This window comes from Pseudomonas sp. B14(2017) (assembly GCF_002113255.1).
Classification (GTDB): domain Bacteria; phylum Pseudomonadota; class Gammaproteobacteria; order Pseudomonadales; family Pseudomonadaceae; genus Aquipseudomonas; species Aquipseudomonas putida_Z.
Genome location: NZ_NEJY01000015.1, coordinates 1 through 57,671, shown reverse-complemented (window position 1 = coordinate 57,671; position 57,671 = coordinate 1). Strand labels below are relative to the sequence as shown.

At 62.9% G+C, this 57,671-nt stretch carries 49 protein-coding genes and 1 pseudogene (1 of these 50 running past the window's edge); 23 read left to right on the top strand and 27 right to left on the bottom strand.

Going from position 1 to position 57,671, the window contains the following annotated elements; genetic code table 11:
• The 5 genes from aceE to CAG34_RS16700 all read left to right on the top strand — a co-directional run.
• Nucleotides 1-609, top strand: the final stretch of a protein-coding gene (gene aceE / locus CAG34_RS16720) for a pyruvate dehydrogenase (acetyl-transferring), homodimeric type (protein WP_025337408.1). 2,037 nt of this gene lie to the left of the window's left edge; the window shows 609 of its 2,646 coding nt (coding positions 2,038-2,646); the start codon falls outside the window, past its left edge; the stop codon is at nt 607-609.
• Between the two features lie 13 nt (nt 610-622).
• Nucleotides 623-2,266: a dihydrolipoyllysine-residue acetyltransferase gene (gene aceF, locus CAG34_RS16715; protein ID WP_046614466.1), complete on the top strand. Its 1,644-nt coding sequence runs from the start codon at nt 623-625 to the stop codon at nt 2,264-2,266.
• A 390-nt stretch (nt 2,267-2,656) separates the two neighbouring features.
• Entirely contained in the window at nt 2,657-5,347 is a 2,691-nt protein-coding gene (locus CAG34_RS16710; protein WP_085591329.1) for a bifunctional diguanylate cyclase/phosphodiesterase, read from the top strand.
• A gap of 168 nt (nt 5,348-5,515) precedes the next feature.
• Entirely contained in the window at nt 5,516-6,184 is a 669-nt protein-coding gene (gene msrA, locus CAG34_RS16705) for a peptide-methionine (S)-S-oxide reductase MsrA (RefSeq protein ID WP_003255654.1), read from the top strand.
• 3 nt (nt 6,185-6,187) lie between these two features.
• Nucleotides 6,188-6,811: a glutathione S-transferase gene (locus CAG34_RS16700; RefSeq protein WP_085591327.1), complete on the top strand. Its 624-nt coding sequence runs from the start codon at nt 6,188-6,190 to the stop codon at nt 6,809-6,811.
• A 183-nt stretch (nt 6,812-6,994) separates the two neighbouring features.
• On the opposite strand, the gene creD is transcribed toward CAG34_RS16700, so the two are convergent.
• From creD to CAG34_RS16680, 4 genes are all read right to left on the bottom strand, one after another.
• Entirely contained in the window at nt 6,995-8,323 is a 1,329-nt protein-coding gene (gene creD / locus CAG34_RS16695; protein ID WP_085591325.1) for a cell envelope integrity protein CreD, read from the bottom strand.
• Between the two features lie 198 nt (nt 8,324-8,521).
• Nucleotides 8,522-9,958: a two-component system sensor histidine kinase CreC gene (creC, locus tag CAG34_RS16690; protein ID WP_013970529.1), complete on the bottom strand. Its 1,437-nt coding sequence runs from the start codon at nt 9,956-9,958 to the stop codon at nt 8,522-8,524.
• A complete protein-coding gene (gene creB, locus CAG34_RS16685) occupies nt 9,958-10,638 on the bottom strand; it encodes a two-component system response regulator CreB (RefSeq protein ID WP_085591323.1) in 681 nt (226 codons plus the stop codon). Before creB ends, creC begins: the two co-directional genes overlap by 1 nt.
• Before the next feature lie 236 nt (nt 10,639-10,874).
• The gene (locus CAG34_RS16680; RefSeq protein WP_003257529.1) at nt 10,875-11,375 is read right to left on the bottom strand and encodes an ATP-dependent zinc protease; all 501 of its coding nucleotides are present in this window, start codon (nt 11,373-11,375) and stop codon (nt 10,875-10,877) included.
• Between the two features lie 182 nt (nt 11,376-11,557).
• Between CAG34_RS16680 and CAG34_RS16675 the strand changes: the two genes are divergently transcribed.
• Both CAG34_RS16675 and CAG34_RS16670 read left to right on the top strand, forming a co-directional pair.
• Complete coding sequence (locus CAG34_RS16675) at nt 11,558-12,445, top strand: acyltransferase (protein ID WP_085591321.1); 888 nt, start codon at nt 11,558-11,560, stop codon at nt 12,443-12,445.
• 246 nt (nt 12,446-12,691) lie between these two features.
• Complete coding sequence (locus CAG34_RS16670; RefSeq protein ID WP_085591319.1) at nt 12,692-14,041, top strand: APC family permease; 1,350 nt, start codon at nt 12,692-12,694, stop codon at nt 14,039-14,041.
• A 204-nt stretch (nt 14,042-14,245) separates the two neighbouring features.
• Here the strand turns inward: CAG34_RS16670 and CAG34_RS16665 are convergent, their stop codons facing one another.
• On the bottom strand, nt 14,246-14,827 hold the full coding sequence (locus tag CAG34_RS16665; protein WP_085591317.1) for a DUF2780 domain-containing protein: 582 nt from the start codon (nt 14,825-14,827) through the stop codon (nt 14,246-14,248).
• A 258-nt stretch (nt 14,828-15,085) separates the two neighbouring features.
• Here CAG34_RS16665 and CAG34_RS16660 point away from each other — a divergent pair, with 258 nt between their 5' ends.
• The gene (locus tag CAG34_RS16660) at nt 15,086-15,955 is read left to right on the top strand and encodes an RHS repeat-associated core domain-containing protein (protein WP_158091102.1); all 870 of its coding nucleotides are present in this window, start codon (nt 15,086-15,088) and stop codon (nt 15,953-15,955) included.
• 64 nt (nt 15,956-16,019) lie between these two features.
• On the opposite strand, the gene fdhA is transcribed toward CAG34_RS16660, so the two are convergent.
• From fdhA to CAG34_RS16625, 7 genes are all read right to left on the bottom strand, one after another.
• Nucleotides 16,020-17,219, bottom strand: coding sequence for a formaldehyde dehydrogenase, glutathione-independent (fdhA, locus tag CAG34_RS16655; protein ID WP_003255673.1), 1,200 nt, complete (start codon nt 17,217-17,219; stop codon nt 16,020-16,022).
• A 302-nt stretch (nt 17,220-17,521) separates the two neighbouring features.
• The gene (gene purU, locus CAG34_RS16650) at nt 17,522-18,379 is read right to left on the bottom strand and encodes a formyltetrahydrofolate deformylase (RefSeq protein WP_025337397.1); all 858 of its coding nucleotides are present in this window, start codon (nt 18,377-18,379) and stop codon (nt 17,522-17,524) included.
• A 12-nt stretch (nt 18,380-18,391) separates the two neighbouring features.
• Entirely contained in the window at nt 18,392-19,024 is a 633-nt protein-coding gene (locus CAG34_RS16645; protein ID WP_025337396.1) for a sarcosine oxidase subunit gamma, read from the bottom strand.
• A gap of 180 nt (nt 19,025-19,204) precedes the next feature.
• Nucleotides 19,205-22,222 (bottom strand): sarcosine oxidase subunit alpha, encoded by a 3,018-nt coding sequence (locus CAG34_RS16640; RefSeq protein ID WP_025337395.1) that lies wholly within the window; start codon nt 22,220-22,222, stop codon nt 19,205-19,207.
• Entirely contained in the window at nt 22,219-22,554 is a 336-nt protein-coding gene (locus CAG34_RS16635) for a sarcosine oxidase subunit delta (RefSeq protein WP_013970519.1), read from the bottom strand. The genes CAG34_RS16640 and CAG34_RS16635 overlap by 4 nt, the downstream gene beginning before the upstream one ends.
• 14 nt (nt 22,555-22,568) lie before the next feature.
• Nucleotides 22,569-23,819 (bottom strand): sarcosine oxidase subunit beta family protein, encoded by a 1,251-nt coding sequence (locus tag CAG34_RS16630; RefSeq protein ID WP_003255680.1) that lies wholly within the window; start codon nt 23,817-23,819, stop codon nt 22,569-22,571.
• A gap of 15 nt (nt 23,820-23,834) precedes the next feature.
• Nucleotides 23,835-25,088, bottom strand: a complete 1,254-nt coding sequence (locus CAG34_RS16625) for a serine hydroxymethyltransferase (protein ID WP_025337394.1) — start codon at nt 25,086-25,088, stop codon at nt 23,835-23,837.
• Nucleotides 25,089-25,425: 337 nt separating this feature from the next.
• On the opposite strand from CAG34_RS16625, the gene CAG34_RS16615 reads away from it, so the two are divergent.
• Nucleotides 25,426-26,466: a low specificity L-threonine aldolase gene (locus CAG34_RS16615; protein ID WP_025337393.1), complete on the top strand. Its 1,041-nt coding sequence runs from the start codon at nt 25,426-25,428 to the stop codon at nt 26,464-26,466.
• A gap of 106 nt (nt 26,467-26,572) precedes the next feature.
• Here CAG34_RS16615 and CAG34_RS29495 read toward each other — a convergent pair whose 3' ends face one another.
• The 4 genes and pseudogenes from CAG34_RS29495 to CAG34_RS16600 all read right to left on the bottom strand — a co-directional run bounded on the left by CAG34_RS29495 (nt 26,573) and on the right by CAG34_RS16600 (nt 29,237).
• Nucleotides 26,573-27,301: a methyl-accepting chemotaxis protein gene (locus CAG34_RS29495; RefSeq protein WP_371858049.1), complete on the bottom strand. Its 729-nt coding sequence runs from the start codon at nt 27,299-27,301 to the stop codon at nt 26,573-26,575.
• Between the two features lie 135 nt (nt 27,302-27,436).
• Nucleotides 27,437-28,465: pseudogene (locus tag CAG34_RS29490) on the bottom strand (cache domain-containing protein); the annotation flags it as partial.
• 242 nt (nt 28,466-28,707) lie between these two features.
• The gene (locus CAG34_RS16605; protein ID WP_003257516.1) at nt 28,708-29,010 is read right to left on the bottom strand and encodes a cell division protein ZapA; all 303 of its coding nucleotides are present in this window, start codon (nt 29,008-29,010) and stop codon (nt 28,708-28,710) included.
• Complete coding sequence (locus tag CAG34_RS16600; protein ID WP_025337390.1) at nt 29,007-29,237, bottom strand: hypothetical protein; 231 nt, start codon at nt 29,235-29,237, stop codon at nt 29,007-29,009. The genes CAG34_RS16605 and CAG34_RS16600 overlap by 4 nt, the downstream gene beginning before the upstream one ends.
• A 275-nt stretch (nt 29,238-29,512) precedes the next feature.
• On the opposite strand from CAG34_RS16600, the gene CAG34_RS16595 reads away from it, so the two are divergent.
• Nucleotides 29,513-31,138, top strand: coding sequence for a methyl-accepting chemotaxis protein (locus CAG34_RS16595; protein WP_085591311.1), 1,626 nt, complete (start codon nt 29,513-29,515; stop codon nt 31,136-31,138).
• Nucleotides 31,139-31,265: 127 nt separating this feature from the next.
• Here CAG34_RS16595 and gbcB read toward each other — a convergent pair whose 3' ends face one another.
• The gene (gene gbcB / locus CAG34_RS16590; protein ID WP_015268654.1) at nt 31,266-32,366 is read right to left on the bottom strand and encodes a glycine-betaine demethylase subunit GbcB; all 1,101 of its coding nucleotides are present in this window, start codon (nt 32,364-32,366) and stop codon (nt 31,266-31,268) included.
• A gap of 295 nt (nt 32,367-32,661) precedes the next feature.
• Between gbcB and gbcA the strand changes: the two genes are divergently transcribed.
• A complete protein-coding gene (gene gbcA, locus CAG34_RS16580) occupies nt 32,662-33,954 on the top strand; it encodes a glycine-betaine demethylase subunit GbcA (RefSeq protein WP_013970512.1) in 1,293 nt (430 codons plus the stop codon).
• A gap of 73 nt (nt 33,955-34,027) precedes the next feature.
• Here the strand turns inward: gbcA and CAG34_RS16575 are convergent, their stop codons facing one another.
• The 7 genes from CAG34_RS16575 to CAG34_RS16545 all read right to left on the bottom strand — a co-directional run bounded on the left by CAG34_RS16575 (nt 34,028) and on the right by CAG34_RS16545 (nt 43,396).
• The gene (locus CAG34_RS16575) at nt 34,028-34,915 is read right to left on the bottom strand and encodes an RHS repeat-associated core domain-containing protein (protein WP_085591309.1); all 888 of its coding nucleotides are present in this window, start codon (nt 34,913-34,915) and stop codon (nt 34,028-34,030) included.
• 676 nt (nt 34,916-35,591) lie between these two features.
• Nucleotides 35,592-36,362 (bottom strand): electron transfer flavoprotein subunit beta, encoded by a 771-nt coding sequence (locus CAG34_RS16570; protein WP_085591307.1) that lies wholly within the window; start codon nt 36,360-36,362, stop codon nt 35,592-35,594.
• 10 nt (nt 36,363-36,372) lie between these two features.
• Nucleotides 36,373-37,605 (bottom strand): electron transfer flavoprotein subunit alpha/FixB family protein, encoded by a 1,233-nt coding sequence (locus tag CAG34_RS16565; RefSeq protein WP_039613190.1) that lies wholly within the window; start codon nt 37,603-37,605, stop codon nt 36,373-36,375.
• Nucleotides 37,605-39,557, bottom strand: coding sequence for a dimethylglycine demethylation protein DgcB (gene dgcB / locus CAG34_RS16560; protein WP_013970509.1), 1,953 nt, complete (start codon nt 39,555-39,557; stop codon nt 37,605-37,607). Before dgcB ends, CAG34_RS16565 begins: the two co-directional genes overlap by 1 nt.
• Before the next feature lie 177 nt (nt 39,558-39,734).
• Nucleotides 39,735-41,795, bottom strand: a complete 2,061-nt coding sequence (gene dgcA / locus CAG34_RS16555; protein WP_025337383.1) for a dimethylglycine demethylation protein DgcA — start codon at nt 41,793-41,795, stop codon at nt 39,735-39,737.
• Nucleotides 41,796-41,810: 15 nt separating this feature from the next.
• Nucleotides 41,811-42,341, bottom strand: a complete 531-nt coding sequence (locus CAG34_RS16550) for a DUF5943 domain-containing protein (protein WP_013970507.1) — start codon at nt 42,339-42,341, stop codon at nt 41,811-41,813.
• Nucleotides 42,342-42,418: 77 nt separating this feature from the next.
• Nucleotides 42,419-43,396 carry a dipeptidase gene (locus tag CAG34_RS16545; protein WP_003257506.1) on the bottom strand — a complete coding sequence of 326 codons (978 nt, stop codon included), beginning with the start codon at nt 43,394-43,396 and terminating at the stop codon, nt 42,419-42,421.
• Nucleotides 43,397-43,683: 287 nt separating this feature from the next.
• Here CAG34_RS16545 and CAG34_RS16540 point away from each other — a divergent pair, with 287 nt between their 5' ends.
• The 3 genes from CAG34_RS16540 (at nt 43,684) to CAG34_RS16530 (ending at nt 45,535) form a co-directional block, all read left to right on the top strand.
• Nucleotides 43,684-44,085: a lysozyme inhibitor LprI family protein gene (locus tag CAG34_RS16540; RefSeq protein ID WP_003257504.1), complete on the top strand. Its 402-nt coding sequence runs from the start codon at nt 43,684-43,686 to the stop codon at nt 44,083-44,085.
• 115 nt (nt 44,086-44,200) lie between these two features.
• Nucleotides 44,201-44,917, top strand: coding sequence for a hypothetical protein (locus tag CAG34_RS16535; RefSeq protein ID WP_230397048.1), 717 nt, complete (start codon nt 44,201-44,203; stop codon nt 44,915-44,917).
• A 66-nt stretch (nt 44,918-44,983) separates the two neighbouring features.
• Nucleotides 44,984-45,535, top strand: a complete 552-nt coding sequence (locus tag CAG34_RS16530; protein ID WP_085591304.1) for a hypothetical protein — start codon at nt 44,984-44,986, stop codon at nt 45,533-45,535.
• Here the strand turns inward: CAG34_RS16530 and CAG34_RS16525 are convergent.
• Nucleotides 45,526-46,488: a GlxA family transcriptional regulator gene (locus CAG34_RS16525; RefSeq protein WP_084785115.1), complete on the bottom strand. Its 963-nt coding sequence runs from the start codon at nt 46,486-46,488 to the stop codon at nt 45,526-45,528. The genes CAG34_RS16530 and CAG34_RS16525 overlap by 10 nt on opposite strands.
• A gap of 147 nt (nt 46,489-46,635) precedes the next feature.
• Between CAG34_RS16525 and choX (CAG34_RS16520) the strand changes: the two genes are divergently transcribed.
• The 5 genes from choX (CAG34_RS16520) to CAG34_RS16500 all read left to right on the top strand — a co-directional run bounded on the left by choX (CAG34_RS16520) (nt 46,636) and on the right by CAG34_RS16500 (nt 50,687).
• Nucleotides 46,636-47,580: a choline ABC transporter substrate-binding protein gene (choX, locus tag CAG34_RS16520; protein WP_013970502.1), complete on the top strand. Its 945-nt coding sequence runs from the start codon at nt 46,636-46,638 to the stop codon at nt 47,578-47,580.
• A 125-nt stretch (nt 47,581-47,705) separates the two neighbouring features.
• Nucleotides 47,706-48,590 (top strand): 3-keto-5-aminohexanoate cleavage protein, encoded by an 885-nt coding sequence (locus CAG34_RS16515; protein ID WP_085591302.1) that lies wholly within the window; start codon nt 47,706-47,708, stop codon nt 48,588-48,590.
• Between the two features lie 18 nt (nt 48,591-48,608).
• Nucleotides 48,609-49,574 carry an L-carnitine dehydrogenase gene (locus CAG34_RS16510; protein ID WP_085591300.1) on the top strand — a complete coding sequence of 322 codons (966 nt, stop codon included), beginning with the start codon at nt 48,609-48,611 and terminating at the stop codon, nt 49,572-49,574.
• A 10-nt stretch (nt 49,575-49,584) separates the two neighbouring features.
• Nucleotides 49,585-50,061 (top strand): thioesterase family protein, encoded by a 477-nt coding sequence (locus tag CAG34_RS16505; protein WP_085591298.1) that lies wholly within the window; start codon nt 49,585-49,587, stop codon nt 50,059-50,061.
• Nucleotides 50,062-50,429: 368 nt separating this feature from the next.
• Nucleotides 50,430-50,687 carry a hypothetical protein gene (locus CAG34_RS16500; protein ID WP_003257487.1) on the top strand — a complete coding sequence of 86 codons (258 nt, stop codon included), beginning with the start codon at nt 50,430-50,432 and terminating at the stop codon, nt 50,685-50,687.
• A 121-nt stretch (nt 50,688-50,808) separates the two neighbouring features.
• Here CAG34_RS16500 and CAG34_RS16495 read toward each other — a convergent pair whose 3' ends face one another.
• Complete coding sequence (locus CAG34_RS16495) at nt 50,809-51,915, bottom strand: GlxA family transcriptional regulator (protein ID WP_025337376.1); 1,107 nt, start codon at nt 51,913-51,915, stop codon at nt 50,809-50,811.
• Nucleotides 51,916-52,413: 498 nt separating this feature from the next.
• On the bottom strand, nt 52,414-53,790 hold the full coding sequence (locus CAG34_RS16490; RefSeq protein ID WP_025337375.1) for an L-serine ammonia-lyase: 1,377 nt from the start codon (nt 53,788-53,790) through the stop codon (nt 52,414-52,416).
• A gap of 453 nt (nt 53,791-54,243) precedes the next feature.
• Here CAG34_RS16490 and choX (CAG34_RS16485) point away from each other — a divergent pair, with 453 nt between their 5' ends.
• The 4 genes from choX (CAG34_RS16485) to CAG34_RS16470 form a co-directional block, all read left to right on the top strand.
• Nucleotides 54,244-55,191 carry a choline ABC transporter substrate-binding protein gene (choX, locus tag CAG34_RS16485; protein WP_085591296.1) on the top strand — a complete coding sequence of 316 codons (948 nt, stop codon included), beginning with the start codon at nt 54,244-54,246 and terminating at the stop codon, nt 55,189-55,191.
• A gap of 81 nt (nt 55,192-55,272) precedes the next feature.
• A complete protein-coding gene (choW, locus tag CAG34_RS16480) occupies nt 55,273-56,121 on the top strand; it encodes a choline ABC transporter permease subunit (RefSeq protein WP_169774667.1) in 849 nt (282 codons plus the stop codon).
• The gene (choV, locus tag CAG34_RS16475; RefSeq protein ID WP_075044350.1) at nt 56,118-57,296 is read left to right on the top strand and encodes a choline ABC transporter ATP-binding protein; all 1,179 of its coding nucleotides are present in this window, start codon (nt 56,118-56,120) and stop codon (nt 57,294-57,296) included. Before choW ends, choV begins: the two co-directional genes overlap by 4 nt.
• Before the next feature lie 101 nt (nt 57,297-57,397).
• On the top strand, nt 57,398-57,671 hold a 274-nt coding region (locus tag CAG34_RS16470; protein ID WP_218191908.1), incomplete at its 3' end, for a transposase.

The following is a 57,671-nucleotide window of genomic DNA, read 5'->3' as shown; positions in this document are numbered from 1 at the left end:
TACATCACCGTGATGAACGAATCCTACCAGCAGCCAGCCATGCCGGCCGGTGTCGAGGAAGGCATCATCAAGGGCATGTACCTGCTGGAAGAAGACACCCGCGAAGCCGCGCACCACGTACAGCTGATGGGCTCCGGCACCATCCTGCGCGAAGTCCGCGAAGCAGCGAAGATCCTGCGTGAAGAGTTCAACGTCGGTGCCGACGTGTGGAGCGTCACCAGCTTCAACGAACTGCGTCGCGACGGCCTGGCCGTGGAACGCGCCAACCGCCTGAAGCCTGGCCAGAAGCCACAGCAGACTTACGTCGAGCAGTGCCTGAACGGTCGCAAGGGCCCGGTCATCGCCTCCACCGACTACATGAAGCTGTTCGCCGAGCAGATTCGCCAGTGGGTACCGAGCAAAGAGTTCAAGGTCCTGGGTACCGACGGTTACGGTCGCAGCGACAGCCGCAAGAAGCTGCGTCACTTCTTCGAAGTCGACCGCCACTTCGTGGTGCTGGCTGCCCTGGAAGCCCTGGCTGACCGTGGCGAGATCGAACCAAAGGTTGTTGCAGACGCTATCGTCAAGTTCGGTATCGACCCGGACAAGCGCAACCCACTGGACTGCTGAGGAGTATTTTTAAGTGAGCGAACTCATTCGCGTACCTGACATCGGCAGCGGTGAAGGTGAAATCATCGAGCTGTTCGTCAAGGTCGGTGATCGTATCGAGGCTGACCAGAGCCTGCTGACCCTGGAGTCCGACAAGGCCTCCATGGAGATCCCGGCCCCGAAAGCCGGCGTCATCAAGGAACTGAAGGTCAAGCTGGGCGACCGCCTGAAAGAAGGCGACGAGCTGCTGGTCCTGGAAGCCGAGGGCGCCGCTGCTGCGGCCCCTGAGGCGCCGGCCGCAGCCCCGGCCCAGGCTGCTGCGCCGGCTCCGGCCGCCGAAGCCGCCCCTGCCCCTGCTCCGGCAGCAGCCCCGGCTGCCGCCAGCGTGCAGGACATCCACGTGCCGGACATCGGCTCGTCGGGCAAGGCCAAGATCATCGAAGTGCTGGTCAAGGTCGGCGACACCGTTGAAGCCGACCAGTCGCTGATTACCCTGGAGTCCGATAAGGCCTCCATGGAAATCCCGTCGCCGGCTGCCGGCGTGGTCGAAGAAGTCCTGTGCAAGCTGGAAGACGAAGTCGGCACTGGCGACCTGATCTTCAAGCTGAAAGTCGCGGGCGCTGCCCCGGCTGCAGCTCCGGCACCTGCCGCTGCTGCTGCCCCGGCCAAGGCTGAGGCGGCTCCGGCCGCCGCACCTGCCGCTGCTGCCCCGGCTGCTGCCCCTGCACCGGTTGCTACCGCACCGGCTGCCGGCAGCAACGCCAAGGTTCACGCAGGCCCGGCGGTTCGCCAGCTGGCCCGTGAATTCGGCGTCGACCTGGGCGCGGTTGCCGCGACCGGTCCGCACGGCCGCATCCTGAAAGAAGACGTGCAGGTCTACGTCAAGGCGATGATGCAGAAGGCCAAGGAAGCACCGGCAGCTGCTGGCGCAACCGGTGGCGCCGGCATCCCGCCGATCCCTGCCGTGGACTTCAGCAAGTTCGGTGAAGTGGAAGAAGTGGCCCTGACCCGCCTGATGCAGGTCGGTGCTGCCAACCTGCACCGCAGCTGGCTGAACGTGCCGCACGTGACCCAGTTCGACTCCGCCGACATCACCGAGCTGGAAGCCTTCCGCGTTGCGCAGAAGGCCGTGGCCGAGAAGGCTGGCGTGAAGCTGACCGTGCTGCCACTGCTGCTCAAGGCCTGCGCCTTCCTGCTCAAGGAACTGCCGGACTTCAACAGCTCGCTGGCGCCAAGCGGCAAGGCCATCATCCGCAAGAAGTACGTGCACATCGGCTTTGCCGTGGACACCCCGGACGGCCTGCTGGTCCCTGTGATCAAGAACGTCGACCAGAAGAGCCTGCTGCAACTGGCTGCCGAAGCGGCTGCGCTGGCCGAAAAAGCCCGCACCAAGAAGCTGTCGGCCGACGAGATGCAAGGCGCTTGCTTCACCATCTCCAGCCTCGGCCACATTGGCGGCACCGGCTTCACGCCGATCGTCAACGCGCCGGAAGTGGCTATCCTGGGCGTCTCCAAGGCGACCATGCAGCCGGTATGGGATGGCAAGGCCTTCCAGCCGAAGCTGATGCTGCCGCTGTCGCTGTCCTACGATCACCGTGTGATCAACGGCGCTGCCGCCGCGCGCTTCACCAAGCGCCTGGGCGACGTGCTGGGCGATATCCGCACCATGCTGCTGTAAGGCAGCCCACTGCCCCTCCCCGCGAGGGGCAGTACCCTTTTCGAGCTGCCACGCTCGTACCTCAACCCCGTCGATTGGCGGGGCTTTTTTTTGCCCGGATTTTCCGGGAGGGCTGCACCCTCTGTGGGAGCGGGTTCACCCGCGAACACCGGCGCAGCCGGTGCCATGTACTGTGTTGGATTGTTCGCGGCGGTTCGACGCCTCGATAAACCCGCTCCCACAGGCCGCAAAGCGGCCCCGGAACTATCAGCCAGACTACAGATTCCCACCCACCAGCCGATAACCCGTCCACAGCATCACGCATGGCTGCTTGCCAGCCCCCGGGACATGATGCAACCTTGCCAGACCTGCCGCCCCCAAGGCCGCGTTTCCTCTTCAAGCGAGTCTTCGATGAAAAGCCAACCCGATGCCGCCAGCCGTGTGGCGGCCGAGGTCGTCACGCAGTTACCCGTGCCCTCGCGGCTCGGCATGCTGCGTTTCGAAAGGCTCAACGAAGCCAGCTGGACCATGCTCTACCTCGATCCGGCCTGCGAGCGCCAGTTCGGCCTGCACGCCGGCGACCTGTGCGCCCTGGTAGACGCGCCCTATGCCAGCCTGATGGAACCCGAAGCCCGCTACCGGCTACACGACGAGATCCAGCTGCAACTGGCCCAGCGCGGCTACTACCGCGTGCGCTACACATTGCACACGCCAACTGCATCGCTACGCCTGCTGGAGGCTGGGGAAGCCTACAAGCAGCACAACCGCCACCTGTTGCGCGGCTACCTGAGCGTGCTCGACGACCAGGCCGAAGATACTGGCGAAGCCGGTGCCAGCGACCTGGAATCGCGCAACAACCGCCTGCAACTGGCCCTGCAACTGAACCAGCGCGCGCAGCAGGAACAACTCGAGCATCTGGACCGGGTACGCGGCCAGCAGGACCTGATCCTGCGCCTGGCCCGCCAGCGCTACAGCGCCGGGAACTCGCTGCGGGAAGCCGCCCAGCTGATTACCCAGAGCGCCTGCGAAATCTACAAGGTCGACAGCGCCAGCATCTGGCACCTGGAAGACCAGCGCCTGGAGCCGATCATCGCCTGGTACCGGGACGCGCAGGAGCACCGCCAGCCCGAAGCCATCGATGCCAGCCGCTTCCCCGACTACCTCGACGCGCTGCACGCCAGCCGCGCCATCGACGCCCACAATGCCGGCCACGACCCGCGTACCCGGGCCCTGGCGCAAAGCCTGCGCCCGGAAAACAAGGCCATGCTCGATGCCAGCATCCGTGTCGATGGCCAGGTAGTCGGCGTGCTGTGCCTGGAACAGACCGGCCAGACACGGGCCTGGCAGTCGGACGAAATCGCCTTCGCCGGCGAACTGGCCGACCAGTTCGCCCAGGTCATCACCAACCACAACCGGCGCACCGCCGCCAGCGCTCTGCACCTGTTCCAGCGTGCGGTCGAGCAGAGCGCCAACGCCTTCCTGCTGGTCAACCGCGACGGCGTGGTGGAGTACGTCAACCCCAGCTTTACCGCCATCACCCAGTACAGCACCGAGGAAGTGCAAGGCCGCCACCTGGGCGAGCTGCCGGCGCTGGAGAACCTGAGCGAGCTGCTGTTCGACTCGCCGTCGAGCCTGGCCATGGGCAACAGCTGGCAGGGCGAGTTCAAGAGCCGGCGCAAGAACCTCGAGCCCTACTGGGGCCAGCTGTCGATTTCCAAGGTATACGGCGACAACCGTGAGCTGACCCACTACATCGGCATCTACGAAGACGTCACCCAGACCAAGCTGGCCCAGCAGCGCATCGAGCGCCTGGCCTACACCGACAACCTGACCAACCTGGGCAACCGCCCGGCGTTCATCCGCAGCCTGGACGAGCGCTTTGCCCGCGATGGCGAGTACTCGATGTGCCTGCTGCTGGTGGACATCGACAACTTCAAGCGCATCAACGACAGCCTCGGCCACCAGACCGGCGACAAGCTGCTGATCAGCCTGGCCCGGCGCCTGCGCAACAGCCTGCACGCCGGCGGTATCCTGGCGCGCTTTGCCAGTAACGAGTTCGCCGTACTGCTCGACGACACCAGCCTGGAAGATGGCCAGGGCGTCGCCCAGCAACTGCTGCGCACCCTCGACAAGCCGATGTTCGTCGACAACCAGCTGATCAACGTCACCGCCTCGGTGGGCCTGGCCTGCGCGCCACTGCATGGCGCCGACCCGGCCAGCCTGATGAAGAACGCCGGCCTGGCGCTGCACAAGGCCAAGGCCAACGGCAAGCACCAGGTGCAGGTGTTTACCGAAGTGCTCAATGCAGAAGCCAGCTACAAGCTGTTCGTCGAGAACAACCTGCGTCGCGCCCTGACCCAGAACGAGCTGGAGGTGTTCTACCAGCCCAAGCTGTGCCTGCGCAGCGGCCGCCTGCTGGGGCTGGAAGCACTGCTGCGCTGGAACCACCCCGAACGCGGCATGATCCGCCCGGACCAGTTCATCAGCGTGGCGGAAGAAACCGGCCTGATCATCCCCATCGGCAAATGGGTGGTGCGCCAGTCGTGCCGCATGAGCCAGCAACTGCGCGAGGCCGGCATGGGCAACCTGCATGTGGCCATCAACCTGTCCCCCAAGCAGTTCTCCGACCCGGACCTGGTGGCGTCGATCAGCACCATCCTCGAGGAAGAAGCCCTGCCCCCGCACTTGCTGGAGCTGGAGCTGACCGAAGGTTTGCTGCTGGAGGCCACCGAAGACACCCACCGCCAGCTGGATGAGCTGAAGGCCCTGGGCCTGACCCTGGCCATGGACGATTTCGGCACCGGTTATTCGTCGCTGAGCTACCTGAAGAAGTTTCCGATCGACATCCTCAAGATCGATCGCAGCTTCATCAACGAGATCCCGGACAACCAGGACGACATGGAAATCACCTCGGCGGTGGTGGCCATGGCTCACAACCTCAAGCTGAAGGTGGTGGCCGAGGGTATCGAGACGCCGGAGCAGCTGGCGTTCCTGCGTCGGCACCGCTGCGACGTGGGCCAGGGCTACCTGTTCGACCGGCCGATTCCGGGGCGCGAGCTGGCTGAACGGCTGAAGCGCTATCCGCGTGGTCCGGTGGCCTGACAGCCGCGCAAACCTCGGGCACTATAGAGCCCATTCGGGCCCTATCGCCGGCAAGCCAGCTCCCACAGGGACCGCTCATATCTCAAAACCTGTGATATCCCTGTGGGAGCTGGCTTGCCGGCGATGGCCCCACCACCTATCCAACTGAATAAACACAGAGGAACGGCCATGGTCCTGCGTTCGGAAATCCTGGTGAACAAAAACGTCATGCCAACCGCGGAACAGGCCCTGCCTGGCCGCGAAACGCCAATGAGCCTGCCCGAGTTCCACTACGTGTTCAAAGACACGCCGCTGCTCGGCCCATTCTTCGAAGGCGCCATCGACTTCGCCATCTTCGGCCTGGGTTGCTTCTGGGGCGCCGAGCGCCGCTTCTGGCAGCGTGAAGGCGTGGTCAGCACAGTGGTCGGCTACGCCGGCGGCTTCACTCCCCACCCCACCTACGAAGAAGTCTGCTCGGGCCTGACCGGCCACACCGAAGTGGTGCTGGTGGTGTTCGACAAGGACAAGGTCAGCTACCGCGAGCTGCTGGCGATGTTCTGGGAGCTGCACAACCCGACCCAGGGCATGCGCCAGGGCAACGACATCGGCACCCAGTACCGCTCGGCCATCTACTGCACCAGCCCTGAACAGCTGGAACAGGCCAAGGCCAGCCGCGACGCCTTCCAGGCCGAACTGAGCAAGGCCGGCTTCGGCGAGATCACCACCGAAATCGACCAGGCACCGACCGTGTACTTCGCCGAGGCCTACCACCAGCAGTACCTGGCCAAGAACCCGGACGGCTACTGCGGTATCGGCGGTACCGGCGTGTGCCTGCCACCGAGCCTGCAGGGTAACTGAAGCATGAGCACGATGACTCTGTTCCACTCGCCGTTGTCGCCTTTCGTGCGCAAGGTCATGGTGGTGTTGCACGAGACTGGCCAGCTTGAGCGCGTGCAGCTGCAGCCGGTGAACATCAGCCCGGTCAGCGGTGACCCACAGCTCAACCAGGACAACCCGATCGGCAAGATCCCGGCCCTGCGCCTGGAAGACGGCACCGTGCTGCATGACAGCCGGGTGATCTGCGAGTACCTCGACCTGCAGCACGTCGGCCTGCCGCTGCTGCCGCGCGAAGGCTTGGCGCGCTGGCGGCGCATGACGCTGGCGTCACAGGCCGATGCCATCATGGATGCGGCGGTGTCGAGCCGCTATGAGAGCTTCCTGCGCCCTGAAGACAAGCGCTGGGATGGTTGGCTGCAGGCACAGGGCGACAAGATCCGCCGTAGCCTGGCCAATCTGGAGCAGGAGCATTTGCCCGAGTTGATGTCCGGGTTCGACCTGGCAGCGATCGGCGTGGCCTGTGCGCTGGGGTATCTGGATTTGCGCCAGCCCGAGTTTGGCTGGCGTGAACACCAGCCTGGATTGGCGGCGTGGTATGCCGAGGTGGCCAAGCGGCCGTCGATGGTGGCAACAGCACCGGCAGCCTGACAGGCCGCTATCGCCGGCAAGCCAGCTCCCACAGGTACTCACAGCTCTTGAATCCTGTGCTGTACCTGTGGGAGCTGGCTTGCCGGCGATTGGGCTGCAAAGCAGCCCCGCCTCACCTCGGTATCACAGGAAACAGCTGCCCGATCCTGAGTGCCAGCCACCGCCCGATCTCTCTGTCCTCCCTCATGCCGCCCTCCCCACCCGTGCCCAATCCAGCCGCCGGGTCAGCACCATGAATACCCCCAGCAGGCCGAAGCACAGCAACGAGCCCATCAACAGCGCATAGTCCTCGGCACTCAGCAGCCCGTAGAGCAGCGCATACAGCGCCGCCAACCCCACCGCAAAGCCCACCCCACGCCCCAGGCTGCGCAACACATGGCTCAGGTAGAAGCCGATCAGCAGCACACATGCCGAAGCTGACAGCCCATACGCCAAACCAAAGCCGATGTGCTCGGACAACGACAGCAACAGCAGGTAGAAGAACGCCAGCGCCACCCCCACCAGGATGTACTGCACCGGGTGCACGCTGAGGTTCTTCAGCACTTCGAACAGGAAGAAGCCGGCGAAGGTCAGGGCGATGAACAGCAAGGCGTACTTGATTGCCCGCTCGCTCTTCAGGTACTGGTCCACCGGGTCGACGAAGCTGACACCGAAGCTGCGATCGCTGAAGTCCGCACACTGCCCGGCGATGGCGCACTGGCGCAGGGCGTCTTCGAGGTTGGTGGCAAAGAACGAGGTCTGCCAGTGGGCACTGAAGCCCTGGGCGTCGATGTCGCGACGACTGGGCAGGTAGTTGCCGACGAAGCTCGGGTGCGGCCAGTTGGCGCGCAGGTCCACGGCACTGGTGCGGCCCACCGGCACCACGTGCAGCTGGCCGGTGCCTTGCAGTGCAAGATCGAAACCGTAGCTGAATTCACGCGCCTGCAGGCCGTCCAGCCCCGGCAGGCTGGCGTGCACGCCACCACGCATCCAGTCGAGCCGGGTGCCGGCTTCGAACGGCACTTTCTGCTCGCCCATGCTCAGCTCCAGGCCGTTCTCGATGCCGCGGATATCGCTGATGCCTACCACCAGGAACGGCTTGTCGAAGCGGTAGTCGTCGAAGTCCTTGTCGATACCCCAACGTTCCGGGAGCTTGAAGCGGCCACTGATACGGCCCTTGGCATGGAACAGCCGGGCCTGGTAGATGCCACGGGCGCGCAGTTCGGTGTCCACGCCCAGATCGGCGTCGAAGGTTTCCGGCAGGAAGTACAGGTGGCCGGCAATGGTGCTGGTTTCCTGGGTGCGCTCGCCGTCCTTTTCGATCCAGCGGCGCTGGTACTTGCGGTAGGGCACCACCAGCAGCGGGCCGCTGAGTTGCTGGTCGAAGCTGGCGCTCTGGGCGATATCGCGCAGCACACTGTCGCGCAGGGCCTGGCGTTCACCGATCAGGCCGCTGATCAGCAGTAGCGGGACGAGCAGCAGCAAGATCAATACGCCGATCATGCCGAGTTTGAAACCGAGGGTCTTGTTCATGGGGCCTCCTGTGGCAGTGGGCGCAGTGTCTGCGCCTTGCGTGGAGGCTTCGGGGAGATGGTGTGGAGATTGTGTGTTTTTCAAGGGCCCAATCGCCGGCAAGCCAGCTCCCACAGGTTATGCACATTGCCTGAGGCCTGCGAAAACCTGTGGGAGCTGGCTTGCCGGCGATTGGGCTGCGCAGCAGCCCCGGCAATGTCAACTGATACGCCGCACCGGCAGCCACAACCTCACCCGCACCCCACCATCGACGTTATCCACCGCCAACGCCCCGCCATGCAGCTGCATCACCTCGGCCACAAAATTAAGCCCCAACCCGGTGCTCTTGCGCCCACTCCCCGGCCGCGGCAGCGAGTAGAACCGCTCGCTCACCCGCCCAATGGCATAGGCCGGTATCGCCTGCCCCTGGTTGAACACACTCAGCGCCACCCGTTCGCCATCGCGCTCCAGGTCGAACAACAGCGCGCCTCCCTCCGGGGTGAAGTCCAACGCGTTGTCGAGCAGGTTGGCCAGCGCCTGGCGCATCAGGAACGGGTCACACAACAAGCGCAAACCAGCCGGCACCCGCTGGCGCACCTGCAAATCGGCACCTTCGATACGCGCCGCATGGGCCAACAGCAACTCGTCCACCAACGCCGCCAGCGCCACCTGCTGCTCATCCTCCAGCGCCTGCATCTGCTCGACCCGGGCCAGGTTGAGCAGGCGTTCGATCATCTGCTGCAAACGCTCGCTCTCGCGCTCGATGTTGCCGGCAAAGCGCGCCCGCTGGTCAGCCGGCATGTCATCGCCCTGCAACAGCTCGGAAGCGCCACGAATGGCCGCCAGCGGGCTTTTCAGCTCGTGTGTCAGGGTATGCACATACCGCTCGACATAGGCCTTGCCCTCCAGTTGCGTGCGCATGCGCTCGACCGCCTGGGCCAGGTGTGCCAGTTCGCCACCCTTGTAGTGCGGCAGGGCGGCACGCTCGCCCTCGCTGACCGCCTGGGCGTAGCGGGCCAGCCGGCGCAGCGAGCGCGCCAGCCACCACGACAACGCGGCACCGATCAGCAGGCCCAGGCCGATCAGCCCCAGGCCCAGGGTCAGCAAGCGCCGTTCGGAGCGGTCGATGTACGGTTGCAGCGAGCTGTTGGGCTTGGCCACTGTAACCACGCCGATGATCTTGCCATCGTCGATGATCGGTGCCCCCACGTGCATCACCGAGGTGCTTTCATCGTCGGGGTCACTGCGGGTGGAGCGGGCGCCGTACTGGCCACGCAAGGTCAGGTACACGTCATTCCACTTCGAGTAGTCCTTGCCCAGGTCCTCGCCGCTGGAGTCCAGCAGCACGGTGCCCTTGGCATCGGTGACATAGATGCGGTGGCTCACCTGGTTCTTGGCCAGGCCCCAGATCTGCGCACCCGGGCTGCGCGAGCCATAGGCCTTTAGCACTTCGGGCAGGCGGCTCTGGTTCAGGGTGCCGGCCTTGACGTCATCGTGCAGGATCTCGGCCAGCAGGTTGGCGGTGTCTACCAGCGTTTCTTCAGAGGACTGGCGCACCACCGGACGGATCTGTTCGCGCACCGTATTGAGCAGAAAGTAGCCCGCCAGCCCGACGAACAGGAAGTACACCAGGAAGATCCGGATGCCCAGGCGCATCAGGCATGGTCCGGGCTGTAGCTGTAGCCGAGGCCACGGTGGGTCTGGATCGGTTCGGCGTCGCTGGCCACCTGGCGCAGCTTGGCGCGCAGGCTCTTGATATGGCTGTCGATGGTGCGCTCGTAGCCCACGTCAGAGGCCACGCCCACGGCGTCGAGCAGCTGTTCGCGGCTGAATACCCGGTGCGGTTGCTCGAGCAGGCATTGCAGCAGGCGGAATTCGTGGCGGGTAAGGGGGAGTGGCTGGCTGCGGTAGGTGATCTGCATGCGCAAGGTGTCGAGCTGGAACAGCGTGGCCTCGACAGCGGGCTCGACCCTGGGGCCCATGCGCTTGAGGATCGCCCGTACCCGCGCCGCCACTTCACGCGGGCTGAAGGGTTTGACCACATAGTCGTCTGCGCCGATTTCCAGGCCCACCACCCGGTCGATTTCGCCATCGCGGGCGCTGAGGAACATGACCGGCACTTCGCTGAAGCGGCGCAGCTGGCGGCAGGTTTCGAAGCCACTGATATCGGGCAGGCCGATGTCGAGGATGACCAGGTCGGCCGGGCGCTGGCGCTGCTGGTCGAGGGCGGCGCTGCCCAGGGTTACCCATTCGGTGCTATGGCCGTCGGCCTGCAGGGCGTAGACCAGGGTGTCGGCGATGGCGGCTTCGTCTTCGACGATGAGGATGTGGGGCATGGCGTCCGGGCCTGTGCAGATATCTATGGCGACGCACTATTGTGTAGGAGCGGCCTTGTGTAGCGAAAGGGCCGCAGAGCGGCCCCGACAATGTCTGCATCAGCGCTGAGATCGTGGGGCTATGCGACCCATCGCAGGCAAGCCAGCTCCCACAGATACCGCGCAGCCACAAGGACACGCGCCATCCCTGTGGGAGCGGGCGTGCCCGCGAAGAGGCCGGCAAAGGTGGCTTGCGATCAGCAGTCAGGCTTGCCAGCGGTGAACTTCTTGGCCGGGTTGACCGCCGCCTTGAACTCGCGCAAAGCCTTGGAGCCCACCAGCAGCGGGTAGTTGAAGCTGCTGCGGTCCACCAGGTTGACCTCGACGGTGCGCTTCACGTCCCCCAGGCACAGCTCCAGGTCGACCACCGGGCGCTTGGAGATCTCCGGCGCATCGCCTTCCTCCTCTTCATCGGCACGGCCCTTGATCTTGCTGATGCGCGAGACCTTGTGCTCGTACACCTTGCCGTCCGAGTCCTTGGTAGCCAGGCGGAAGCGCACCCACTCGTCGCCATCACGGGTGAACAGCTCGATGTCCTTGGCCGACAGCGACGCGGTGAAGGCACCGGTATCCATCTTGGCTTTCAGGGTTTCGCCCAGTTCGGGCAGGGCTATGTTCTCGTAACGGCCATAGATTGTGGGCTCGGCGGCCATGACCGGCAGCGCCAACAACGACAACAGGGCAAGCAGAGGTTTCACAGGCAAGCTTCCTTGAGGAGGGTCAGTGCTTAGACTGCACTGGCAGGATAGGTTCGCTGTCACAAGCCTAACCAACATAATGTGAAACATTTGTCCTCGCCGCAGGGCACTGGAAATTTGGCGTAGGCCACTGCCCTGCTTATCATTGCCAACCGTTTATCTCCCACAACAAGAGTCTCTTTATGCGTCGCCTGCTGACCGGCATCCTCACTACCACCCTGCTGCTGCTCAACACTTTGGTGTTGATCTGCCCGCTGCTGGTCTTCGCCCTGCTCAAACTGGTGCTGCCGGGGCGTGGGCGTGACTATGCCTCGTGGGCGGTGATGTGGGTGGCCGAGACCTGGTCGGAGATCGACAAGGCCATCTTTGCCCTGTGCATTCCTACCCAGTGGGATATCCGCGGCGTCGAGAACCTGCGCAAGGACACTTCGTACCTGGCCGTCAGCAACCACCAGACCTGGGTCGATATTCCGGCGCTGATCGAGAGCCTCAACCGCCGTACACCGTTCTTCAAGTTCTTCCTGAAGAAGGAGCTGATCTGGGTACCACTGCTGGGCCTGGCCTGGTGGGGGCTGGATTACCCGTTCATGAAGCGCTACAGCAAGGCCTTCCTGGAGAAGCACCCCGAGCTGAAGGGCAAGGACCTGGAAATCACCAAGGCTGCTTGTGAACTGTTCAAGCGCCAGCCGGTGACCGTGGTGAACTACCTGGAAGGCACACGCTTCACCGAAGCCAAGCGTCAGCAGCAGCAATCGCCGTATCGCTACCTGCTCAAGCCCAAGGCTGGTGGCGTGGCGTTCGTGCTGGCGGCATTGGGCGAGCAGCTGGATGCCTTGCTGGACGTGACCATCGTCTACCCCGGCAACAAGGCGCCGGGTTTCTGGGATTTGCTCAATGGCAGCATCAGCCGGGTGATTATCGACATTCGTGTGCGTGAACTGGACCCGATGCTGTGGGCGGGGGATTACGAGAATGATGCTGAGTTCAGGCAGACCGTGCAGGCCTGGGTGAACCAGTTGTGGGTGGAGAAGGACTTGCGGATCGAGCAGCTGCGGGCCGAAATGGGCTGAGATCTTTACTGCCTGATCCGGCCTTTTCGCGGGCTTGCCCGCTCCCACAGGATATCCACAGTTTTCGAATTCTGTGCAGGTCCTGTGGGAGCGGGCAAGCCCGCGAAGAGGCCGGAACAGGCATTACAAGAATCCGATTAAAAACCTGGCTAATAATCAGCATTAGGATTACTTCTTTGTCACACACCACCTAAGTGGATAAAAATCGACCAAAGCACAACTACAAAAAATGCTCTGGATCGAACGATGGCCAACCCACCCAGCTCTACCCCCGTCCAGCTCCGCCGTGTCCTCGGCCTGCCCGCCTTGGTGTTCTTCGGCCTGGTGTACATGGTCCCGCTGACCATCTTCACCACTTACGGCATCGTCACCGAACTTACTGGTGGCCGCACGGCCGGCGCCTATATCGTCACGCTGGTGGCCATGCTGTTCACCGCCACCTCCTACAGCTTCATGGTCAAACGCTTCCCGGTCGCGGGCTCGGCGTACTCCTACACCAACATGGCCTTCGGCCCGAACGTTGGCTTCCTGGCCGGCTGGTCGCTGCTGCTCGACTACCTGTTCCTGCCGATGATCAATTACCTGCTGATCGGCCTGTTCCTGAACATCGCCTTCCCGGCCATCCCCGCATGGTCTATCGCGCTGGCCTCGATTGCCCTGGTCACGCTGCTCAACGTGGTCGGCATTCACTCTGTGGCCAAGACCAGCAACCTGATCGTCGGCGCACAGATCGTCTTCATCGTGGTGTTCGTCGCCCTGTCCTGCCAGTCCCTGGCCGGCCAGCCGCTCGACCTGCTTTCGCCACTGCTGGGCGACGGTTCGCAGCCGGGCTTCGGCGCGCTGATGGCTGGTGCGGCGGTGCTGTGCCTGTCGTTCCTCGGCTTTGACGCTGTCTCGACCTTGGCCGAAGAATGCCGCGATGCCCGCCGCGATGTGCCACGGGCAATCATCCTCACCACCCTGTTCGCCGGTTTGCTGTTCACCGTGCTGGCCTATGTCAGCCAACTGGTACTGCCGGGCACCACCTTTGCCAATGCCGATGCGGCGGCCAACGAAGTGATGTTCAAGGCGGGCGGGCAGTTCCTGGCCAACTTCTTCACTGCGGCCTATGTGGCTGGCAGCCTGGGCTCGGCGCTGGCCTCGCAGGCGGCTGTGTCGCGCATTCTGTTCACCATGGGCCGTGACAAGGTGCTGCCGCAGCGAACGTTCGGCTACCTGTCCCCGCGCTTTGGCACGCCGGTGTTCGCCATTCTGCTGGTTTCGGCGTTCTCGTTGCTGGCGTTGGTGATCGACCTGGCGACCCTTGCCTCGCTGATCAGCTTTGGTGCGCTGGTGGCGTTTTCGGCGGTGAACCTGGCGGTGGTTAAAACCCATCTGGTGGACGAAGCCAGCCAGCGTAGCGTCAAAGGGCTGCTGTGTTATGGCGCGGTGCCGCTGGTGGGGTTGGGGTTGACCTTGTGGCTGTGGACCAGCCTGTCGGCGCTGACACTGGTGATCGGCCTGTGCTGGTTTGCGCTGGGTCTTGCATACCTGGCAGTACTGACCGCCGGCTTCCGCCGCCCGGTGCGGCTGGTGGACTTCACCGAAGCGACCTGACTCGCCTTTGCGGGATACACCAATCTCATGGCCTGCGCTGGCCTTTGTAGGAGCGGCCTTGTGTCGCGAAAGGGCTGCAGAGCAGCCCCGGCTATATCTGCATCGACGCTGAAATAGTGGGGCCGCTTTGCGGCCCTCTCGCGACACAAGGCCGCTCCTACAGGTACGGCGTCAGCCTTCAAGGCTGTGATGCTGGCAAAATCCTCAGACCGAAGGCCCGGTCAACGGAGCAGGAGTGGTCCACAAACTCCCCAAATTCTGCAACAACGACCCGGCAATCCCCTGCTGCCCCAGGTACTGCAGCAGCAACGGCGCAAACTGCCCGATCATCCCGGTATCCATCCCCAGCGCCTTGAACGCATTGTCCAGGTCGCTGCGGTTTTCCATATTGTTGCCCAACGCATTGCTCAACGCCGACTGGCTCTCGCTGTTCTTGCCCAGCAACTCACCCAGGCCACTCAAGCCGCCCAGTACATTGGCCCCGGCAAGCAGGTCCAGCCCCGGCACGGCCTTGGTCAGTTGGCCGTAGTCGTCGCTGCTCAGGTTGTTGCGCGCCAGCCCAAGCATGGCCCCTGCACCGCCCACGGCTTGCTCCGGGGTGATATTCAATTGGCTGCCCAAAGTGTTGAGCAGGTTTGCCTGCGCCTCGGGTGCCTGCACCTGGCCTTGCTGGCTTTGACTCTGGTTCTGCATGGCCGACACGGCGTTGGCGGCGTCGCTGAGGTTGAAGGCGAACACCGGGCTTGCGGCCAGGGTCATCAGGGTTGCCAGGGTGAATGCTTTCATCGGGAGGGACCTCGTCGGCCGGGATGGCCTGGGAAACGAGAGGTTTGACCGACTAATGCGCAACTTGTTCCGAGCCGTATATCGAAGGCTGCTGGATAATTACCTAGCATTTTTACCAGTTGCAATGCTCCTTCTGGCTGACGAAGCTGAGGACTCCTCTCTACCACAAGCTGGGTATAACTTATGATAACCGGCGCACCGCTATATATTTTTTACCAATCGAAGCACATTAAAAACGTCATCTACAGCAATCTACAAGTGTCAAAATTCTGCACCGCAAGTCAGTTCATAGCGGAAATACAAGCGGACTCTCTAGAAAGGCGTGCAATACCGCTGGCAGTAGACAGGCTCGGAACGGCAATTGCCGCGCCTAACAAGACAGGCATAGTAAACAATAGCTTTTCATGCTACGGACATATCGACCAAATGCACCAAAGACTATCAATTTTTGGTTTCAATGGTGAACTGCCCAATTGCAATGGAAACTACCTACTCGGTAGCTATCGTCTTTTCAGCCCGTCACTGATGCGCTTCATGTCTTTCGACAGTATTGCGCCGTTTGCGAAAGACAACATCAGTGGCTACGGTTACTGCTCTTGCGACCCAATAAACCATTCAGACCCGACCGGCCATATCAAGCTAAACTTTTTAAAATCTGTCAGAAGGTTATTCAAAAAAAACAGGCCATCCGTTTCAAATCCAGGTCTGAGTCAATCGCTACCTGAGATAGACCTGCCTGCCGAATACTCGAGACCTGAACCTTTCAACCCACTTGCAAGCAACTCGATTTCCGAACCTGTGCTCTCTCCTCTCCCAATCGCCAAGCCGAAGAGGCCTGTCTCGTATAATCCAAAGGCGGGGGTCCCATCACTTAAGGATCTTGCCAGATATGAGCCCTCAGCACCGAAACCGGTAAACCCTCTTTCCCCAATGACCGAACGTTATTTAAAAAGACTAAATCATATTGCGGAGTTCAACTACGCCGTGATGTCAGAAAGTAACGATAGGGACTTTATAAATGAGGCATTGCGATCTGGAAACAGGGCTTCTACAGAAGCAACCAGAGTACTATTCACACCTGGCTATCAGCCCTCATTAGAGAGGAAGCGACGGCTCCTGAGGGACTAACGTAATTCGGTGATAGGAAAGGAAAAGCCCCTCGACTCGAGGGGCTCTTCTTACACGGCGTTAGTTATGCCGCCCCCCACATCTTGTGCGGGTCGATCACGAACTTCTTCGGCACACCGGCATCGAACTCGCCATACCCTTCCGGCGCCTGATCCAGGTTGATCACCTGCACACCCACCACTTCGGCAATGTTGATTCGGTCCCACATGATCGCCTGCATCAGCTGGCGGTTGTACTTCATGGTCGGGGTCTGGCCGGTGTGGAAGCTGTGCGACTTGGCCCAGCCCAGGCCGAAGCGAATGCTCAGCGCGCCGATCTTGGCGGCAGCATCCACCGCACCCGGATCTTCGGTCACGTAAAGGCCCGGGATACCGATGTTGCCGGCAACGCGGGTAACCTGCATCAGCGAGTTCAGCACGGTGGCCGGGGCTTCATGCTTGGCACCTTCATGGCCATGGCCGCGGGCTTCGAAGCCGACGGCGTCGACGGCGCAGTCCACTTCCGGCTCACCGAGGATGTCGACGATCTGCTCGTGCAGTGGGGTGTCCTTGGACAGGTCGACCACTTCGAAGCCTTGGGACTTGGCGTGGGCCAGGCGGGCCGGGTTGAGGTCGCCAACGATGACGCAGGCAGCGCCCAGCAGGCGCGCCGAGGCAGCGGCAGCCAGACCGACCGGGCCGGCGCCAGCAACGTAGACGGTGCTGCCTGGGCCTACACCGGCAGTCACGGCACCGTGGTAGCCGGTCGGCAGGATATCGGACAGGCAGGTCAGGTCACGGATCTTTTCCATGGCCTTGTCGCGCTCGGGCAGTTTCAGCAGGTTGAAGTCGGCGTACGGCACCAGCACGTACTCGGCCTGGCCGCCGGTCCAGTCGCCCATGTCGACGTAACCATAGGCACCGCCAGCGCGGGCAGGGTTGACGGTGAGGCAGACACCGGTGTGCATTTCCTTGCAGGAGCGGCAGCGGCCACAGGCGACGTTGAATGGCACCGAGACCAGGTCGCCAATCTGCATGCGCTCGACGTCACGACCCTTCTCGACGATTTCACCAGTGATTTCGTGGCCCAGGACCAGGCCGACCTGGGCAGTGGTGCGGCCGCGGACCATGTGCTGGTCGGAGCCGCAGATGTTGGTGGAGACCACCTTCAGGATCACGCCGTGCTCGATCTTCTTGCCGCGTGGGTCCTGCATTTTCGGGTAGTCGATCTTCTGCACCTCGACCTTGCCGGCGCCGAGATATACCACTCCACGATTGCCAGACATGCTCTTACCTCGCTTGATTTTTATTTATGCAGCGGTGGTTGAACGCGCCGCCATCCGTGGGCGGCATGTGTTACTGGAATGCAGGGAATTGTGGGCCTGATGGGGCCGGATGCACTGACTGGGAGCGACAGGGAGATGCCTTTTAGCGGCAGGGTTGTCGTTGGAGGATATGGGGGAACGGATGGGGTGACCTGTGCCGGCCTCTTCGCGGGCTTGCCCGCTCCCACAGGTCCTGCGCTGGCTTCAAGTTCACGCTGAACCTGTGGGAGCGGGCAAGCCCGCGAAGAGGCCGGTACTGGTTATTACAGAACTACGGTCCGGTTGGCGTTGAGGAACACTCGTCGCTCGATGTGATACCCCACCGCTCGCGCCAAGGTCAGGCACTCGATGTCGCGCCCTTTGGCAATCAGGTCTTCGGGGTAATGGCTGTGGTCGACCACCTCCACGCCCTGGGCGATGATCGGGCCTTCGTCCAGGTCGTTGTTGATGTAGTGCGCCGTAGCGCCAACCATCTTCACGCCCTTGTTGTACGCCTGGTGGTAAGGCTTGGCGCCTTTGAACCCTGGCAGCAACGAGTGGTGAATGTTGATCGCCCAGCCATCCAGGCGCCGGCACAGCTCTGGCGACAACACCTGCATGTAGCGCGCAAGTATCACCAGTTCGGCACCGGTTTCCTCGATCACCTGAAGTACCTTGCGCTCTTGCCCGGGCTTGTCCTTGGGGTCGAGGGCAAAGTGGTAGTAAGGAATCTTGTGCCAGTGTGCCAGTGGTTCGAGATCAGGGTGGTTGGACACCACCGCGACCACGTCCATGGCCAGCTGACCGATACGCTGGCGATACAGCAGGTCGTTAAGGCAGTGGTCGGCCTTGGACACCATGATCACCACCTTGGGGCGGTGATTCGGTGCGGTCAGCTCGAACGCCATGCCGAACGCCTCGCTGCGCTCGGCAAGGCCGGCGCGGAAGCCGGCTTCATCGAAATCGTCCGGCTGGCGGAACTCCACGCGAATGAAGAAACGCCCAGACTGCCGGTCATCGAAGGAGTGGTGCTCCGTCACGTAGCAGCGCTGCTCGAAGAGGTAACGCGTCACCACGTCGACGGTGCCGAGCATGCTCGGGCAGTCGGCGGTGAGAATCCAGGTATCCGGTGCCCGACTCATGCTCTGTTCTCCTTAAGCCTCGATGCTCAGGCCGTACTCGGCCGAAGCGTCCTGCAGCCACAGCCACCAGTAGTCGGCGAAGCTGCGGCGAATCACCAGTTCCCAGGTGTCTTCGGCTGTGCGGCGGATCACCAGTTGCGACTTGGCGAACACGGTGCCGACTGCCTTGCCCACCGGGAAGTTGTTCGGGTGAACATCATAGCTGGTGGACTTCATCAGCACTTCGCGCACATTCGGGCCGCGCAGTTCCAGCAGGCTCTGCCCGCCGCTGACGTTGACCACCTGGATGTGCTGGCCTTCGAGGGCTGCGCGCAGTTTCTGCTCGACCGCCAGTTCCTGGCCGCCTGGCACGATCAGCAGCCACTCGTCGGGGCCGACCCATTGCAGCGACATTTCGTTGTTGGCGACCACGGTCAGGGCCACTGGCAGCTCCAGGCCCAGGGCCTTGTGCACGCCGGCGGCGAATTCCGGGTTGTGGCCGTCGCCACGGATGGTCAGGTGGCCGAGGAACTTGCGTTCACGCAGGGTTACGCCTGCGTTCTTGCGGCCTTTGCCAACCAGGCTGGCCAGGTCGGCGTGGTGCAGTGGCGACTGGGCCTTGGCCTCGGCGCCGGGGTTTTGCTGGAAGACGTTGATAGCGCTCATTTCTTACCTGCCTTGAATTCTTGTTCGTCGATGCGACGCAGCTTCTGTGCTGGATCTACCGGCCCTATCGCCGGCAAGCCGGCTCCCACAGGGACCTCACCAACCTTCGAAGCTGCATCGATCCTGTGGGAGCCCGGCTTGCCGGCGATGAGGCCTGGCCTGCCCCCACAGGGCCCGGAGTCAAACGTTCTGCCGCTCACCCTTCGGATCGAAGAACACCGAAGACACGATCTCCGCCTCGATCACGCTGCCATCCGCCTGCGGCGAGTAGACGCGCTCGCCCATGCGCTTGAGGCCGCCTTTGACCACACCCATGGCGAACGAGTAGCCCAGGGAGTTGGACGCGTAGCTGGAGGTGACGTGGCCAACCATGTCCATCGGGATCGGCTGTTTCGGGTCGAACACCAGCTGGGCGCCTTCCGGCAGCCACTGGTTCGGGTCGACCGGCTTCAGGCCTACCAGTTGCTTGCGGTTGTCGCGCAGGCAGTCTTCGCGGTTCATGCCACGCAGGCCGATCCACGAGAACGGCTTGTTACGGCCCACGCACCAGCTCATGTTCAGGTCGTCCGGGTTCATCGAGCCATCGGTGTCCTGGCCAACGATGATGAAGCCCTTCTCGGCACGCAGTACGTGCATGGTCTCGGTACCGTACGGGGTCAGGTTGTACTTCTTGCCTGCCTCGATGATCTGTTCCAGCACGCCCATGGCGTAGTTGGCCTGCACGTTGACTTCGTACGACAGCTCGCCGGTGAACGAGATACGGAACACCCGGGCCGGTACGCCGCCGACGTTGCCTTCCTTCCAGGTCATGAACGGGAAGGCTTCCTTGTCCATGTCGATGTCGGTCAGCTCGCTCAGCAGCTTGCGGCTGTTGGGGCCGGACAGGGTCATGGTGGCCCAGTGGTCGGTGACCGAGGTGAAGTACACCTTCAGTTCCGGCCATTCGGTCTGGTGGTACAGCTCCATCCACTGCAGCACACGGGCGGCACCGCCAGTGGTGGTAGTCATGATGAAGTGGTTATCGCCGACGCAGGCGGTCACGCCGTCGTCGAAGACCATGCCGTCTTCCTTGCACATCAGGCCATAGCGGGCCTTGCCCACGTCGAGCTTGGTCCAGGCGTTGGTGTAGATGCGGTTGAGGAACTCACGCGCATCCGGGCCCTGGATGTCGATCTTGCCCAGGGTCGAGGCGTCCAGCAGGCCCACGCTGTCGCGCACGGCCTTGCATTCACGGGTCACGGCGGCGTGGATGTCTTCACCGGCTTTCGGGAAGTACCATGGGCGCTTCCACTGGCCGACGTCTTCGAACTCGGCGCCGTTCTTCACGTGCCAGGCATGCAGGGCGGTGAAGCGTACGGGCTCGAACAGGTGACCACAGTGACGGCCCGCTACTGCACCGAAGGTAACCGGCGTGTAGTTGGGGCGGAACATGGTGGTGCCCATTTCCGGAATGGTAATGCCGATCGAACGGGCGGCGATGGCCAGGCCGTTGATGTTGCCCAGTTTGCCCTGGTCGGTACCGAAGCCCAGCGCGGTGTAGCGTTTTACGTGCTCGACTGACTCGAAGCCTTCGCGGGTGGCCAGTTCGATGGCAGCCGCGGTGACGTCGTTCTGCTGGTCGACGAACTGCTTGGGTGCGCGGGCAGTGCCCTTGTCGTGCGGCACCTGGAACAGCGCCACGGTGGCCTCTTCCTTGCGCGCAACGGTTTTCGGCAGGCTGCCGACGGTGGCCTTGAAGCCCGCTTCGGTGGCTGCGCGAACGCCGCCTTCGAAGCCATCGGCGATCACGTCGCCCAGGGCGTAGACGCCGTTGATGCCACCCACGCATTCGCGTTTCTGCGGGGCATCGCCCGGCACGAAGCCGAGGATGTCTTCACGCCATACCGGGCGACCGCCCAGGTGCGAAGCCAGGTGCACGATCGGGCTGTAGCCGCCGGAGGTGGCGATCAGATCGCACTCGAGGGTTTCGCCAGGGCTGGTGACCTTGTGTGCCTGCACATCGATGGCGGCCACGCGGGCGCCGGTGACGTGCTTGCTGCCCTTGGCCTCGATCACGGCGCTGGAGGTAAGGATGCGGATGCCTTTGGCACGAGCTTCTTCAACCAGCGAGCCACGTGGGTTGTGGCGGGCGTCGGCAATGGCGACCACTTGCAGGCCGGCGTCGTGCCAGTCCAGCGCGGCGCGGTAGGCGTGGTCGTTGTTGGTCGACAGCACCAGCTTGCGGCCCGGGGCCACGCCGTAGCGGCGTACGTAGGTGGACACGGCACCGGCCAGCATGTTGCCCGGCAGGTCGTTGTTGCCGTACACCAGCGGGCGCTCGTGGGCGCCGGCAGCCAGCACCACGCGCTTGGCGCGGACGCGGTGCACGCGGTGGCGTACCTGGCCGATCGGGGCGCGGTCGCCGAGGTGGTCGGTGAGGCGCTCGTGGATGGTCAGGAAGTTATGGTCGTGGTAGCCGTTGACCGTGGCACGTGGCAGCAGGGTCACTTCCGGCAGGCTTTCCAGCTCCTTCACCACAGCGCTGACCCAATCGGCAGCAGGCTTGCCGTCGAGGGTTTCGCGGGTGTCGAGCAGGCTGCCGCCGAACTCTTCCTGCTCGTCAGCCAGGATCACGCGGGCACCGCTGCGGGCAGCGGCCAAGGCTGCGGCCAGGCCGGCAGGGCCAGCGCCGACGATCAGCACGTCGCAGTGCTGGTTCATGTAGTCGTAGCTGTCCGGGTCGTTCTGCAGCGGCGCGCGGCCAAGGCCTGCGGCTTTGCGGATGTACTTCTCGTAAGTCATCCAGAACGATTTCGGGTACATGAAGGTTTTGTAGTAGAAGCCCGGCGGCATCATGCTGCCGCCCACCTTGCCCAGGATGCCCATGACGTCGTTGTTGACGTTCGGCCAGCCGTTGGTGCTGGTAGCTACAAGACCTGCGTACAGCGCCTGCTGGGTGGCACGCACGTTGGGGATCTGGGTGGCTTCGCTGGAGCCGATCTGCAGGATGGCGTTCGGCTCCTCGGTACCGGCGGCGATGATGCCGCGTGGACGCGAATACTTGAAGCTGCGGCCGACGATGTCGACGCCGTTGGCCAGCAGTGCGGCGGCCAGGCTGTCACCGGCATAACCTTGGTAGGTCTTGCCGTTGAAAGTGAAGTTCAGGACCTTGCTGCGGTCGATACGGCCGCCGCTGGCGAGGCGATAGGTCTGGCTCATACTTTTTCCCCTTGGCCTTTGACGGTCGACGCGGCGCTGTTCTGCTTGCCGCTGGCGGTCACTTGCGGCTTCTCGCCAATCTTGTAGGTTTCCAGAATTTCGTAGGTCACGGTGTCGCGGGTGACGTTGAAATACTGGCGGCAGCCGGCAACGTGGTCCCACAGTTCGTGGTGAATACCGCGTGGGTTGTCACGGTAGAACATGTAGGTACCCCACTCCTCGTCGGAGCAGGCGTTAGGGTCCAGCGGGCGGGCGATGTGCGCCTGGCCAGAGGCGTGGAACTCTTCTTCGGAGCGCAGCTCGCCGCAGTGGGGACAGAAAATATGCAACATGACGGTGTCTCCGGTTAGTGGGCGACGGCGGCGGCGCCGTGTTCGTCGATCAGTGCGCCGTTGTAGAAACGGTCCATGGAGAACGGCGCGGCCAGTGGGTGCATTTCGCCCTTGGCCAGGCTCGCGGCGAAGACGTTGCCCGAACCCGGGGTCGCCTTGAAGCCGCCAGTACCCCAACCGCAGTTGAAGAACATGTTCTTGACCGGGGTTTTGGTGATGATCGGGCAAGCGTCCGGCGAGGTATCGACGATGCCGCCCCACTGGCGGTTCATGCGCACGCGCGAGAGGTTGGGGAACATCTCGACGATGGCCTGCAGGGTGTGCTCGATCACCGGGTACGAACCGCGCTGGCCGTAGCCGACCCAGCCGTCGATACCGGCACCGATCACCAGGTCGCCCTTGTCGGACTGGCTGATGTAGCCGTGCACGGCGTTGGACATGATCACGCTGTCGATGATCGGCTTGATCGGCTCGGAAACCAGTGCTTGCAGCGGGTGCGATTCCAGCGGCAGGCGGAAGCCGGCCAGCTTGGCCATGTGCCCGGAGTTACCGGCGGTAACCACGCCGACGCGCTTGGCGCCGATGAAGCCTTTGTTGGTTTCCACACCGATGACCGCGCCGTTTTCCTTGCGGAAGCCGATCACTTCGGTCTGCTGGATCAGGTCCACGCCCAGGGCGTCGGCGGCACGGGCGAAGCCCCAGGCCACGGCGTCGTGACGCGCCACGCCGCCACGGCGCTGCACGGTGGCACCGAGGATCGGGTAGCGGGTGTTCTTCGAGCAATCCAGGTACGGGATCTCGGCCGCGACCTGGGCGGTGTTGAGCAGCTCGCCATCCACGCCGTTCAGGCGGTTGGCGCTGACCCGGCGCTCGGAGTCACGCATGTCCTGCAGGGTGTGGCACAGGTTGTACACGCCGCGCTGGGAGAACATCACGTTGTAGTTGAGGTCCTGGGACAGGCCCTCCCACAGCTTCATGGCGTGCTCGTACAGGTGCGCCGACTCGTCCCACAGGTAGTTGGAACGCACGATGGTGGTGTTACGGGCGGTGTTGCCGCCGCCCAGGTAACCCTTCTCGATCACGGCAACGTTGGTGATGCCGTGTTCCTTGGCCAGGTAGTAGGCCGTGGCCAGGCCATGGCCGCCACCGCCGACGATAACCACGTCGTAGACCTTTTTAGGGGTTGGCGTGCGCCACATGCGCTGCCAGTTCTCGTGGTGGCTGAGGGAGTGCTTGAAAAGGCCGAAGCCCGAGTAACGTTGCATGGTGTGTGACTCCACTCAGCGGTAAACAGGGAAATCTGCGCACAGGGCCGCGACGTTCTTCGCCACATCGGCTTCGACGTCTGCGTCACCGAGGTTGTCGAGGATGTCGCAGATCCAGCCGGCCAGGGCCACGCACTGAGCGACCTTGAAGCCGCGGGTGGTGACAGCCGGGGTGCCGATGCGCAGGCCCGAGGTGACGAATGGCGACTGCGGGTCATTCGGCACGGCGTTCTTGTTGACGGTGATGTGCGCGCGGCCCAGGGCGGCGTCGGCATCTTTGCCGGTGAGGCCCTGGCGGATCAGGCTGACCAGGAACAGGTGGTTGTCGGTGCCACCGGAAACCACGTCGTAGCCGCGGTCGATGAACACCTGGGCCATGGCCTGGGCGTTTTCGATCACTTGTTGCTGATAGGCCTTGAATTCAGGCTCCAGCGCTTCCTTGAAGCACACGGCCTTGGCGGCGATAACGTGCATCAGCGGGCCGCCCTGGGCGCCAGGGAACACCGCGGCGTTCAGTTTCTTCTCGATCTCTTCGTTCGACTTGGCCAGGATCAGGCCGCCACGTGGGCCGCGCAGCGTCTTGTGGGTGGTGGTGGTAACCACATCGGCGAACGGGATCGGGTTCGGGTACAGGCCAGCGGCAACCAGGCCGGCTACGTGGGCCATGTCGACGAACAGCAGCGCACCGACCTTGTCGGCGATGGCGCGGAAGCGTGGGAAGTCGAGGGTCTTGGAGTAGGCCGAGAAGCCGGCAACGATCATTTTCGGCTTGTGCTCGACCGCCAGGCGCTCGACTTCGTCGTAGTCGATCAGGCCGGTGTTGGTGTCGATGCCGTATTGCACAGCGTTGTACAGCTTGCCCGAGGACGACACCTTGGCGCCGTGGGTCAGGTGGCCGCCGTGGGCCAGGCTCATGCCGAGGATGGTGTCACCAGCCTGCAGCAGGGCCAGGTAGACGGCACCGTTGGCCGAGGAGCCGGAGTGCGGCTGGACGTTGGCATAGTCGGCACCGAACAGCTGCTTGGCGCGCTCGATGGCCAGGGCTTCTACCTTGTCCACGTGCTCGCAGCCACCGTAGTAGCGCTTGCCCGGGTAGCCTTCGGCGTACTTGTTGGTCAGGCCGCTGCCTTGGGCCTGCATCACGCGCTTGGAGGTGTAGTTTTCCGAGGCGATCAGCTCGATGTGGTCTTCCTGGCGCTGTTCTTCGGCATTCATCGCCGCCAGCAGTGCATCGTCGTAACCCTGGATCTGGTCTTGCTTGCTGAACATCGTGTATCTCCCGGCAGCGATCATTTTTTGTCGTGGGGCACTGTGGCCCTTTGTGGCGATGTTATGACTGGCCGGGGCGGGTCAGATGCCTGCGCACGCCTTGCAATGGCGCGTTTACGACATTCGTTTTGCACTGGCCTCTCTGGCCTCATCGCCGGCAAGCCGGCTCCCACAGGAATGACACTGTTCTCAAGCCCTGTGGAGTACCTGTGGGAGCCGGCTTGCCGGCGATAGGGCCAGTACAGGCACCGCTGAAGTCGCCGATGCACCGCTTGTATAGGCAACTGCTGAATCGATGGTTTAGAGTGCTGTTCTGCGTCGTTCACAGGACAGTGTCATGACAGATAAGAGCCAACAATTCGCCAGCGACAACTATTCCGGCATCTGCCCCGAAGCCTGGGCAGCAATGGAAAAGGCCAACCATGGCCACGACCGCGCCTACGGCGACGACCAGTGGACCGAACGCGCCGCGGAATACTTCCGCAAGCTGTTCGAAACCGACTGCGAGGTGTTCTTCGCCTTCAACGGCACCGCCGCCAACTCCCTGGCCCTTGCCTCGCTGTGCCAGAGCTACCACAGCGTGATCTGCTCCGAGACCGCCCATGTCGAAACCGACGAATGCGGTGCGCCGGAATTCTTCTCCAACGGTTCCAAACTGCTGACCGCGCCCAGCGTCAACGGCAAGCTGACACCGCAGTCGATCCGCGAAGTGGCGCTGAAGCGCCAGGACATCCACTACCCCAAGCCACGGGTGGTGACCATTACCCAGGCCACCGAGGTGGGCACCGTCTATCGCCCCGACGAGCTGAAAGCGATCAGCGCCACCTGCAAGGAGCTGGGGCTGAACCTGCACATGGACGGCGCCCGCTTCAGCAATGCCTGTTCGTTCCTGGGCTGCAGCCCGGCAGAGCTGACCTGGAAGGCCGGCGTCGATGTGCTGTGCTTTGGCGGCACCAAGAACGGCATGGCGGTGGGCGAGGCGATCCTGTTCTTCAATCGCCAACTGGCCGAGGACTTCGACTACCGCTGCAAGCAGGCCGGGCAGCTGGCATCGAAGATGCGCTTCCTGTCGGCGCCTTGGGTGGGCCTGCTGGAAGATGGCGCCTGGCTGCGCCATGGCGCGCATGCCAACCATTGCGCGCAGTTGCTCGCCTCGCTGGTGAGTGACTTGCCGGGGGTGGAGCTGATGTTCCCGGTTGAGGCCAACGGGGTGTTCCTGCAGATGCCGGAACACGCGATCGAGGCGCTGCGCGGCAGAGGGTGGCGGTTCTATACCTTTATTGGCAGTGGCGGGGCGCGGTTCATGTGCTCGTGGGATACCGAGGAAGAGCGAGTGCGCGAACTGGCGGCGGATATCCGCGCCATCATCGGCGCCTGACAGGCCGCATTCGCGGGCATGCCCGCTCCCACAGGAATATCGCAGCCGTCGAGAGCTGTGCAGTACCTGTGGGAGCGGGCAAGCCCGCGAAGAAGCCAACACGGATCTAAAGCCTGAACCCACCCATCTGCCGCGCCAGGTCATCAGCCAAGCCACGCAGCGCCTGGCACTCCTCGCGACAGCCCTGCACCTCCGCCGCGGTCTCCCGCGCCAGGTCGGAAATCCCCTGCACCGTACGGTTGATCTCCTCGGTCACCGCCGACTGCTCTTCGGTCGCAGTAGCCACCTGGTGGTTCATGTCGCTGATGTGCTCCACCTGCTCAGTGATCGCCCCCAATGACGCCCCGGTGCGCTGGCTCGACTCCACCCCGCTACCCGTCGCCTGCTGCCCCGCCTGCATCGAACTCACAGCCGAACCTGCGCCCTGCTTCAAGCGCTGGATCATCTGCTGCACTTCGTCGGTGGACAGCTGCGTGCGCCGAGCCAAAGTACGCACCTCATCGGCCACCACGGCAAACCCACGGCCCATCTCTCCTGCCCTTGCCGCTTCGATGGCAGCATTCAGCGCCAGCAGGTTGGTTTGCTCGGAAATGCTACGAATAACCGCCAGAACTTCGTCGATCGAGGCCACTTCATCGGCCAGCTGGCTTACTGCATCGGCCGCCTTGCCGATATCACCCGACATCCCCTCGATACCGCGGATCGAGCGTTGCACCACTTCACGCGCCTGCAGGGCTTCGTCCCTCGCCGACTGCGAGGCCTGGGCCGCATCGCCGGCATTGCGAGCAATGTCCTGCACGGTCAAACCCATTTCGTGCACGGCGGTAGCGACCATTTCGGTCATTTCCTGCTGGCGCCCGGAACGCTCGGCGGTGTTGTCCACCACCTGTGTCACCTGCTCGACCGCCAGATGCAGCCGCTCGGAAGTGTGCAATACCTCACCGATCAACCGGCGCTGGCTGTCGAGGAAGCGGTTGAAGCCACGCGCCAGGTCGCCCAGTTCGTCCTGGCGTGAATCGTCCAGCCGGTGGCTGAGGTCACCCGCGCCGCTGCCAATCTGCACCAGCGCCGCTGTAACGCGGCGGATCGGCCGCACCAGGCCACGCGCCAGCAGCACCACCAGCAGCAGCGATACCAGGGCCACGGCACCACCGATCAGGCTGGTCAGCCATACCGCCTGGTGCATTGGCGCGTAGATTTCCTCCTCCGGCACCTCGGCCACCAGGGTCCAGTTGAGGTCGCGCAGGGGCAGGCCGAGCGCCAGGTAGCTTTCGCCGTCACGGCTGAAGCGGCTGCTGCGCAGGCCTTCGCCGCCGGTCATCAGCGCCTTGGCGGCATCCGCGCCGAGCTGTTCGGTGAGCTGGCGTTTGCCGCTGAAGGCAGCGTCCGGATGAACCTGGATCAGGCCATCGTTACGCACCAGGAACACCTTGCCGTGCTCGCCAAATTTGAAGTCATGAATCAGCTTCGACAGTTCGGTCATGCGCAGGCCCATGCCAGCCACACCGACCAGTTGGCCGTTCTTTTCCACGCGATAGTCGATGAACAGCGCGAGCTCGCCGGTGGCACCGTCGATGTCGATGTTGATCAGGCGTTCGGCACCGCTGTCGATGTAGCCGTAGAACCATTTGTCCTTGGGATTGCTGCGGCTGAGGGTACGGTCCAGTCCATTCTCGTTGTAGTAGTGGCCGGTTTCGGTCGAGACGAACAAGGTGGTGAAGGCCTGGTTGCGCTGCTTGGCGGCGGTCAGGTATTCGATGAATGGAGCGGCCTGGGCGGGATCTTCACCGGCGGCAAGCCAGTCGCGCAGCAGGGTGTTGCCGGCAATATCCGCCGCCGCCACCAGCGGCTGGCCGAGCATGCGCTCGATGTCGTTGCGGATGGCCTCGATGCTGGCGGGCAGCGCGGTATCGACCAGGTAGCGTTCGGTGAGGCGGTTGAGCGCCACCGTGAAAATGATGACCACCACCAGGATGCTCGCCAGCAGGGCGGCACCCATGCTGGTGATCAACTGCCACTGGATGCTCTTGCGCCAGATACGCATGCCTCTACTCCCCGCATAATTATTGTTTTGCGGAAAGTGTATACACTTACGTATCCAGTTAATCCAGTGATCTAGAACAACAGCGCTGATCCTGTGGGAGCGGGCATGCCCGCGAAGAATTCAACGCGGTGGCTGGCACCGGCTGCGCCGGTGTTCGCGGGGTCGCCCGCTCCCACAGGGGGGCTCGGCATCAGGCCTTATTGTTCGGCTATGGTCCGCACGATGGCGTCCACCGTGGCGTCGATCTGCGCCTGGGTACGCTCCAGCGTCTTGCGGTGCTCATCCTGCAGTTCGATCTGCCGCGAACACAGGTTCAGCGCGGCCAGCACCAGCAGCTTGTCGCCGATCAGGGTCGGGTACTGACGCTTGGTCTGGGCCAGGGCGGTGTTGAGCATCTGCACCGCCTGGGCCAGGGTCGCTTCCTGGCCTTCAGGCGCCTTGATCGAATAGTCGTTGCCGAGGATCGACACGACATTGATCGGCTGCGCTCGCAGTGTCATGCGCCTACGACGCCGGCGTTGGCGCGCTCGAGCAGGGCCTGCAGGCGTGCGGCGGTGCTGCCGTTCTTCTCTTCCTGCTCCATCAGCGACAGCTGCAGGGTTTCGTTCTCTTCCTTGGCCTGGGCCAATTCCTGGCCGAGGGCGGTGTTCTGCTCGGTGAGTTGAGCGTTCTTCTGCATCAGGTCGCTGACCAGTTGCTCGATTTGGTTCAGGGAAGCTTCCAGCATGGGTCTATCTCAGGTTGTTGCGAGGGGCGCACACGATAAAGAAAAGTGCGGCCCATCGCCATTAAATATCGGATTCACAAGGTGTCTAACCCGCAGATTGACAGAGGAACCACCCCCTTGTTCCGACATGGGTCAACCGCCGGTCAGGAAAAGGTTAGCAACCTCACAATTTTCGCCAACGGCACTCAAGACTGAGCAGTCACAACCGATAGCCCGGCAAGTCATGTTCTGTCGCACTTTGCGCACCCTTTTTCCTTTGCCTGGATCGTCCCTTCATGTCTCTACGTAATATGAACATCGCCCCGCGCGCGCTGCTCGGCTTCGTGCTCATCGGCCTGCTGATGCTTGGCCTCGGCATCTTCTCCCTCATCCAGATGGGCAACATCCGCCAGGCTGGCGTCGTCATCGAACAGGTCAGCGTGCCCAGCATCAAGATCCTCGACGAACTCACCGCCCTGAACCTGCGCATGCGCACCCTCTCCTACCGTCTGCTGCTCAACCGCGAGCCGGCGACCCAGCGCGAGACCCTGAGCCTGCTGGACGAGCGCAACAGCCAGATCGACCGTGCACGCCAGGCCTACCTGCCGTTGATCGGCGCCGCCGACGAACAGGCTGCGTTCGACCAGTACGGCCAGTTGCTCAACCAGTACCGCCAACTTGAGTCGCGCATGCGCAGCCTGAGCCAGGCCGACCGCACCGACGAACTGCGCGACCTGCTCAACCGCGACCTGCTCGCCAACTCCGAACAGATCAACAAGGTCATGGACACTCTGGTGCGCATCAACACGGACCAGACCCGCGCCACCAACGAGAAGGCCGCCAACCAGTACGACGCTGCCTTCGCCCTGGTGATCGGCCTGCTGGTCGCCGCCACCGTGCTGACGTTCGTCTGCGCCTTGCTGCTGACCCGCAGTATCGTCAAGCCGATCGAAGAAGCCCTCAAAAGCGCCGAACAGGTCGCCGACGGTGACCTGACCCACGTCATCCGCGCCGAAGGCACCGACGAAGCCGCCCGCCTGCTGCGTGCCATGGCCCGCATGCAGGACAAGCTGCGCGATACCCTGCAACAGATCGCCGGCTCCGCCACCCAGTTGGCCTCGGCGGCCGAAGAGTTGAATGCCGTCACCGACGAAAGTGCCCGTGGCCTGCAGCAGCAGAACAACGAGATCGAGCAGGCTGCCACTGCGGTAACTGAAATGACCAGCGCTGTGGAAGAAGTGGCGCGCAATGCCGTGAGCACCTCGGAAGCGTCCAGTGAAGCCAGCCGCTCCACCGGTGATGGACGTGACCTGGTGATGGAGACCGTGGGTGCCATCGAGCGCATGAGTGGCGATGTGCAGGCCACTGCCAAACTGATCACTCACCTGGCCGAACAGTCGCGCGATATCGGCAAGGTGCTGGACGTGATCCGTGGCCTGGCCGACCAGACCAACCTGCTGGCGCTGAACGCCGCGATCGAGGCGGCACGTGCCGGTGAGGCGGGCCGTGGCTTTGCCGTGGTGGCGGATGAGGTGCGGGCGCTGGCTCATCGTACCCAGCAGTCGACCAGCGAGATCGAGCGGATGATCGGCAGTATCCAGGGCGGTACGGAAGAAGCGGTGGAATCGATGCGCACCAGCACCGAGCGCGCCGAATCCACCCTGAACATTGCCCGTGGCGCAGGCATGGCGCTGGACACCATTGCCGGGGCGGTGGCGCAGATCAACGAGCGTAACCTGGTGATTGCCAGCGCGGCGGAAGAGCAGGCGCAGGTGGCGCGGGAAGTGGATCGCAACCTGGTGAACATCAATGACCTGTCGGTGCAGAGTGCTACCGGGGCGCATCAGACCAGTGCGGCGAGTGCGGAGTTGTCGCGCCTTGCTGTAGACCTCAACGGCCTCGTAGCCCGTTTCCGCACCTGAAGAAGCTGGGGCCGCTTTGCGGCCCATCGCCGGCAAGCGCGGCTCCCACACCGACCGCAAGCGCAGTACCTGTGGGAGCCGCGCTTGCCGGCGATGGGCTGCAAAGCAGCCCCCCTGCAATTTCAGATCAGTAATCGATCCGCACATCCCCTTTCGGCACGCTGCAGCACGACAGGATATAGCCCTCGGCTTCGTCCTCTTCGGTAATGCCGCCGTTGTGCTCCATCTCCACTTCGCCGCCCAGCTTGAGCACCTTGCAGGTGCCGCAAATGCCCATGCCGCAGGCTTTCGGGATCATCAGGCCAACCTTGGCCGCCGCCGCGTGCACGGTCTCGCCCGGGGCGATGCGGATGCTCTTCTCGCTGCCGATGAACTCCACCAGGTTGAGATCGGCCGCATCCAGTTCCGGCGCGTCGGCAGCCTGTTCGGCATGCTCCACCGCATCGGCCTTGGCCTCGGGCGGCGTCGCGCCGAACGATTCCTCGTGATAGTTCTTCATGTCGAAGCCGACCGCTTCGAGCATGCGCTTGACCGCAGTCATGTATGGCGTCGGGCCGCAGCAGAACACCACGCGGTCCATGTAGTCCGGCGCAATCAGCTCCATCAGGCGCTGGTTGAGGTAACCGCGATAACCCGCCCACGGCTCACCCAGGCCATGCTTTTCACAAATGATGTGCAGGCTGAAATTGGGGATGCGCGAGGCCATCTGCTCCAGCTCGCGGTGGTAGATGATGTCCTTCGGCGAACGGGCGCTGTGCACGAACACCATGTCGACATTGCCGTTGGTGTCGTAGAACCAGCGCGCCATCGACATGACCGGGGTGATCCCGACACCGCCCGAGAGGTAAAGCACCTTCTGCGCCGGGAAATCGATAGCGTTGAACAGCCCCACCGGACCGTGCACCGGCAGCTCGGCGCCTTCGTGCATGGTGTCGTGGAGGAAGTTGGACACCAGGCCGCCCGGTACACGCTTGACGGTGATCGAGAAGCTGTAGGGCACCGACGGTGAACTGGAGATGGTGTAGGAACGCATCACCGGCTTGCCTTCGATCTCCAGCTCCAGGGTGACGAACTGCCCCGGCTTGAAGAAGAACATGATCGGCTGATCGGCCATGAAGCAGAACGTGCGCACGTCCCAGGTCTCCTGGATGACCTTGACGCAGCGCACGATGTGGCGGCCGTTGGCCCAGGTCTGGGTAGTGACCGGATTGAGGAAGGTATCGGACATGTTCATCTCCAGCAGCCGACTATTGGCCTTTTTATGGCTTGGATAATGCGCAAGCTGAAGACGACGTACATTCCTGCCAGCGACATCGGCGTGCTTATCGCGACCAGCCCCGCGCTGCAAGGGCTGGCGCGTCGTAATTCAAATCGGCCATGTCGCCCATGGATACGGTTCATGACGCCTTCGGACGCACACTCCACGGCAAAACAACCAGCTGTTTCTTGATAAGCAGCCTTGCGGCACCACAACAACGATTAGCCACCTTTTGCCGGCCGCACACGGCCCCGAGGAATACACGATGGACGTCACCGCAACCCTGAGCCTGGGCGATCCACTGGAACCTGCACGCAAGGCTACCGCCGAGATGCTGCAGACCCGCGAGCGCACCTACTCGCTGCCCCAGCCTTTCTACACCGACGAGCGTCTGTTCCAGATCGACATGCAGGAGATCTTCCACAAGGAGTGGCTGATCGCCGGCATGACCTGCGAGATCCCGGCCAAGGGCAACTACATCACCCTGCAGATCGGCAAGAACCCGATCATTGTGGTGCGTGGCGCCGAAGGTAAGGTGCACGCCTTCCACAACGTCTGCCGCCACCGCGGTTCGCGCCTGTGCGTCAGCGACAAGGGCAAGGTGGCCAAGCTGGTCTGCCCGTACCACCAGTGGACCTACGAGCTGGACGGCCGCCTGCTGTTCGCCGGTACCGAAATGGGTGCCGACTTCGACATGAACCAGTATGGCCTGAAGCCTGTGAACGTGAAGGTCGCCGGCGGCTACATCTTCATCAGCCTGGCGGAAAACCCGCCTGCCATCGACGAGTTCCTGGCCACCCTGGACCACTACATGGAACCGTACGACATGGAAAACACCAAGGTGGCGGTACAGACCACCTTGATGGAAAAGGCCAACTGGAAGCTGGTGCTGGAAAACAACCGCGAGTGCTACCACTGCAACGGTTCGCACCCGGAGCTGCTGCAAACCCTGCTGGAATGGGACGACACCAACGACCCGCGCGCCAGCCAGGAATTCAAGGACCACGTGGCCGCCTCCGCTGCCGCCTGGGAAGCCGAGAAGATCCCGTACCTGCACAAGAGCCATGGCCTGCGTAACCGTATCGTGCGCATGCCACTGCTCAAGGGCACCGTGTCGATGACCATGGACGGCAAGCAGGCCTGCCAGAAGCTGATGGGTCGTATCCAGAACCCGGACCTGGGCTCGATGCGCATCCTGCACCTGCCGCACTCCTGGAACCACTGCATGGGCGACCACATGATCGTGTTCACCGTGTGGCCGATCAGCGCCCAGGAAACCATGGTCACTACCAAGTGGCTGGTGCACAAGGATGCCGTGGAGGGTGTGGACTACAACCCCGAGAACATGCGCAAGGTGTGGGACGCCACCAACGACCAGGACCGTCGCCTGGCCGAGGAAAACCAGCGTGGTATCAACTCCACCGCTTACCAGCCTGGGCCATACTCGAAAACCTACGAGTTTGGCGTGGTCAACTTCATTGACTGGTACAGCCAGCGCTTGCTGAACAACCTGGGGGCGGAGCCGGCGGCGTATCTGAAGGAAGTTCAGGCGCAGTAAACGATGATGCCGTGCCTCGTCCGGTATGACGAGGCACGACACACCTGCGTTTCAGTAAGGGGCGCTAATAGCATCAACTCCGTCTAACGACACGGACAGCTCCCAGAACTTCTCCTCCATCATCGCTATGTACCTTGGCCATCACCCTCCCCGGCACACGGTAGGCCCCGGCTATTCCGCTACCGAGCGCTTCCGCTGCCCATTGCCCCGCCTGCAAACTCCCCCTCCTGACGAAAGGTGGGAGCAAGACTTGCCCTATGGCCTCGGCCACCACGCTCCACCGGTTGATGCCATGTCGATCTGCGAGTTGCGTCCATGTTTGATACACCGAATAGCCGTTTAAATTGGTGCCTATGGCAACGCCAGAACTTCCCCCAGCTCCGGTCCAGACAAGCTGACTGACCAGTGGATCTGCCGGCGACACAGGTGCATTGAGGGTATTTCGGGCGAGATTGGCACCAGCCCCCATAGGGATAGAGGAATAAAACTGGAGCGAGTCTGCAAGCTGTGCGCGCACAAGTTCCTGGTCGGGTAACTCCCCGTTCATCCTCTGAATCCGCTGTCTAACCACAGCAAGCGACCTGCGGTTAACCGCGCCGAGTCCTGTTGAAACACTAGAGGCGGCCTGAGCCAGTGGAGGTATCCACTGCCAAACGCGGCCCGTTGAATCGTGCCTGTTAATCGGGTCTCCCTCACAATAGGCGTATCCATTGATGCCGCCCTTGGAGAATGGGCTAAGCGAATCCGGCGTGATGAACCGCATCAGGCCCGGGCTGTAGGAGCGATGGCCACTGCCCAACAGATAATTATGCGTCAACGGATCTTGGTATTGGCCACAAAAAGCCAGCCCTGAACCCAGGGAACCGCTAAGGAAGCCATAGGGTGAGTAAGCACGCGGACCCAAGGAAAGCACGCCCAGTACAGAGTGCTGCCGATCGATATTCAACAGGGATGCCGCCATGGTTGACTCACACTGATCGCGTGTGGACAGGGTAACGACGGACGCCAGGTTTGCGTACTGGCAAAAATATCAGGCAGACCACTGATCATTGTTTGATCAGACCGGCCAAGATGGCGTGGATATTGGGCTACAGCGGACTTCTTACACCTTGTCCACAGAAACACCAACAGAGTTTGTGAGCAACTGATGCAGTTTGTGCAATCGGATTGTGGATAAGCCACTCACGACCATGATTATCAAGGATCGAGCAGGATTATGGCGAGATTGATCACTTTCTGAACAAACCTGTCAAAGCCTTTAACTATGTGGCTTACAGGCGCTACCGAACAGATTATCCACAGACCGGCTAACAGCGATTGTGGGCAAAATCAGGAGGGTACTGCCGCGCGTTGCATGCGAAGGCAGGGATAAGACTGGTTGTTTTTTGACCATAATCTTGGAGGCCCCGTCATACAAGGGCTGCGGCCATGCGCCAACACTTTATCCACACCTTGGCGAACAGATTTGGTGGGCAAAAGCGCCCGATCGAGGCTGTGTATGGAATGTAGGAGCGGCCTTGTGTCGCGATGGGCCGCAGCGCGGCCCCAGTATCTCGACTACGAGTCAAGATTGCCGGGGGCTGCTGCGCAGCCCATCGCGACGCAAGGCCGCTCCTACACCGGGACCGCGTGAGGCTCTAGCGCAGCACGCCCTCTTCCACCAGCAGCTTGAGGATGGCCTCGGCGCCTTCCTGTGGAGAAACGTCCTTCAACACCTTGCCACCGCCGCCACTGGCCTTGGCCGTCGCCGCCTTCATCCGGTCGGCACCGCTCTTGGCCTTGATCACCTTAAGCCGCTTGGGCCGTGGGCGGGCGGGCTGCAGTTCGGCTTCGGCCAGCAGTTCGTCTTCGACGATAGCCACGTTGCGTGCCGCCAACACACCCCGACGCGCCGGCCCGAAAGCACTCTGGCGCGGCTTGGGCGCGGCGTTATCCACAGTCGCCAGCAACGGCAGGCGCACTTTCAGCCGACGCCGCTGACCGCGCGGCAGCGCCTGCAATACCTGGGCGGTGCCGTTGTCGATCGACTCCACTTCAGCCAACCCCACAATCAGTGGCCAGCCGAGCTTTTCGGCCAGCAGGAACGGCAACATGCCCGACCCTTCGCCGGTCTCGGCCTGGCTGCCGGTCAGCACCAGCTGTGCCCCGGCATCGCGCAGGTAATCCCCGAGCACGCCCAGCACGTCGGCACCAGCCGGCTGCTCCAGCACATCCAGATGGCCCAGACCCATTCCCAGGTAGGCGCGCAGCGCCTCTTCCCGTGGGTCGCCGGCATGCACCACCTGTAAGTTATCCCCAGCCAGCTGCAAACCCAGCTCCACGGCGCGTGCATCCTGCTCGGCGCGGCGAGCGCGGCCGGAGCTGGGGTGGGCACCGATGGAAACCAGGCTGATCACTTTCGTACTCATGCTCGTGCCCTTATGCCGCGTCGCGCTGGCCGCCGCTGCGGTAGTTGTCCACAGCCTCGATCAGTGCCTGGAGAATCGCCGAACTGTCGCCAATTACCGACAGGTCGGCCCGTTTGATCATGTCGCAGCCCGGGTCCATGTTGATCGCCACCACCTTGTCGCAGGCGCCGATGCCCTGCAGGTGCTGGATCGCGCCCGAGATACCCACAGCCACGTAGACCCGCGCGGTAACCCAGGTACCGGTGGCACCCACCTGGCGGTTGCGCGGCATGAAGCCGTCGTCCACCGCCACCCGCGAGGCGCCTTCGGTGGCGCCAAGGGCCGCGGTGGCCTTGTGATACAGGTCCCAGTCCTTGACCCCGTTGCCACCCGAGACAATGAACTCGGCTTCGGCCATGGCAATGGTGGCCGGGTCCACGGCCACCGAGCCGAGGTCTTCGATGCGCGACAGGCTGCGTGCCACGCTTGTGGACAACTCCACCGGCAGCGCTTCGTGACGGGTTTCGCTGACTGGCTCGGCGCACTCGGCCGCCGCCAGGATCAAGCGTGGTACGGCGCGCTGCAGGTCTTGCTGGCCGGCACCGGCACGGCCGATGCACTGGCCGTCCTTGACCTGCCATACCCGCGTTGCCGGGCGCTCACCCAGTGCCGCGCCCAGGCGCCGGCCCAGTTCGCCACCACCGGTGCGGCTGTCGGGCAGCAGCCAATGGCGCGGGGTGAACTGGTTATCCACAGCCCGAAGGCCTTGAACGAGTTGTTCCGGTGCATAACCTTCGAAAGCCTCGCCTTCGATGACCAGCAGGCGGTCGACCCCGGCTGTGGAAAAGTTGCTTTCCTTGTGCTCGCCAAACACCACTGCCAGCACTGCACCGTCGCTGCCGGCCAGGCTGTGGGCCAGGCCGAGCAGGTCGCGGTCGTGGCTGCTCAGGCGGCCACCGACCATGTCCGGCACCACGGCGATGTAGAACGCCGGCGCCGGCACCTGGTGCAGCGGCAGCTTGACTTCGGCCGCCGCCGTGCGTCGCCCGCCCACGGCGGTGCCCTGCTGGGCGCCGCTGCGGTCGATGCGCTTGATGCCGGCCGGGCCGATGAAGCCTGCGGCAATCGCGTGGGGGTTCTTGCGGATGAGGCCGTTGGGCCCCATCCAGCTGGTCTGCTGCGTCTGCATCGCTGCATGCAGCGGGTGCAGACGGTTACGGGCGATCCACTCGGCGCGTGGGTCGCGGCGGATAATGTCGCTCATCAGTGCACCTCCGCAGGTTCACGTTTGGCCGTTTGCGGCTTTGGGGCAGAGGGCGCGTCCTCTTCGATCAGCACGTCGGCCACCAGTTCGGCCAGGTCCTTGATCTGCGGCCGCGGTTCGACCACACCTTCGAGCATGGCGGTGCACTGTGGGCAACCCACAGCTACCAGCTCGGCCTCGGTCTCCCGGATGTCGTCCATGCGCATGTCCGGGATACGCTGCTTGCCAGGGATGTCGGTGATCGGCGCACCGCCACCACCGCCGCAGCAACGGGAACGGAAGCCCGAGCGCTGCATCTCGCGCACTTCGATACCCAGGGCCTTGAGCACGGCACGCGGAGCTTCGTACTCGCCGTTGTAACGGCCCAGGTAGCACGGGTCGTGGTAGGTGACGCTGCCGCCCTTGTGCTGGCCGAGGTTGAGCTTGTTGGCCGCGATCAGTTCGGCGATGTAGGTGCTGTGGTGCTGCACCTGATAGTCGCCGCCCAGGGCGCCGTACTCGTTCTTCAGCACATGGAAGCTGTGCGGGTCGCAGGTGACGATGCGCTGGAACTTGTACTTGGCCAGGGTCTGGATATTGCGTTTGGCCAGTTGCTGGAAGGTCGCTTCATCGCCCAGACGGCGCGCCACGTCGCCGCTGTCGCGCTCTTCCAGACCGAGCACGGCAAAGTCCACGCCCGACGCCTTGAGCACTTTGACGAACGAGCGCAGGGTGCGCTGGTTGCGCATGTCGAAGGCACCGTCACCGACCCAGAACAGCACCTCGGTGGTTTTCACCTCCGACAGCAGTTGCAGGTTGAGGTCGGCGGCCCAGTTCATGCGCCCGCCAGGGGCGAAGCCGCCCGGGTTGTCGGTAGCGATCAGGTTGTCCAGCACTTCGGCGCCCTTGTTCGGGGTAGCGCCTTTTTCCAGGGTGAGGTGACGGCGCATGTCGACGATGGCATCGACGTGCTCGATCATCATCGGGCATTCCTCGACGCAGGCACGGCAGGTGGTGCACGACCACAGCGTTTCGGCGTCGACCAGGCCATTGACGATCGGCTGGTGCGGGTGGCCGCCATGCTCACCGATCGGTTTGCCCGGGTATGGGCTGCCGGCGAACTGCGCATCGGTGCCACCGGCCAGGCCGATGACCATGTCCTGGATGAGCTTTTTCGGGTTCAGCGGCTGGCCGGCGGCAAAGGCCGGGCACATGGCTTCGCATTTACCGCACTGCACGCAGGCGTCGAAGCCCAGCAGCTGGTTCCAGGTGAAGTCCACCGGCTTTTCCACGCCCAGCGGCGCGTTCGGGTCTTCCAGGTCCAGCGGCTTGAGGCCGGTGGAACGGCCGCCGCCGAAGCGTTCGGCGCGACGGTGCCAGGCCAGGTGCAGGGCACCGGCGAAGGCGTGTTTCATCGGGCCGCCCCAGGTCATGCCGAAGAACAGCTCCGACACGCCCCACAGCACGCCCAGGCCGAGAATGCCCACCATCACCCAGCCACCGGTGTTGGCCGGCAGGATGCCGGCGACCGGCAAGGTGGCGATGAAGAAGCTCACGGCAAACGCCAGCAGGCTCTTCGGCAGGCGCATCCACGGGCCCTTGGACAGGCGCGAAGGCGGGTTGAGGCGGCGTTTGAAGACGAAGATGGCGCCGCTGAACATGATCACCGTGGCCACCAGCAACGCGTAGCCGAGGATCTTGCTCTGCAGGCCGAAGCCGTGCACCAGGATCGCCAGTACGGCCGACAGCACGAAGCCGCCAGCGGTAGCCACGTGGGTCTTGGACATGTACTTGTCGCGCTCGACGACATGGTGCAGGTCCACCAGGTAGCGGCGCGGCATGGCCAGCAGGCCGCCGATCAGGTTGACCTTGGACGGCCGGCCACGCCGCCACATGCGCACCCGGCGCAGGGCGCCGAGCACTGCCAGGCCAAGGGCAGCGAACAGCAGGATAGGTAGAAGGGTGTTCAACATGGGAGGCTCCCACAACAGCTGGATTCTTGCGCCACTCTGAAGGTGGGATTGGCCCCTTGTGGGAGCGGGTTTACCCGCGAATGCGTCAGATCAGACAACTCTGTTGCTTGTGCTGACGCTTTCGCGGGTGAACCCGCTCCCACAGGGACCGCGCCCGGTGGCGACGATTTTTCTCGATCAGAAGTCCTTGCACAGGCGCAAGGCGTCGTAGATCGCCGCATGCACGTTGCGCTGGGCCACGCAGTCGCCGATGCGGTACAGCAGGTAGCCTTCGCCCGGCTGGCTGAGGATCGGCTGTGGCTTGATGGCGAACAGTGCCTCCACGTCGATCTGGCCTTTGTTGCGCGAACCTTCCTTCAGTGCGTAGTACAGCTGCTCGTCAGGACGCACGCCGTTCTCCACCACCACCTGGTCGACCACGCGCTCTTCCTTGGCGCCGGTGTATTCGTTTTCCAGCACCGCCACCAGCTTGTCGCCTTCGCGGTAGACCTTTTCCAGCATCATGTCGCCGGTCATGATCACTTCTTTCGGGTACATGCTGCGGTAGTAGGTCGGGAAGGTAGTACCGCCCATGGCCACGCCCGGCTTGATGTCGTCGGTTACGATCTCGACCTGGCTGCCCTTGTCGGCGATGAAGTCAGCCACCGACATGCCGGTGAACTCGCAGATGGTGTCGTACACCAGCACGTTCTTGCCCGGCGCAACCTTGCCGTCGAGCACGTCCCAGCTGCTGACCACCAGCCCTTCGGCGGCGCCCCAGTGCTCGTTCTGCTCCAGGAAGGAATGCCCACCCACCGCCAGCACGATGATGTCCGGGCGCAGGTCCTGGATGGCAGCCACGTCGGCGGCGGTGCCCAGGCGCAGGTCTACCTTCAGGCGCGCCAGCTCCAGCTGGTACCAGCGGGTGATACCGGCAATCTGGTCGCGCTGCGGGGCCTTGGCGGCGATGGTGATCTGCCCGCCGATCTGCTCCTTCTTCTCGAACAGGGTCACGTCGTGGCCACGTTCGGCAGCCACGCGGGCCGCTTCCATGCCGGCCGGGCCGGCGCCAACCACCACCACCTTGCGCTTGGCACCGGTGGTCTTCTCGATGATGTGCGGCACGCCCATGTATTCACGGGAGGTCGCGGCGTTCTGGATGCACAGTACATCCAGGCCCTGGTACTGGCGGTCGATGCAGTAGTTGGCACCGACGCACTGCTTGATCTGGTCGATCTGGCCCATCTTGATCTTGGCGATCAGGTGCGGGTCAGCCATGTGCGCACGGGTCATGCCGACCATGTCCACGTAGCCGCCTTCGAGGATACGCGTGGCCTGGTTCGGGTCCTTGATGTTCTGCGCGTGCAGCACCGGAACCTTGACCACTTCCTTGATGCCGGCCGCCAGGTGCAGGAACGGCTCCGGCGGGTAGCTCATGTTCGGGATGACGTTGGCCAGGGTGTTGTGGGTGTCGCAACCCGAACCGACCACGCCGATGAAGTCGAGCATGCCAGTGGCGTCGTAGTAGGCAGCGATCTGCTTCATGTCCTCGTGGCTGAGGCCATCGGGGTGGAACTCGTCGCCACAGATACGCATGCCCACGCAGAAGTCGTCACCGACTTCGGCGCGCACGGCCTTCAGTACTTCCAGGCCGAACTTCATGCGGCCTTCGAAGGTACCGCCCCATTCGTCGGTACGCTTGTTGACCCGCGGGCTCCAGAACTGGTCGATCATGTGCTGGTGCACGGCCGACAGTTCCACGCCGTCCAGGCCACCTTCCTTGGCGCGGCGGGCAGCTTGCGCGTAGTTGCCGATCACGCGCCAGATCTCTTCCACCTCGATGGTCTTGCAGGTGGCGCGGTGCACGGGTTCACGGATACCCGACGGCGACATCAGGGTCGGCCAGTTGAAGCCGTCCCAGCGCGAGCGACGGCCCATGTGGGTAATCTGGATCATGATCTTGGCGCCATGCTTGTGCATGGCGTCAGCCAGGTTCTGGAAGTGCGGGATGATGCGGTCGGTCGACAGGTTGACCGACGCCCACCACTCCTGCGGGCTGTCGATGGCCACCACCGACGAGCCGCCGCAGATCGCCAGGCCGATACCGCCCTTGGCCTTCTCTTCGTAGTACTTCACGTAGCGGTCGGTCGTCATGCCGCCGTCAGTGGCGTAGACCTCGGCGTGCGCGGTGCTGAGCACACGGTTGCGGATGGTCAGTTTGCCGATCTGGATCGGCTGGAACATTGCTTCGAATGCCATGACGCTATCTCCGGCTTACAACGGCTTTGTAACGAACAGGCCATCTTCGTGGCCTTCTTCCGACCCGCCATAGACCTGTTCGGCCACGGTGCGGATCGAGCTGCCGCGGGCAGCGAGAATCTGGTCCATGGCGCCGGCGAACCAGCCGGTGAACATGTAGTCGACCTTGCGGCCGCACTTGCCATAGACGTACACGAACGCGGAGTGCTTGAGCTTGACGCTGCAGGTGCCCTTGTCGAGGTCGATGTCCTGGATTTCGAACAGGCCCCAGCCACGCTGGCTCAGGCGCTTCATGTAGTGCTCGAACACCGCCACGCCTTCCAGGCCATGGCACTCGGCTTCTTTTTCACACCAGTGCCAGGCGGACTTGTAGCCGGCCTTGTAGAGGATCTCGGCGTACTTGTCGGCGCCCAGGACTTCTTCGATGCCCATGTGGTTGTTGACGAAGAAATGGCGCGGCACATACAGCATCGGCAAGGCGTCGCTGGTCCAGACACCGGTCTCGCTGTCTACTTCGATTGGCAATTGCGGGGCGATCTTGGCCATGGAAACTCAACTCCATAAAATTTTTTATTGGGATGCCCCGGCGTTGCTGGCAGGGGCTTTCAGGCTTGGAGAGCGGCTTACTCGCCCCACACGTCCTTGAGGACGTTGACCCAGTTCTCACCCATGATCTTGCGCACCACGCGCTCGGAGTGGCCGCGCTTGAGCAAGGTTTCGGTGAGGTTGGGGAATTCGCCCACAGTGCGGATGCCCAGCGGGTTGATGATCTTGCCGAAGTTGGTCAGGCGACGGGCGTAGCCCTTGTCGTGGGTCAGGTACTCGAAGAAGTCCTGGCCGTGGCCCTGGGTGAAGTCGGTACCGATACCGATGGCGTCTTCACCGACGATGTTCATGGTGTACTCGATGGCTTCGGCGTAGTCGTCGATGGTGGAATCGATGCCCTTGGCCAGGAACGGCGCGAACATGGTCACGCCGACGAAACCGCCGTGGTCGGCGATGAACTTCAGCTCTTCGTCCGACTTGTTGCGCGGGTGCTCTTTCAGGCCCGAAGGCAGGCAGTGCGAGTAGCAGACCGGCTTTTTCGACTCGAGGATGACTTCTTCGGAGGTCTTGGAGCCGACGTGGGACAGGTCGCACATGATGCCGACGCGGTTCATTTCGGCAACGATCTCGCGGCCGAAGCCCGACAGGCCGCCGTCACGTTCGTAGCAGCCGGTACCGACCAGGTTCTGGGTGTTGTAGCACATCTGCACGATGCCCACGCCCAGCTGCTTGAACACGTCGACGTAGGCGATCTGGTCTTCGAAGGCGTGGGCGTTCTGGAAGCCGAAGAGGATGCCGGTCTTGCCCAGCTCCTTGGCCTTGCGGATGTCGGCGGTGGTGCGTACCGGCATCACCAGGTCGCTGTTATCGCGGATCAGCTTCTGGCTGGCGGCGATGTTGTCGACGGTAGCCTTGAAGCCTTCCCAGACCGACACCGTGCAGTTGGCCGCAGTCAGCCCGCCTTTGCGCATGTCCTCGAACAGCTCGCGGTTCCATTTGGCAATGATCAGGCCGTCGATGACGATGCTGTCGGCGTGAAGTTCGGCTGGGCTCATCAGGCTGTCCCCTTTTATTGAATGGGTTTGCGCCAAACCTTATTGCCGGCGCTTTGGGGCCAGCATATGCCTGTGCCCAAAGGCGCCCCGATGCAAAAACGACAGGGGGTTTGCCGAAAGCGTCAATGCGCGACATCGCGCCCTCTGGCGCGCCGTCTGGCGATGAGAGACAGTCTCGATAACGACATTTCCGGCCGTTTCATGAACATTTCTTCAGGGAGCTATCGTCTTGTCGGCGGCTGAGCGAGAATCCAGCCGATTCGTCAGCCTTGTTGAGGAGAAAACGGATGAAATCAATGGCATGGCTGGTATTGCTGGCTGTCGTATCGGGCGCCCAGGCCGGCGAGGAAGAAAGCACCCCGTGCGACAACGTCGAGACCGACCAGCAGACATTCGCTTGCGCGGCGTTCAACAAGCAGACGGCCGAGCGTGAACTTAAGTCGGCGTATGACGACCTGATACAGCGCATTCGCGACCAGTACGCCGACGAAGGCGACAAGGCAGACGCCTTGGCCGGGCGGATGGAGGCGGCCGAGAAACTGTGGACGCAACTGCGCGATGCCGACTGCAAGGTCGAAACCTATGCCGAGAAACCGGGCAGCAAGGCGTTCGAAGCAGCGTGGAACACCTGCGTGGCACAACGCAGTGATGACCGCTCGGAGTACCTGCAGTCCATCGGCCAGCAGTAAGGGAGTTCCTCGGCAGGAAAGGCTTTCGGCTTATCTGTCTTGACGATCCGAACCAAAGTGCGTCCCCGGCGCCTCACCCGAGGTGCCGATGATGAACTCGATCGGAAACCAAGACATGACCTCTACTATCAGCAAGACCGACATGAACAGCGCCATTGCCGCCCTGAAGAAAGAAGGCGAAGAACGCGCCGTCATGGTTGCCAACACCGTCTGCATCTTTGCCCCGGATGTACCTGCCAGCGTTGCCGAAGACGTGCTCGATGGCATGCGCTTGATGAACCTGTCGGCAAACAAGAAGTTCGACAAGGAAACCCAGCAGCGCGAGTGGTACAACTTCTACAACGACGGCCTGGGCAAGTTCGGCTGGACGCTGACCGGCGCCGCCCATGTCGAGGAGGCAATCGACAAGGACACCCACACGCTGGCCACCCTGGTGCCGCAGATCGTCACCGTCCAGATCGGCGCCAGCCATCGCCTGAGCCGCTGTGTAAAACGTTCCTTCGAAGTGATCGTGCAAACACCCAAGGCGCAGCAACTGCTCGAAGAAAGCAGCGTGAGCGTTTCGGGCAAATCCAGCACCATCCAGATTTCGGCCTGCGAGATGACACCGCAAGGCCTGCCGATCATGCACATGACCAGCGTTCAGCTGAGCTATGACAAGGCCGAGAAAGCCGCAGGGTCCGCTGGCCGCATCATCGACAAGTCGAATACCCGTGTATACCGGGCCTCGCAACAGGGCTCGTTCAGTGTTCGCCACTTCGACGCCATGCGCGAAGCCGTCAGGATGAAGTTGGCCAGCCAGGCGTTCGACATCCTGGCGCTGGAACTCTGACCTGCACCTGGCGCCGCCCAGCGGCGCCAGGCTCCCCTTCCTACGCCTGCAACGAGGACCACAAGCATGCCCACCAAACCCGCCAACCAACCCTGGGAAGACCTTCATGCCTGCCTGCGCCTGGCGCAACTAGAGGCCAACCAGGCTCACGATCGCCAACAGGATGGCCAGCGTTGGTTCAACCGTTTTCTGCTTGGCCTGGAAAACAGCGGTGTCGAACTGATCGAACGGACAACGAAAAGCATCAACTGCGTACCCACGGATGCTGTGTTTCAAGACGTCTTCAACGGCTGGATTCCAGCGCCCCAGCGTCGCAACCTCAAGCTCGAGCGGGTTGCCAAGGACATACTGGATGGTTTGAAACAACCAGACCTCGCCCTGCTGCGCAGCACTTCGGCCAGCTCGCACCTGCGCATCGAATTTGATCTGGATGACAGCGGCAGCCCGCTGGCGATCGTCTTCAACCTGTGCTGTTCGACCGACCCGGATGCCCCACGTACGCGCCTTGCCCTGCAACTGGACCACATGGGCGCGAAACTCGACGCCCGGGCTTTCGAAGCACGACGAGTACAGGTCGAAAACCGCCTCCAGGCGCTTTCCGACCTCGATCAGTTCTGATCCGGCAGCTGTGGCTTGAGCGCCTGACGTTCTTCACGCGGACAGCGCCCAAAGCGTCTTTTGTACCGGCGGGTGAAGTACGACGGCAGCTCGAAACCACATGCCACGCTGACCTGCGTGATACTCATCTGCGTCTGGCACAGCAGCTGACGCGCCTTGTCCAGACGCAGGTCAAGATAGAAGCCACTGGGCGTATCATTCAGGTACAAGCGAAACAAGCGCTCCAGTTGACGCCTGGTGATCATGGCACGGGCGGCCAGCTCCAATGTGCTCAACGGTGGCTCGGTGTGCTTTTCCATCTCGCCGATCACCTGCACCAGCTTGCGGTTGCTGATGCCATAGCGAGAGGCGATCTGCATCCGCTGATGATCCTGCCGCGGCCGAATACGGCCCAACACGAATTGCTCCGAAACCTGCACCGCCAGCTCGCTGCCATGGGATTGCGCAATCAGGTCGAGCATCAGGTCGATCGAGGCAGTACCGCCCGCACAGGTGATGCGCCGCCGGTCGATTTCGAACAGTTCCTGGGTGGCCTGCAGGCTCGGGTAATTCTCCTTGAACGCCTCCAGCGCCTCCCAGTGCACGGTGGCGCGGTGGCCGTCGAGCAGGCCGGCCTCGGCCAGCACCACCGCGCCGGTATCGATGCCACCCAGAACCACCCCCTCATGATCCAGGCGGCGTAGCGCCTGCTGCAGCGCCGGCCCATAACAGGCCAATGGCTCGAAACCGGCGACGATCAGCAGGATGCCGCCAGGTTCGCCCGCCGCCAGCGCTGCATCGGCGTTCACCGACATGCCATTGCTGGCCTGCACCGCCCCACCGTCCAGGCTCAATACCTGCCAGCGATACAACGGGCCCTTGAAGCGGTTGGCCACCCGCAGTGGTTCCAGGGCACTGATGAAACCCATGGCCGAGAACCCGGGCAACAACAGGAAGTGAATGATTTGCGGCATTGCATGCTCCACGGCAAAGGTGGTCGCCTCCGTGCAAATGTTGGTCGCCAGGGTGCGATTTTCCACCCTGACAGCAGCGTAGCTTCTTCATACGACCCAGAGAGGTCGAACCCCAATAACAATATGCACTGCCGATGGAGAGCCACCATGCACAGCTTGATCCGCCGCAGCCTGTTGACCCTTGCCCTGAGCAGCATCGCCACTTCCCCACTATTCGCCGCCGAGCCTGCGGCCTGCAAGAACGTCCGTCTGGGCGTGGTCAACTGGACCGACGTCATCGCCACCAGCGCCATGGCTCAGGTGCTGCTCGATGGCCTTGGCTACCAGACCAAACAGACCAGCGCCTCGCAGCAGATCATCTTCGCCGGCATCCGCGACAAACGCCTGGACATGTTCCTGGGTTACTGGAACCCGATCATGACCCAGACCATCACCCCGTTCGTCGACGCCAAGCAGGTCAAGGTGCTCGACAAACCCAGCCTGGAAGACGCCCGCGCCACCCTGGCGGTGCCCAAGTACCTGGCCGACAAGGGCCTGAAGACCTTCGCCGACATCCACAAGTTCGAAAAGGAACTGGGCGGGAAAATATACGGCATCGAACCGGGTTCCGGCGCCAACACCCAGATCAAGGCGATGATCGCCAAGAACCAGTTCGGCCTGGGCAAGTTCCAGCTGGTCGAGTCCAGCGAGGCCGGCATGCTCGCCGCCGTCGATCGCGCGGTGCGGCGCAACGAAGCCGTGGTGTTCTTTGGCTGGGCACCGCACCCGATGAACGTGAATATCGACATGGTCTACCTGGGCGACAGCCAGGACGCCCTGGGCCCTGACGAAGGCCGCGCGACAGTGTGGACGGTGACCGCGCCGGACTACGCCGAACGCTGCCCCAACGCCCATCGCCTGCTGGCCAACCTGAACTTCAGCGCCGAGGACGAGAGCCGCATGATGCAGCCGCTGCTCGACCACAAGGATGCGCTGGAATCGGCCCGCCAGTGGCTCAAGGACCACCCCGAGGACAAGGCCCGCTGGCTGGAGGGTGTGACCACCTTCGATGGCAAGCCGGCTGCCGACAACCTCAACCTCACTGCCAACTGACAGGCCCCTTTCGCAGCACAAGGCTGCTCCTACAGGTACAGCGCAAAGGTCAAGGTCTACGCAGACCCTGTGGGAGCGGGCGTGCCCGCGAAAAGGCCACAACGGTTACCACAAGGAACCAAGCCATGAACCACGACGTCATCATCACCTGCGCCCTCACCGGCGCCGGCGACACCGCCTCGAAAAGCCACCTTGTTCCAGTCACCCCCAAGCAGATCGCCGATTCTGCCGTAGAGGCCGCCAAAGCCGGCGCCACCGTGGTCCACTGCCACGTGCGCGACCCGCAAACCGGCCGCTTCAGCCGTGACGTGGCGCTGTATCGCGAAGTCATGGAACGCATCCGCGAAGCCGACGTGGACATCATCGTCAACCTTACCGCGGGCATGGGTGGCGATTTGGAAATCGGCCCGGGTGAAACACCATTGGAATTCGGCCCGGGCACCGACCTGATCGGCCCACTGGAGCGCCTGGCCCACGTCGAAGCGCTGCTGCCGGAAATCTGCACCCTCGACTGCGGCACCCTCAACTTCGGCGACGGTAACTCGATCTACGTCTCCACCCCGGCACAACTGCGCGCCGGCGCCAAGCGCATTACCGAGCTGGGGGTAAAAGCCGAGCTGGAAATCTTCGACACCGGCCACCTGTGGTTCGCCAAGCAGATGATGAAGGAAGGCCTGCTCGACGACCCACTGTTCCAGCTGTGCCTGGGCATCCCGTGGGGCGCGCCGGCCGATACCACCACCATGAAGGCGATGGTCGACAACCTGCCGGCCAACGTCACCTGGGCCGGGTTCGGCATTGGCCGCATGCAGATGCCGATGGCCGCACAGGCGGTGCTACTGGGCGGCAACGTGCGGGTGGGCCTGGAGGACAACCTGTACCTGGACCGTGGCGTGCTGGCCAGCAACGGCCAGTTGGTCGAGCGCGCGGTGGAGATCATTTCGCGCCTTGGCGCCCGTGTACTGACCCCGGCCGAAGGCCGGGAAAAGATGAACCTCAAACGCCGCTGACACTTTCAGGAGCCCAACATGACCTTCATCACCAAGATCAAGACCTTCGCCGCCCTGGGTAGTGGCGTGATCGGCAGCGGCTGGGTCGCGCGCGCCCTGGCCCACGGGCTGGACGTGGTCGCCTGGGACCCGGCGCCAGGCGCCGAGCAGGCGTTGCGCAAGCGCATCGCCAACGCCTGGCCGGCACTGGAAAAGCAAGGCCTGGCACCAGGCGCCTCACAAGACCGCCTGAAGTTCGTCGCCACCATCGAGGAATGCGTCCGCGATGCCGATTTCATCCAGGAAAGCGCCCCTGAACGCCTGGACCTGAAGCTCGACCTGCACGCAAAGATCAGCGCTGCCGCCAAACCCGACGCGATCATCGGTTCCAGCACCTCGGGCCTGCTGCCCAGCGAGTTCTACGAGTCGGCCACCCACCCCGAGCGCTGCGTGGTCGGCCACCCGTTCAACCCGGTGTACCTGCTGCCGCTGGTGGAAATCGTCGGTGGCAACCGCACCGCCCCCGAGGCCATCGAAGCTGCCAGGACCATCTACACCAACCTGGGCATGCGCCCGCTGCACGTACGCAAGGAAGTGCCCGGATTCATCGCCGACCGCCTGCTCGAAGCCCTGTGGCGCGAGGCCCTGCATCTGGTCAACGATGGCGTGGCCAGCACCGGCGAAATCGACGATGCCATCCGCTTCGGCGCCGGTCTGCGCTGGTCGTTCATGGGCACGTTCCTCACCTACACCCTGGCCGGTGGTGACGCAGGCATGCGTCACTTCATGGCTCAGTTCGGCCCGGCGCTGCAGCTGCCGTGGACTTACCTGCCGGCACCAGAGCTGACCGACAAGCTGATCGACGATGTGGTCGAAGGGACCTCCGAGCAACTGGGCGACCGCAGCATCGCCGCGCTGGAGCGCTATCGTGATGACACCCTGTTGGCAGTGCTGGAAGCGGTGAAGACCAGCAAGGCCAAGCACGGTATGGCTTTCGGCGACTGAGGAGACCGCGATGCCCGCACTGATCACCTACCGCACCCCAGTCCAGGAGGACTGGGTCGACTACAACGGGCACCTGCGCGATGCCTTCTACCTGCTGATCTTCAGCTACGCCACCGACGCGCTGATGGAGCGCATCGGCCTGGATGCCGACAGCCGCGGCCAGAGCGGTAACTCGCTGTTCACCCTGGAGGCGCACATCAACTACCTGCACGAAGTGAAGCTGGCCACCGAGGTATGGGTGCAGACGCAGATCATCGGCTTCGACCGCAAGCGCCTGCATGTCTACCACAGCCTGCACCGGGCAGGGTTCGACGAAGCGCTGGCGGCCAGTGAGCAGATGCTGCTGCATGTGGACCTGGGAGGGCCGAAGTCGGCGCCGTTCAGTGAGCGTAGTTTCGGGTTGCTGCAAGGGTTGGTGGATGAGCAGCAGGATGTGCCCCCGGCTGAGTTCGTCGGCCGGGTGATAGCCCTGCCTACGCCAAACTGAGCAGCAACACATAACCTGTGGGAGCGGGCGTGCCCGCGAATGCGATGGTGGATTCACCGCCGCATTCGCGGGCACGCCCGCTCCCACAGGTCATGTATTCAGGCAAAAAAATAACCCCGGAAAGCCGTGAGCATCCGGGGCCAAGAGCGAGCAACATCCACTGTGCACGAACGAGGGTGACCAAACCCTCCGTTGCGGTAGATGGCTTGAGTTTGCGCACTTCCCGGCAGGTGGATTTAGCCGGGAACGACCTGTTCTTAGCCAAAGCAGCCATGGCGCCATTCTGTTGTTGCGGGCATGTCGCCGGCGTCACAGAATCGGTCGTAAATCACAGCAGCACTCTCTTAGCGATAAAAGGGACAACAGCCATGATGCATGCGGATTTGATTGACCAGGACGATCTGGCAGGCCACCTGCGCGCGCGCGGGTTCGAGATTCCGGCCGGCGCTACTGCCGAGCAGGCGTGCGAAGCGGTGGTGCGTGGGCTGACCGAGCCCAATGCACGGGCGCTGAAGGGGATGGTGGAGCAGATGTATACCGGTAGTGCGACGATCCTGCCGGCGGTGCGCCAGGCCATCGACAAACAGCTGTTGCCGGCGTTGGCGCAGTTCAACAAGCGCGGCTGACAGAGTTTTCCTGCACCGGCCTCTTCGCGGGCTTGCCCGCTCCCACAGGGATTGCACAGATTTTCAAACACTGTGCAGCTCCTGTGGGAGCGGGCAAGCCCGCGAAGAGGCCGGCTCCGTTTCAGAGCCTTACACTGGCAAAGGTCGACTCGTTGCGCGCCTGGCTCAGGGCCGCCATCGGCCCGCTGTGCGGCGACAGGGTCATGGCCTGCGGGATCGGCATCATCGCCACCTGCTGCGCAGTGTTGGAGCCCACGCGCTCGTCACGCGGCGGAATGCCGAAATACTCGCGGTAGCATTTGGAGAAGTGCGGGGTAGAAACGAAGCCGCACACCGACGCCACTTCGATGATCGACATCGGCGTCTGCTTCAGCAGCTGCCGGGCGCGGATCAGGCGCAGCTTCAGGTAGTAACGCGACGGCGAACAGTGCAGGTACTTCTGGAACAGGCGTTCGAGCTGCCGGCGCGATACCGACACGTATACCGCCAGTTCATCCAAGTCGATCGGCTCTTCGAGGTTGGCCTCCATCAGCGCGACGATTTCCTGCAGCTTCGGTTGGTTGGTGCCAAGCATGTGCTTGAGCGGCACGCGCTGGTGATCCTGCTCGTTGCGGATGCGCTCGTAGACGAACATTTCGGAAATCGCAGCCGACAGTTCACGGCCATGGTCGCGGCTGATCAGGTGCAGCATCATGTCCAGCGGCGCAGTGCCGCCGGAGCTGGTGAAGCGGTTACGGTCGAGGGTAAACAGGCGGGTGCTCATGTTGACCCGCGGGTAGGCCTCCTGCATGGCCGCCAGGCATTCCCAGTGCACGCTGCAATCGAAACCATCCAGCAGCCCGGCACAGGCCAAGGCCCAGCTACCGGTACATACCGCGCCCAGACGGCGCGACTGACGGGCCTGGGTTTGCAACCAGGTGACATGCTCGCGGGTAACGCTGCGCTGGATGCCCACGCCGCCACAGACAATCACGGTATCGATGGGGGGCGCACTGTGCATGGCGGCGTCAGGGGTTATCTGCAAGCCATCGCTGGCCCACACCTGTCCACCATCGGCGGTGAGGGTGTGCCAGCGGTACAGCTCGCGGCCGGACAGCTGGTTGGCCATGCGCAGCGGCTCGACGGCCGATGCCAGGGAAATGAGGGTGAAATTGTCCAGTAGGAGAAACCCGATGGACTGGGGGGCTGTGCGGTTCTGGGTTGGGTTCCCGGAGGTGTACGACGTCATCGCGATTTCTCCTCACACAAATGCAGGGTGTGCCTCAGGCGAGCACTGATTTCTTGTTATGTATGGCCCCGGTTCATGTGCAGGGGCCTTGGTGCCAATCTCAACGCAAACGCCGTGCCTGAAATTGAACGGCTATCCAAAAAAACCTGAAAACGACGCCTTTGTCAGGCAAATCAGGTGCTTTGATCGAGTTGGCCAATCTTCGTGGAACTGGCGAGCTAGGCGCTGTGCGTGTAACGGCTGAGCAATTTGGTGACATGCGCAGTGTAGGATGCCCAGAAACGACACTCTTGAGTGTCACCGACAACGCCCACACTGATAACGACACCCGACGATCGGTATGCGTCGTACTGCACCATAAGGGGGCATTGGCTTCCGTACTGCACCTGTTTCAATCTCAAGGGCCCCTTCGCGGGCACGCCCGCTCCCACAGGGATTGCACAGTTCCTGTGGGAGCGGGCGTGCCCGCGAAGAGGCCCTTGAGGTCAGATCAAGCTATCAGCACTCGATCGCGCTGACTGCCAAACCACCGCGCGAGGTCTCTTTGTACTTGTCGTGCATGTCGGCCCCGGTATCGCGCATGGTGCGGATCACCTGGTCGAGGGAAATGAAGTGCTCGCCATCACCCCGCAGGGCCATCTGCACCGCGTTGATGGCCTTTACCGCGGCAATCGCGTTGCGCTCGATGCACGGCACCTGCACCAACCCGCCGACCGGGTCGCAGGTCAGGCCCAGGTTGTGCTCCAGGGCGATCTCGGCAGCGTTCTCCACCTGTGGCGGGGTCGCACCCAGCACTTCGGCAAGGCCCGCCGCGGCCATGGCGCAAGCCGAACCGACTTCACCCTGGCAACCCACTTCGGCACCCGAGATCGACGCGTTCTTCTTGCACAGGATGCCCACCGCGGCAGCACCGAGGAAGAAATCGACCACGCTGGACTCGTCCACCGCATCGCTGAAGCGCATGTAGTAGTGCAACACCGCCGGGATGATGCCCGCCGCACCGTTGGTCGGCGCGGTAACCATGCGCCCGCCAGCGGCGTTCTCTTCGTTGACCGCCAGGGCGAACAGGTTGACCCACTCCATGGCGCTCATGGTCGAGCCGATCACGTTGGGCTTGCCGATTTCCTGCAGGCTGCGGTGCAGCTTTGCGGCGCGGCGGCGCACGTTCAACCCGCCGGGCAGCGTGCCTTCGTACTTCAGGCCGTTGTTGACGCATTCCTGCATGGCTTCCCAGAGCTTGTGCAGGCCGGCGCGGATCTCTTCTTCGCTGCGCCAGACCTTCTCGTTGGCCATCATCAATTGCGACACGCTGAGGTCGTTTTGCTTGCACAGGCGCAGCAGTTCGGCGGCGCTGTTGAAGTCGTACGGCAGCACCGTCTGGTCAGCATCCAGCACGCCGCTGGCGGCCTGGGCGGCATCGACCACGAAGCCGCCACCCACCGAGTAGTAGGTGTCGCGGTGCAGCTCGCCCTGCTCGCCTTCGGCAATCAGGGTCATCGCGTTGGGGTGGTACGGCAGGTTCTCGTCCAGTAGCAGCATGTCGCGGGCCCAGACGAATTCGATGGGCAGGCGGCTGTCCAGCTGCAGGGTGTTGGTTTCGCGCAGGTCGGCGATACGCGGTGCGATCTGGGTCGGGTCGATGGCGTCAGGCCATTCACCCATCAGGCCCATGATGGTGGCATTGTCGGTGCCATGCCCCACACCCGTGGCTGATAGCGAGCCATACAGGCGCACTTCGATCCGCTTCACACGTTCCAGCTCGCCGCGTTCGCGCAGGCCCTGGACGAACAGGGCGCCAGCACGCATGGGGCCGACGGTGTGGGAGCTGGAGGGCCCGACACCGATCTTGAACAGGTCGAACACGCTGATGGCCATTGTCGAATCACCTCTTGCTGGGCTTGTCTCTGCGCGCCATGCGCAGGGCGGGGCAGCTGCTAGGCTGAAGCAGCGGGCCGCCTTGAATGCACGCATCATCGGGCTTTTACCAACCCCCTCGCCGTCTGCAACCGACGTACTTTTGTCCAGCAGCGCCGCGCTGTTTTTTACCGGGGAGCTGCCCTCGCCACGCCGCTTTCCAGCGGCCTGGTGACGTAAAAATGCGGCTGAGGGGGTGGAAAAATCCATAAGCGACATCGCCCATACTGGATACGACCCGTTCCGTACTGGTTACGACCCCACCAGTAGGCGATTGCCCAGCGCTGGAGGATTATCGAAAGCGACTCGTAAAGCACGGCCACGCATCCTGCCCTCTGCAGGCCTGGTCGACCGGACCCTGAGAAAGCCCGGCGACCCACGCGAACCCGAAGACAAAATCACAGGAGTCCATCCATGAAAGGTTCACCCTCGCTGTTGCTGGTTGCGTTGCTGTCCGCGCCTTTGCTGGCCCAGGCCGCCGAACCCGAGCAATGCCAGACGGTACGGTTCTCGGATGTCGGCTGGACCGACATCACGGTAACCACCGCGACCACCAGCGTTGTGCTCGAAGCACTGGGTTACAAGACCCACACCACCATGATCTCGGTACCGGTGACCTACAAGTCGCTGGCCACCGGCAAGGACCTGGACGTGTTTCTCGGCAACTGGATGCCGACCATGGAGAACGACATCAAGCAGTACCGCGACGCCGGTACTGTAGAAACAGTGCGCGCCAACCTGGAAAACGCCAAGTACACCCTGGCCGTGCCCCAGGCGCTGTATGACAAGGGTCTGAAGGATTTCAGCGACATTCCCAAGTTCAAGAAAGAACTCGACAGCAAGATCTACGGCATCGAGCCCGGCAACGATGGCAACCGCACCATCCAGAGCATGATCGACAAGAACGCCTTCGGCCTGAAGGACGCCGGCTTCAAGATCGTCCAGTCCAGCGAGGCCGGCATGCTGTCGCAGGTCGACCGCGCGCAGAAACGCGGCGATGCGCTGGTGTTCCTCGGCTGGGAACCGCACCCGATGAACACTCGCTTCAAGATGCAGTACCTGACCGGCGGGGACGAGTTCTTCGGCCCCGACTTCGGCAAGGCGACCGTATTGACCAACACCCGCAAGGGTTATGTGCAGGAATGCAGCAACGTTGGCCAGCTGTTGAAGAACCTGTCGTTCGAGCTCAAGGATGAAAGCACCATGATGGGCTATGTCCTGGACGACAAGATGAAACCCGAGGCGGCGGCCAAGAAGTGGCTCAAGGACAACCCTGGCAAACTGGATGCCTGGCTGGCCGGCGTAACCACCGTGGATGGCAAACCCGGCCTTGAGGCGGCCAAGGCCAAGCTGACGCAATAACGAAATACGCAATAGCGCTACCTCGGGGCAGGCCCGTGCCTGCCCCGGGTTGATTTCAATCTATGCAGGTGGAAGCTCGCTATCATGCTTATCGATCAGAAAATACCCCTGGGCCAGTACATCGCGTCGTTCGTCGAGTGGCTGACCCAGAACGGCGCGAATTACTTCGACGCCATCGCGCAAGGCCTGGAGTTCATGATCCATGGCGTCACCAGTGCCCTGACTTTCTTCAATCCGTTCGTGCTCATCGCTCTGTTCGCCGCCTTGGCGCATTTCATCCAGCGCAAGTGGGCGCTGACCGCATTCGTTGCCCTGTCGTTCCTGCTGATCCTCAACCTGGGTTACTGGCAGGAAACCATGGAAACCCTGGCGCAGGTCACCTTCGCCACAGTGGTTTGCGTGGCCATCGGCGTGCCACTGGGCATCGTCGCCGCGCACAAACCGATGTTCTATACCGCCATGCGCCCGGTACTCGACCTGATGCAGACGGTACCTACCTTCGTCTACCTGATCCCCACCCTGACCCTGTTCGGCCTGGGTGTCGTGCCGGGGCTGATCTCGACGGTGGTGTTCGCCATCGCCGCGCCGATCCGTCTCACCTACCTGGGCATCTGCGACGTCCCGCAGGAGCTGATGGACGCCGGCAAGGCCTTTGGCTGCTCGCGGCGCCAGCTGCTCACCCGTATCGAACTGCCGCACGCGATGCCAAGCATCGCCGCCGGCGTTACCCAGTGCATCATGCTGTCGCTGTCGATGGTGGTGATTGCCGCCCTGGTCGGCGCTGACGGCCTGGGCAAACCTGTGGTCAACGCACTGAACACCGCCGATATTTCCCTGGGCTTCGAAGCGGGCCTGGCGATCGTGCTGCTGGCGATCATGCTCGACCGTATCTGCAAGCAACCGGACCTGCCGGTAAGGGGTGAAGCATGAGCATCATTCGTTTCGAAGACGTCGACGTCATCTTCTCCAACAAGCCGCGCGAAGCGCTGGCCCTGCTCGACCAGGGCCAGACCCGCGAGCAGATCCTCAAGCAGACCGGCCTGGTGGTGGGTGTCGAAAAAGCCAACCTGGATATCCAGAAGGGCGAGATCTGCGTGCTGATGGGCCTGTCCGGTTCTGGCAAGTCGAGCTTGCTGCGCTGCATCAACGGCCTGAACACCGTCAGCCGCGGCAAGCTGTTCGTCGAGCACGAAGGCAAGCACATCGACATTGCCCACTGCACCCCCGCCGAGCTGAAGATGATGCGCACCAAGCGCATTGCGATGGTGTTCCAGAAATTCGCCCTGATGCCCTGGCTGACGGTGCGCGAGAACATCAGCTTTGGCCTGGAAATGCAGGGCCGTCCCGAGAAGGAACGGCGCAAGCTGGTCGACGAGAAGCTCGAGCTGGTGGGCCTGACCCAGTGGCGCAACAAGAAGCCGGACGAACTGTCTGGCGGCATGCAGCAGCGCGTGGGCCTGGCCCGGGCGCTGGCGATGGATGCCGACATCCTGCTGATGGACGAACCGTTCTCGGCACTGGACCCGCTGATCCGCCAGGGCCTGCAAGACGAGTTGCTTGGCCTGCAGGCCAAGCTGAGCAAGACCATCGTGTTCGTCAGCCATGACCTGGACGAAGCGCTGAAGCTGGGTAGCCGCATCGCCATCATGAAGGACGGGCGGATCATCCAGTACAGCAAGCCGGAAGAGATCGTGCTCAACCCGGCCGACGAGTATGTGCGTACCTTTGTCGCCCACACCAACCCGCTGAACGTGCTGTGCGGGCGCAGCCTGATGCGCAGCCTGGACAACTGCAAGCGGGTGAATGGTTCGGTGTGCCTGGACCCGGGTGGCGATTCGTGGCTGGACCTGGGCGAAGGCAACTCGATCAAGCGCGCACGCCAGGGGCAGAACGGGCTGGAGATGCAGAACTGGGCGCCGGGGCAGGATGTGGAGCTGCTGGGCCGCCGCCCAACGTTGGTCAATGCCGATATCGGCATGCGCGAGGCGCTGCAGATTCGTTATCAGACCGGCAACAAGCTGGTGTTGCAGGATAACGACAAGGTGGTGGGGATTCTTGGGGATACCGAGCTGTATCACGCATTGCTCGGCAAGAATCACGGTTGATGCCATTGGGGCCGCGTTGCGGCCCATCGCCGGCAAGCCAGCTCCCACAGTGGCAGCGCAGGCCCTGAGCCTTGTGCGGTCCCTGGACTGCCCCCAAGAAGTTGGACACCAATCCAACCCGTGGGGGATCTATGGGTAAATACACAGAGCAGTTCAAGCTCACGGCTATCACCGCTTACCTAGAGGGCAGCCGGGGCTTTCGCAAGGTGGCACAACACTTTGGCATCGATTTCAGCCTGCTTCGGCGCTGGGTTGCTGGCTACCAAGTCGATGCCAGCCTCAGCCCTCGCTCGCATGGTCGCCGCTACACCGAGGAATTCAAGCGGCGGGTGCTCAAGTACATGCTTGAGCATCGCCTGTCCCTGCGCCAAACAG

Bases quoted from the DNA above. Each gene is read 5' to 3' on its own strand.
- dgcB (WP_013970509.1), bottom strand. From the start codon at position 39,557: ATGTTGAACACCCTTCTACCTATCCTGCTGTTCGCTGCCCTTGGCCTG.
- CAG34_RS16535 (WP_230397048.1), top strand. From the start codon at position 44,201: ATGACCTCTACTATCAGCAAGACCGACATGAACAGCGCCATTGCCGCC.
- purU (WP_025337397.1), bottom strand. From the start codon at position 18,379: ATGAGTCGGGCACCGGATACCTGGATTCTCACCGCCGACTGCCCGAGC.
- CAG34_RS16645 (WP_025337396.1), bottom strand. From the start codon at position 19,024: ATGAGCGCTATCAACGTCTTCCAGCAAAACCCCGGCGCCGAGGCCAAG.
- choX (WP_085591296.1), top strand. From the start codon at position 54,244: ATGAAAGGTTCACCCTCGCTGTTGCTGGTTGCGTTGCTGTCCGCGCCT.
- CAG34_RS16545 (WP_003257506.1), bottom strand. From the start codon at position 43,396: ATGAGCCCAGCCGAACTTCACGCCGACAGCATCGTCATCGACGGCCTG.
- CAG34_RS16605 (WP_003257516.1), bottom strand. From the start codon at position 29,010: ATGACACTGCGAGCGCAGCCGATCAATGTCGTGTCGATCCTCGGCAAC.
- CAG34_RS16700 (WP_085591327.1), top strand. From the start codon at position 6,188: ATGAGCACGATGACTCTGTTCCACTCGCCGTTGTCGCCTTTCGTGCGC.
- CAG34_RS16675 (WP_085591321.1), top strand. From the start codon at position 11,558: ATGCGTCGCCTGCTGACCGGCATCCTCACTACCACCCTGCTGCTGCTC.
- CAG34_RS16665 (WP_085591317.1), bottom strand. From the start codon at position 14,827: ATGAAAGCATTCACCCTGGCAACCCTGATGACCCTGGCCGCAAGCCCG.
- CAG34_RS16625 (WP_025337394.1), bottom strand. From the start codon at position 25,088: ATGTTCAGCAAGCAAGACCAGATCCAGGGTTACGACGATGCACTGCTG.
- CAG34_RS16525 (WP_084785115.1), bottom strand. From the start codon at position 46,488: ATGCCGCAAATCATTCACTTCCTGTTGTTGCCCGGGTTCTCGGCCATG.
- CAG34_RS16490 (WP_025337375.1), bottom strand. From the start codon at position 53,790: ATGGCCATCAGCGTGTTCGACCTGTTCAAGATCGGTGTCGGGCCCTCC.
- CAG34_RS16500 (WP_003257487.1), top strand. From the start codon at position 50,430: ATGATGCATGCGGATTTGATTGACCAGGACGATCTGGCAGGCCACCTG.
- CAG34_RS16595 (WP_085591311.1), top strand. From the start codon at position 29,513: ATGTCTCTACGTAATATGAACATCGCCCCGCGCGCGCTGCTCGGCTTC.
- CAG34_RS16505 (WP_085591298.1), top strand. From the start codon at position 49,585: ATGCCCGCACTGATCACCTACCGCACCCCAGTCCAGGAGGACTGGGTC.
- CAG34_RS16635 (WP_013970519.1), bottom strand. From the start codon at position 22,554: ATGTTGCATATTTTCTGTCCCCACTGCGGCGAGCTGCGCTCCGAAGAA.
- creD (WP_085591325.1), bottom strand. From the start codon at position 8,323: ATGAACAAGACCCTCGGTTTCAAACTCGGCATGATCGGCGTATTGATC.
- CAG34_RS16575 (WP_085591309.1), bottom strand. From the start codon at position 34,915: ATGGCGGCATCCCTGTTGAATATCGATCGGCAGCACTCTGTACTGGGC.
- dgcA (WP_025337383.1), bottom strand. From the start codon at position 41,795: ATGGCATTCGAAGCAATGTTCCAGCCGATCCAGATCGGCAAACTGACC.
- CAG34_RS16670 (WP_085591319.1), top strand. From the start codon at position 12,692: ATGGCCAACCCACCCAGCTCTACCCCCGTCCAGCTCCGCCGTGTCCTC.
- fdhA (WP_003255673.1), bottom strand. From the start codon at position 17,219: ATGTCTGGCAATCGTGGAGTGGTATATCTCGGCGCCGGCAAGGTCGAG.
- CAG34_RS16640 (WP_025337395.1), bottom strand. From the start codon at position 22,222: ATGAGCCAGACCTATCGCCTCGCCAGCGGCGGCCGTATCGACCGCAGC.
- CAG34_RS16495 (WP_025337376.1), bottom strand. From the start codon at position 51,915: ATGACGTCGTACACCTCCGGGAACCCAACCCAGAACCGCACAGCCCCC.
- CAG34_RS16600 (WP_025337390.1), bottom strand. From the start codon at position 29,237: ATGCTGGAAGCTTCCCTGAACCAAATCGAGCAACTGGTCAGCGACCTG.
- creB (WP_085591323.1), bottom strand. From the start codon at position 10,638: ATGCCCCACATCCTCATCGTCGAAGACGAAGCCGCCATCGCCGACACC.
- CAG34_RS29495 (WP_371858049.1), bottom strand. From the start codon at position 27,301: ATGGTCGCTACCGCCGTGCACGAAATGGGTTTGACCGTGCAGGACATT.
- CAG34_RS16530 (WP_085591304.1), top strand. From the start codon at position 44,984: ATGCCCACCAAACCCGCCAACCAACCCTGGGAAGACCTTCATGCCTGC.
- CAG34_RS16630 (WP_003255680.1), bottom strand. From the start codon at position 23,819: ATGCAACGTTACTCGGGCTTCGGCCTTTTCAAGCACTCCCTCAGCCAC.
- CAG34_RS16570 (WP_085591307.1), bottom strand. From the start codon at position 36,362: ATGAGTACGAAAGTGATCAGCCTGGTTTCCATCGGTGCCCACCCCAGC.
- CAG34_RS16710 (WP_085591329.1), top strand. From the start codon at position 2,657: ATGAAAAGCCAACCCGATGCCGCCAGCCGTGTGGCGGCCGAGGTCGTC.
- gbcB (WP_015268654.1), bottom strand. From the start codon at position 32,366: ATGTCCGATACCTTCCTCAATCCGGTCACTACCCAGACCTGGGCCAAC.
- CAG34_RS16565 (WP_039613190.1), bottom strand. From the start codon at position 37,605: ATGAGCGACATTATCCGCCGCGACCCACGCGCCGAGTGGATCGCCCGT.
- CAG34_RS16510 (WP_085591300.1), top strand. From the start codon at position 48,609: ATGACCTTCATCACCAAGATCAAGACCTTCGCCGCCCTGGGTAGTGGC.
- msrA (WP_003255654.1), top strand. From the start codon at position 5,516: ATGGTCCTGCGTTCGGAAATCCTGGTGAACAAAAACGTCATGCCAACC.
- gbcA (WP_013970512.1), top strand. From the start codon at position 32,662: ATGGACGTCACCGCAACCCTGAGCCTGGGCGATCCACTGGAACCTGCA.
- choX (WP_013970502.1), top strand. From the start codon at position 46,636: ATGCACAGCTTGATCCGCCGCAGCCTGTTGACCCTTGCCCTGAGCAGC.
- CAG34_RS16515 (WP_085591302.1), top strand. From the start codon at position 47,706: ATGAACCACGACGTCATCATCACCTGCGCCCTCACCGGCGCCGGCGAC.
- choV (WP_075044350.1), top strand. From the start codon at position 56,118: ATGAGCATCATTCGTTTCGAAGACGTCGACGTCATCTTCTCCAACAAG.
- CAG34_RS16550 (WP_013970507.1), bottom strand. From the start codon at position 42,341: ATGGCCAAGATCGCCCCGCAATTGCCAATCGAAGTAGACAGCGAGACC.
- CAG34_RS16540 (WP_003257504.1), top strand. From the start codon at position 43,684: ATGAAATCAATGGCATGGCTGGTATTGCTGGCTGTCGTATCGGGCGCC.
- creC (WP_013970529.1), bottom strand. From the start codon at position 9,958: ATGCGCCTGGGCATCCGGATCTTCCTGGTGTACTTCCTGTTCGTCGGG.
- CAG34_RS16615 (WP_025337393.1), top strand. From the start codon at position 25,426: ATGACAGATAAGAGCCAACAATTCGCCAGCGACAACTATTCCGGCATC.